Raw genomic sequence first — 57,671 nt, forward strand, 5'->3', positions numbered from 1 at the left:
AAGCGAAGGTAAAGAATTTATCAGGTGGAAATCAACAGAAGATCGCGATTGGTAAATGGCTGGTAGGAGATTCCGAGGTTTATATGTTTGATGAACCTACCAAAGGCGTTGATGTTGGAGCGAAGAGAGATATTTTTGATCTTATTTCGGGCCTAGCTGCTAGAGGTAAATGCGTCATTTATGCATCATGTGAATTGTCTGAGCTGATAGGAGTCACCGATCGGATGTATGTGTTATATGACGGCGAGATCGTGAAAGAGCTAGAAACAAGTACAACCAACGAAGAAGAGATATTGTACTATTCGACAGGAGGCAAGTAGAATGGGGACTACAAACACGAAGACCAACCCAATTCAAGGCACTCGTAAATTTGATTTCTTTGATTTTCTATATAAATATGGGACGATTGTAACGATTATAATCTTAATTGCTTTCTTCGGCATTATGTCTGATAGTTTCTTACAAGTATCGAACATTATTAATATTCTAAGATCTATATCAATCGTAACGATTATCGCGATTGGGGTCACGATTTCGCTATCCGTTGGGGGATTTGACCTTTCTGTAGGTTCCACTGCTTCATTGGCGAATGCATTAGTCATTTCTATGTTCGTATGGTATGGACAGAACATTGTACTAGGTATTTTCGTAGCAATTGCAATTAGTGTTCTTGTTGGTGTTATGAACTCCTTTGCAATCGTTAAACTCAAAATTCCAGATATGCTTATGACGCTCGCGATGATGTTTATCGTACAAGGTATAGCTCTTACCTATACCAAAGGTGCAACCATTTCACAGAACATGGTTATGCCAGATGGTAGTTTCTCAACAGGGACCATTAGCCCTCTGTTTAGTAAAATCGGACAAGTGCCATGGATCATTATTATTATGTTGGTTGTCGTTGTCGTTGTTCATATCTTCCTGACGTATACAAAGCATGGTCGTTATATGTATGTAATCGGAGGAAACCCGGAAGCTGCTAAGCTATCAGGTATTCCAGTTAATAAATATCGCGTAGCTGCTTATATGCTGTCCGCAATGTTTGCTGCAATCGGTGGTGTTATGCTAGCTGCTCGGATTATGACTGCGGAAGTAAATGCAGGTGCTCCTTATCTAATGGACGCTGTTGCTGCTGCTTATATCGGTTTCTCTGTACTTGGTTCTGGTAAACCAAATGCAATTGGAACATTCGTAGGTGCGGTATTAATTGGTATTCTATCCAATGGACTTGTCATGCTATCGGTTCCTTATTATGCGATGGATATTGTTAAAGGAACAGTACTAGCTTTTGCCTTAGCCTTAACCTATTATAAAAATAAATCCTAATTAAGCTTGTTTATTCAAAAATTAAAGAACCTTGTAGGAGGAATAGGATATGAGTGACTTTACTGTTTATTTTACAATGAAAGAATCAGATGCACTTCATTATGCAACTTCTCAACTAGATTTTTTCACACCAGGTGCAGCTTTAACTTGTACAGAAATCGGAGATGGTAACTTAAACTTCGTGTTCCGTATTAAGGATGAACAGTCAGGCAAATCTATTATTGTTAAACAGGCTGGACCTGTTGCGAGAATCTCAGATGAGTTCAAGGTATCTCCTGATCGCAATCGAATTGAGAGTGAAATCCTTGCTATTCAACACGAGCTCGCACCTGGCTTTGTACCGCAAGTGTATAAGTTTGATTCTGTGATGAATTGCTGCGTAATGGAGGATCTATCAGATCATGCTATTATGAGAAAAGCATTGCTTGAACATAAGCAGTTCCCGTTATTTGCAGATCATATCACAACCTTCCTAGTTAATACTCTATTACTTACATCTGATGTAGTTATGAATCATAAAGATAAGAAAGATCAAGTGAAGCGATTTATAAACCAAGATCTATGTGAAATCTCGGAGGACTTGGTTTTCACGGAGCCATTCTATGACTGTCCGCGTAATGAGGTTTTTGAGCCAACTCGTGCTTTTGCTAAACAGCATTTATGGGATGATGAGGCTTTACTGCTAGAGACAGCCAAGTTAAAATTCGAATTTTTGACGAATGCACAGTCACTGATTCACGGTGATCTTCACACAGGCTCTATTTTTGTGAAAGAAGACTCTACGAGAATATTTGATCCAGAATTTGCGTTCTATGGTCCTGCTGGATACGATGTAGGTAACGTTATTGCTAATCTTATCTTTGCAAATGTGAATGCAGAAATGACGATGGAGGCTGGACCGGCTAAGGAAGCTCATACTTCATGGCTGCTTCAAACAATCGAATCAATCGTTGATTTATTCCAAGTGAAATTTAATAAGCTTTGGGACGAGAGTGTAACGGAGCGAGTAGCTGGATATAAAGGCTTCAAAGCTCACTACTTAGGCAGAATCATGCAGGACACTGCTGCTGTTGCTGGATTAGAGATGATTCGTAGAACTCTTGGTCTAGCACATGTAAAAGATATTACTTCGATTGCTGATGATGCTAAGAGAGCACAGGCTGAGAAGTTCTGCCTAACGGTAGGTAAGAGATTTATTATGGAAAGAGATCAGCTCATTACAGGCGCTGACTATTTACAAATAATGAAAGCGGGGTTTCACAATGAGTAACCAACAAGAAATACTATCAACTGTGATTCAATCTGTTACTTTGGACGATGCGAATGATACCTTGATCATTCTGGATCAAACTTTACTTCCGAATGAGAAAGTTTTCTTAGAGCTTAAAGAAATGAAAGATGTTTGGGAGGCAATCTACTATTTGCGCGTGCGCGGAGCTCCTGCAATTGGAATAGCGGCAGGTTATGGTGTCTATTTAGGCACCAAGCAATCCCAAGCTGCTACTTATGAAGAGTTATACGCGGATTTCCTTAGAGTGAAAGAGTATTTAGCGTCCTCCAGACCAACTGCTGTGAACTTGTTCTGGGCACTAGATCGTATGGATAACCGCTTTAAACAAGAAGCTGGCAAGTCTGTAGCTGAGGTTAAAGAAGCGCTTCGTGTAGAATCGGAATTGATCCGCTCGGAAGATGAGAAGATTTGTGAAAGCATCGGGGAGTATGCATTATCTTTACTTAAACCTGGCATGGGCTTACTTACTCATTGTAATGCGGGCGCAATTGCAACTGCTAAATACGGAACAGCTCTTGCACCTATGTATTTAGGTCTAGAACGCGGTTATGACTTCAAAGTATATGCGGATGAAACTCGTCCACTCTTGCAAGGTGCTAGATTAACAGCATGGGAGCTTCAGGAAGCTGGGGTTGACGTAACACTTATCTGTGATAACATGGCTTCGATCGTAATGAAAGAAGGCAAGATTCAAGCGGTTCTAGTTGGCTGTGATCGTGTAGCTGAGAATGGTGATACAGCTAACAAAATTGGTACTTCAGGCGTTGCGATTCTAGCGAAACACTATGGAATTCCGTTCTATGTATGTGCACCGCTTTCTACTGTTGACTTGAACTGTAAGCATGGTGATGAAATTCATATCGAACTTAGACCATCTGAAGAAATCACAACTAAATTCTATGAAGCACCAAAAGCACCAGAAGGTGTGCAGACATACAATCCTTGCTTCGACGTAACGGATCACTCGCTCATCACTGCGATCATTACAGAGAATGGTATCGCGTATGCACCATTCGAAGAGAGTCTGCCGAAGATGTTTAAGGGTAAAGAATAGGTTAATAGAGTTTTTAGTAGACCTTGGCTATGTATTTAGCTGAGGTCTTTTTGTCATAGCAAAAAGCAAAAAGCAAAAAGCTGTCTTATATGTAGATGATTCTACAGATAAGACAGCTTTGTTCGTTATGATTTACTCACATTCAGTTAACAAAACTTGATGAGCTTCGAGATAATCATGCCACTCTTTGTTTAATGGCTTGTCCACGATGATGTGATGGATGTTCTCAATCCCACAAATACTTGCAAAGGATGTGCGGTTAAATTTTGTGTGATCGGCAACTAAATATGCTTTATTCGCGCGCTCAACAGCAATTCTTCTTACCTCTGCTTGTTGTTCATTGGAATCCGTTATGCCATGCTGCATGCTAATTGTGCGACAGGAGATGAAAGCGATGTCAAAATAATAGTTGTTCATATTAAGCTCTGCATTACGTCCCAAAGCGGACATGGAGCTGTTCGACATAACACCGCCGATAATGACTAAGTGGACGTTGCTGTTATCGATAAGTGCATTAACAATTTTAATGGAGTTAGTTACGACTGTAATTCGCTTATTCACGATTAAAGAGGCGATGTATAACGAAGTAGTCGATGCATCAAGGAAAATCGAATCGCCATTCTTAATAAACTCCAAACATTGTGTTGCAATCTGCTTTTTGCCCTCTACAAGGATGTGTTCTCTTAGATTGACATTCACATCATTCTGAACACCATCAGAAATATAGGCCCCACCATAGATGCGTGTTAACATCCCTTCATCCTCTAATTGCTTAAGATCCCGACGAATGGTTTCCTCGGTGACATCAAACAAAGCTGTTAATTCAGCTACTGTTACATTTTTCTTTTCTATTATAAGCTCTTTGATTTTGGCTTTACGAGCAATCGGTAGCACTGGCGATCACACACTTTCTTATATTAATAATCACTTGCTTTCTTCTTATATTATACCACAATCCAACGATTGATTATCATTATATTTTGTGGGTTTTATAAATAATTCAAACATATTATTAGATAATTATTGATTTTAAGAAGAATTATAGTGTTATTTTTCGGTATTCGCATGAACAAAACAACAAAATAACACACAAAACAGAAATAAACAATTGACAAATAGCGAATAAAGTAGGAAAATAAACATATAAAATGATGAGTTTATAGTAAGTAACACAGGAGGTGACTACATGCTGAATAATCAGAAGTATTTAAGTGATTTTGAAGCCAAAAAGATGATTTGTGAAATTGGTAGGAGAGTTTATGCCAAAGGCTTTGTAGCAGCGAATGATGGGAATATAACAATTAAAACTGGACCAAATGCAATATGGGCTACACCTACTGGTGTAAGTAAGGGATTTATGACACCAGACATGTTAGTTAAGGTCGATCTCACGGGGAAGGTGTTGGCTGGTAAGCTGAAGCCTTCATCAGAAATCAAGATGCATTTAAGGGTTTATAAAGAGAATCCAGATGTAAGTGCTGTCGTTCATGCGCATCCCCAAGCTGCAACAGCGTATGCGATTGCAGGGATTGGACTAGATCAAGCCTATTCACCAGAAGGCGTTATTCTACTCGGTAATGTTCCTGTAGCTTCATATGCGACACCAGGTACGCAAGAGGTTCCAGATTCTATTGCACCTTTCTGCAAGGATTATAATGCAGTTCTTCTTGCTAATCATGGTGCACTAACTTGGGGTAAAGATATTACAGAGGCATACTTCCGTATGGAATCCCTTGAACATTATGCATTGACGCTTATTTATACGAAGAAAATTACGGATCAAATACAGGAGCTTACCTGTGAGCAACTTTCTGAGCTAATTAATATCAGAGAGAAAATGGGGATTAAAACCGGCGGTACGTTAACCTGTCGTGTTGAGCCTAAGGATACGGCTGCCAATAAGCCAACTGAACAACCTGTACAAGAAGATAATAAACAAGATTTAATTCAGACGATTGTAGTTAAGGTGACGGAAGAAGTACTCAAGAGACTTCCATTGAATCGATAAAAGCAAGTTGGAAGTCATCATCAAAGGGGTGAAGCATCCATGAATTTAACTGAAGCAGATGTCCAGAAAATTGTTAACAGCGTTATTAATAATATAGAAAAAAAGCTAACTGATGTATCTCCGAGTGCAGTTGCACCGGCTCCACATGCTGAACCAGTGAAACAAGCTGTTTCCTCAGAAGTATTCTCAACAGCAGGAGATCACGGGGTGTTTGATCGAGTAGAGGATGCAGTAAACGCTGCTCATCATGCACAAGCTCATTATATACAGAATTGTAAGCTGGAAGATCGTGAAGTGATCATCTCAGCAATCCGTCAGGCAACCTTAGCGAATAAGGCAGAACTGGCACAGATGATTTGGGAAGAAACCAAGCTCGGTAAGCTGGAGCATAAGTTGGCTAAGCTTGAATTAACAGCAACCAAAACACCTGGTACCGAAGATTTGAAAACGCTAGCATTTTCTGGTGATGCCGGTTTGACGATTGTTGAGGCAGGTCCATTCGGGGTTATTGGAGCAGTTACACCAGTTACGAACCCAGTTGAAACGATTATCAATAATTCCATCGGTATGTTGGCATCAGGTAACTCAGTCGTGTTTAATGTTCATCCATCTTCCAAGCGTTGTAGTGCATATGCGGTGCAAATGATCAATAAAGCGATTGTAGCAGCTGGCGGCCCAACTAATCTAGTAACGATGGTGAAAGAGCCGACTAAGGATTCCATGGATCAAATCGTAGCTGCACCACAAACCAGATTACTTGTCGGAACTGGCGGTCCAGGACTAGTGAAAGCACTGCTCAGCTCAGGCAAGAAGGCAATCGGCGCAGGAGCAGGTAATCCGCCGGTCGTCGTGGATGAGACAGCGGATATCGAGAATGCAGCGAAGGAAATTATCAAGGGTGCTTCCTTTGATAACAACATTCTCTGTATTGCAGAGAAAGAAGTGTTCGTCGTTGACTCGGTAGCAGATGATCTTATTTATCACATGATGAATAATGGTGCTTATCGTTTAGATCAGCAGGAGCTTGATCAGGTGATGAGCTTTGCACTAGAAGCGAATGAGAAGCAAGTTGCAAGAGGCTGCTCACTTGATACGAAGCGTGTATATCATACGGTGAAGGACTGGATCGGTAAGGATGCATCTGCATTCTTGAATAAGCTTGGCGTAAATCCAGGCAGAGAAATTAATCTTCTTATTTGTGAAGTTGATTTCGACCATCCGTTCGTTCAACTAGAACAAATGATGCCAGTTCTGCCGATTGTACGGGTGAAAAATCTGGACGAGGCAATTGATATGGCAGTAAAAGCTGAGCATGGTAATCGACATACAGCGATGATGCATTCACATAACGTAAATAATTTGACGCGTTTTGCACGGGCGATAGGCACTACGATTTTTGTGAAGAATGCTTCGTCGCTAGCAGGCGTTGGTTTTGGTGGAGAAGGTCATACCACAATGACTATCGCAGGTCCGACTGGTGAGGGCTTAACCTCTGCAAGAACTTTCACAAGACAAAGACGTTGTGTGCTTGCAGAAGGGGCATTTCGAATCGTTTAGTTATCGCATAACAGGAGGTGATGAAAGATGGATCGATATGCACTTGGTTTGTTAGAAGTTCAAGGCTATAGTGTTGCGCTTGCCGCAATGGATGCAGCATGTAAGGCAGCGAACATTACGATTCATGGTATGGATTGTAATAATCCACCTGATGAGAAGAATACTGTCATTCCAGTCATGATGCAAGTGAAATTTACAGGTCCAATCAGTGATGTGCAGATTGCGCTTGAAGTAGCTCAAGAAACCGCATGTAGCTATCTTAGCAGCAACGAAGTGATGATCCACTGCATCCCTTCAAGCTCCAAAGAAATTGAAGCCTTGCTTTCAATCGGGAAGGTCAAGCTCAAATGATTAGGTTGCCAGCAGGGGGTGCCAGATGAAACAAGCCCTAGGTATGATTGAAACCATTGGGATGACTTCTGCTATACGTGCAGCTGATATGATGATCAAATGCACCTATATCGAAGTGATTGGATTTGAAAAATCAGGTGCTGGTTATGTGATGGTTCTGATCAAAGGATCTGTTGGCTCTGTACAGGCAGCCCTCGAGATTGGGGCGGAAGAGGCGGGTCGTACGGGTCAGTTGATCGCGGTTCATGCAATTAACAATCCTGATGAAGGAATCCATCCCTTAATTCCAGTTGACAGAACGGAGGATGACCATGGAGAACTATGAGGCGATTGGTGTTATAGAAGCACAGCATTTTACAACCGCACTCGAAATTGTTGATGAAATGTGTAAGACATCTCATGTTCAGCTTCTAGGTACTGAGAGGTATCTGGGAGGACGATTGGTTACTGTCATCGTTGGAGGCAGCATTTCGAATGTGACAGCAGCGGTGGAAGCAGCTAGAGCGGTATGTGATAATAAACCGATAAATCCACTCAAAATGAGCTTAATAATCCCTAAACCGCATGCTGAAATTATGAAGTTTATTATCCCATCGCGTGCAGAAGACGAAGTGATGAAAGTAACCGTTCAAGAAGTAGTACAAGAGACAGTTCCGAGCCCAAGCAAGAATGGGAAGAAACGTAAAAATAAATAAACCGCAAAACTAAGCCTATGCTTACAACCATAACTTTTAGGAGGCAACTAAACATGAATGAATCAATCGCGATTATCGAAACAAGAGGCTTAACAGCAGCAATTGAGGCTGCAGATGCAATGCTTAAAGCAGCAAATGTTGAAATTGTAGGTACGGAGAAAATTGGATCAGGACTCGTAACGGTAATTGTACGTGGAGATGTTGGTGCTGTTAAAGCAGCAGCGGAAGTAGGCTCCGAGGCAGCACAAAGAATTGGTGAGCTTGTAGCGGTACATGTCATTCCAAGACCACACAGCGATGTAGCTAAGCTTCTTCCTATGTTGAAGTAATCTGTTCACGGCAATTCAAAACTATATATAACCCAATCCTTGAGGAGGAATTATCATGAACGAATCTATCGCAATCATCGAAACAAGAGGTTTAACAGCAGCAATTGAAGCAGCGGACGCTATGCTTAAGGCAGCAAATGTTGAAATCGTAGGTACGGAAAAAATCGGATCAGGTCTCGTTACCGTTATTGTACGCGGAGATGTAGGCGCAGTTAAAGCGGCGGCAGAGGTAGGCTCTGAAGCTGCACAAAGAATTGGCGAGCTTGTAGCGGTACATGTCATTCCAAGACCACACAGCGATGTAGCTAAGCTTCTTCCAATGCTTAAATAGGCCGAATTAGTTGAAATAGATTAACGGAATTAATAATCGATCTGATAAATATTTGAGGAGGTTAGATGAAATGAATGAATCTCTAGGTGTTATTGAGACTCGTGGCTTAACAGCAGCAATTGCAGCTGCAGACGCTATGCTTAAAGCGGCAAATGTGGAAATTGCAGGGACGGAGAAAATAGGCTCTGGACTGGTTAGTGTTATGATTAAGGGTGAGGTTGGCGCAGTTAAAGCAGCTGTAGAAGTTGGCTCTGAAGCTGCACAAAGAATTGGCGAGCTGATCGCCGTACATGTTATTCCAAGACCGCATGGGGATGTTGCAAAGCTTCTCCCTAGCCTAAACTAGAAGTGGTGATCTTATGACACAATCGATCTCGAGTGAATTGACAGAAACGATTACCAAGCTTGTGTTAGAAGAGCTCAGTAAAGTCGGATTGGCTCCCTCTGGGGAGCCTCTAATACATGTGCCTGCGGGTGTGTCTGCCAGACATGTACATGTCAATCGTGAGCATTTGGACATTTTGTTCGGATCAGGTTACGAGCTTACGAATTTTAAGGATATTTCTCAGCCTGGGCAGTTTGCATCGGGTGAACAAGTAACATTGATTGGCCCAAAAGGCACTATTGATAAGGTGCGCATACTTGGACCTCTTCGCAAGCAAACGCAAGCAGAAGTATCCCCTAGTGATGCGAGAAAGCTTGGTGTCAACCCACCAGTTAAACAATCGGGTGTGCATGATGGAACACCAGGCATTACGCTTGTTGGTCCTAAGGGCACGGTCGTCATTCAGCAAGGCTGCATCATCGCTGAGCGCCATATTCATATGACACCTGCTGATGCGAAAGCATTCGGTGTTCAGAATGGACAGATGGTTAAAGTAAAGGTAGATGGACCAAGAGGCGGCATTATGTCGGAAGTAGCGATACGTGTAAGAGATGACTTTGCACTTGATATGCATATTGATACCGATGATGGTAATGCATTTGGCATTAAGACAGGCGATAAGCTGGAGATTATAAAAGAGTAAAGCGAGGACAAAGCGATGATTATTGGTAAAGTAATAGGCAATGTTGTTTCTTCCCGCAAATACGATGGACTTCAAGGCTATAAGCTCCTTCTGATCCGTCTACAATATACAGATAAGAAAGAGGTTATTGTAGCTGCTGACGTAATGGGAGCTGGCATAGGAGAGCAGGTATTAGTTTCAATTGGGGAGAGCAATCAATATGCGTTAAGTAAGAATGCGCCGATAGATGCCCTTGTCGTTGGGATTGTCGATAACGAGCCAATCATCGATTTGTCTGAGTAAGCTAGCAGGAGAGGGAGGGAGCGTAAGTGACAAAGACGATTCGAGTTCTGGCAGTAGGCGATCCAGCTGTTAATGCCTATGTAGATGAAGCATTCGGACTGATTTCGACTTATGAGGAGAGAAATCAGGTAAAGGTTGATTTTCATATCGTATCATTTGATCAATATTACGCCACTATGATGGCTGCTTTCCAAGGTGAGCAGGATTACGATATTGTCATGGTAGCAGGACATCTATGGTTAAAGGATTTTGTCAGTAAAGGCTATCTAGCACCAATTGACTATCCGAAGGATGCCAAATGGAACTTGCAAGATATTGTTCCTGTTGTTCGGCAAGAGCTGAAGGTTGCTGGTATTCCTTATTTGTATCCTTCATTTTGTGATGGACATATTGTGCTGTATCGCAAATCGATCGTAAGTCGCTTCCTGGACTCGCTTCCCTCGAATGTAATCACAACAGATGAATTGCTGAGCATGGTGGCAAAATGTCACGATGTGAACGCGATGAACGGGATTGCTCTTAAGGCGCATCCTAGTGAAATTTTTCTCGATTTCTTGCCTTACTTGAGAAACGAGGGAGTGGATGCATTTGACCCAGAAACGCATGTGCCAACCTTTAATAATGAACAAGGCAGACTGGCGCTTCATAAATATATTCAGCTTCGTCAATATGCACCGCTTGATACTCATCAGTATGGCAATGACGAAGTAAGACAAGCTTTTCAACAATTACGTTCTGTATTTGCTGTTACTTGGGGCGGACAGCTCGGCGTTGTATTAGATGAACACTGTATGCAGCGAGAAGATGTAGGCTTTGCCGCACTTCAAACAGCTTGGAACGTAACCTGGAGCTTCGGCTTGAATGCGAGGTCGAAGATGAAGCAAGAAGCGAATGCGTTGTTGCAGTATTTAGCTTCATCAGAGGTGGATCGCGCGATTGGGGGCTATGCAGGCTCACCTGTAAGGCGATCAACCTATGATATGGATTCAGATAAATATGATTGGTATTCTACCCATCTTAATATGATAGAGAATTGTGCCAAGCCTCTGCCGACAATGGATAACGCCGGGGAGATATTGGATGTGTTATACAGTAAGATTAGCCAAGCTTTTCAAGCGGAACTAACGGTCGAGGAGGCGCTTCAGCAAGCAGAAGCGAAGATCCTCTCCTTGCAGAAAGGGAGGAAGAACTAATGAAGGTTGTTGTAATTGGAGGGGTTGCGGCAGGGATGTCTGCAGCCTCTAAGCTCAAACGTGTTGATCAAACGGCAGAAGTTATCGTATATGAGAAGGGTAATTTTTTATCCTATGGTGCGTGTGGCTTGCCGTATTATGTGTCAGGTGTGAATGATGATTATACGAAAATGATTGCTCGTCCTCGTGAGAAGTTTGAAGAGGCGGGAATTCAGACGCGTCTGAGACATGAAGTGCTGAAGGTCATTCCTAGCAGCAAGCAGATCATGGTGAAAGATATCGAGCGAAATAAAGTTTTTATGGAAACCTACGATAAGCTGATGATCGCTACTGGCACAAGACCGATTGTACCCAACTTGCCTGGTAAGGACCTGCAGGGAGTACAGGTGCTAAAGACACTAGAAGATGGCATTGCGATGCAGCAACTCGTTGCTGATTCAGATATCCAGGACGTTGTCATTGTAGGTGCTGGCTATATCGGGATTGAAGTTGCAGAAGCAATGGTAGAGCTAGGCAAGCGAGTTCGTGTAATTGAATTAGGCGACCGTATTCTCAAGACATTCGATCAAGAAATTACCGATGTAGCTACGAAAGAGCTGCTTAATTACGGCGTAACGCTGAATCTTGGCGAGAAGGTCGAAGCGATTACCGGGAACGGCAAGGTACAGGGCGTTCAGACGGATAAAGGCTTATATCCAGCGGATCTTGTTATTCTCTCTATTGGTGTAAGACCAGCAACTGATTTCTTGCAGGGTTCAGGAGTTGCGCTTGCCAAGAATGGTGCTGTTATCATCGATCGAGAAATGAGAACGAACGTAGAGGGTATTTACTCTGCTGGGGACTGTGCTGAAGTGTACAGTAAAGTGATGGAGGAGAATACGTTCATCCCACTTGGGACAACAGCGAATAAATGCGGTCGTATTGCAGGCAGCAACATGCTTGGCAAGCATGAGAAATTCGTTGGAACGCTCGGTAGTGCAGCGATTAAGGTGCTTGGACTTGAACTTGGTAGAACAGGAATGTCTGAGTATGATGCACAGAGACTTGGAATTGAATACGACACCGTGTTCGTTACCTCTGGCGATCATCCAAGATATTACCCGGATCCAACGCCAATTCAGTTTAAGCTTATATACGATAAGAGGACGCAAGTCCTGCTTGGTGCGCAAGGGATCGGTAAGAAAGGCGTTGTGCTTCGAATCGATATTTTTGCAGTAGCAATTCACAGTAAAATGACAACACGAGAGCTTGGAATGGTCGACTTATGCTATGCTCCGCCTTTTGCAGGCGTATGGGATGCCGTTCATATTGCTTGTAATGCAGTTAAGTAGGGGGCGAATCGAATGAGTTCTAAAGTAATGAGTTTAGTGGAAGCTGCGGGCATGGTTAGAGACGGAGATCGTATTTCCTTCGGAGGAAATGTTCTTCACCGTGCGCCAATGGCGATGGTTAGGGAGTTAGCGCGTCAGAGGCGCAAGAATCTTCGAATTGTCAAAACAGCCGGAGCACATGACATCGATCTTCTTTGTGCGACTGGTTCCGTGCAATCGGTTGATGCAGGCTTTGTCAGCTATGAGACAGAGTTCGGTCTGGCGATGCATTACCGCAAAGCGGTTGAAAGTGGTGCGGTAATCGGCAATGAGCATGCTTGCTACACAGTTATCTGTGCACTTAGAGCTGCATCTTCAGGAGTTCCATTCATGCCAGTTGCAGGTCTTAAGACGGGTGATCTACTGCAAGTAGCGGATTATTTCAAAGTCATTCAGGATCCATTCAGCGGTGAGCCTGTAACAGTCGTTCAAGCGATTGTACCTGATGTGGCGGTTGTTCATGTACAGGAAGCAGATGAACTAGGCAACGCTGTGATCTATGGTCCGAAATTTGAGGATGCTCTGATGAGTCGTGCAGCCAAAAAGGTTATTGTAACAACAGAGAAAATTGTGCCGAAGAGCAAAATTAGAATGAACCCTGAACAAGTAGATATCCCAGGTTTCTTGGTAAGTGCGGTTGTTCATGCACCAAGAGGTGCTGCGCCTTGTTCTGTTGAGAAAGCTTATGATGCCGATATGAAAGCAATCGAACGCTTCAAAAAGTTAAAAGCCGAAGAAATGGACACTTATTTACAGGAATACGAAAATAAGGATCGAGGCGGCTTCAAGGTAGGTGGATTCAGATGAATATGATGAACTTGATGAATAAGAAAAGCGAGCCAAGAGTCAGCGATATTATGGTTTGTGCAATGGCAAGATTATTGAAAGATGAGGATCGCGTATTCCATGGTGTTTCTTCCCAAATGCCAATGGTCGCGATGATGCTGGCAAGACACATGCATGCGCCAAACCTTGTACACTTGAATATTCCTGGTGGTGTAAATCCAGCCTCGATCAAAAAGCCATCCTACTCATCAGCAGGTGCTGAGCTGCTAGCTACTGGGGAAGCGTATTTCCCATTAGAGCATGTATTTGATCTATCGATGCGAGGCGGACTTGATGTGGCATTCCTTGGCGGCGTACAATTCGATGTTACGGGTAATGTGAATGCATCGGTTATCGGGGATTATCATAAGCCGAAGGTTCGATTGCCAGGTGGAGCAGGCAGCGCAGTGCTTATTCCAACAGCGAAGCGAGCGATTATCTGGCGGACGAAGCACGACAAGCGCACCTTTGTAGAGAAAGTCAATTTCGTTACAACTAGAGGAAATCTCCACAAAATTGTAACGAACCTATGTGTATTTGAGTTCAAAAATGGCAGCTTGTATCTCGATTCCATTCATCCGACTTCATCATTAGAGGAAGTTGCTGCGAATACAGGCTTTGCTTTAAAGTACGATGAAATTCGCTATACACCGTTGCCAACGGATAAAGAACTTACAGTGCTGAAGCAAATAGATCCTTTTGATTATCGTTCGAAGGAATTATAGTAAATTGAAAGAATGAAATTTAACGGGCCTTCCACGGTGGAGAATAATCTCCTGTGGGAGGCCTGTATTATTGTCACACAAGAATCTGTTATTATATAAGTTATATACAGGATATTATGATTGGTTATAGGAGGGGTCATCATGGCTAATTTTTTGGATAAATTAAAGCAAGGTGCAACTAAAGTGTCGGATATGGCGCAGCAGACAGTTGAAATCACTCGACTTTCCACACAAATTTCCTCGAAGAAAAAAGAGATTGATCACAAGCTGATGACGCTTGGATTGGCGGTTTTTAACGGCTACTGCAACGATTCGATTGATCAGGAAGCCTCATTAATCAGCCGGAACTCTCAGGAGATCCTAGCTATTCAGCATGAAATTAGCACACTTGAGCAGAGGATTAAGCAGCTCAAGAATGAAAAGGATTGTGTTTGCGGGAGAGTCGTGTCATTCGACACAAAGTTCTGTCCTTCATGTGGCAATAAATTTGAAGCGCATATTACACCTGTTGATGTAATTCCAGTTGATGCGGAAGTAGTAGTATCAATGCCAGAGTGCTCTAATTGCCATGCAGCTTTGGAGCATGATGCGAAATACTGTGAAAGCTGTGGGTGCAAGGTAACACCTGTTTAAGAAAGAACGAGCAACATGGATAATTGATTACGTGAAACGGGTTGATCTGTATTTCTTCGTTACGAGCACAGCAGCGATATTTATCACTAGGATTCATCATCGGGTAAGCATCGGTATTAAAGTTAATCAGAAACAAAAAAATCGACCCCTCAAGGTCGATTTTTGCCTTTTCATAGAGCGAACAGCTTATACCGGGATCTAATCTGTTCCCCTCAACTCGAGCTCCTTACCACCAAATGCGTAGGTAAAATAACTTTCTTAGGCAGCAGATCATTTCCATTTAATCTGTCTATTAATAGATCGACAGCGACCATGCCGATTTCTTTGGTCGGTATATCAATCGTAGATAGTGGTGGATTGGAATACTTGGATACTTCAATGTTGGATAGACCGATAACAGCCACTTCATTAGGAACAGAGACGCCATTGTTATATAAACCGTTAAGAGCGGCCATCGCCATTAAATCACTGGCAACGAAGAAGGCGGTTGGATAATTCTTGGTTTGGCATAAACGATTAATATTTTCGATACAGATCGCTTCATCCCACATGCAATCAATCACCCAATCGGGATTAACAAGCAATCCGGCGGCATGCATCGTGGCAAAGTAGCCTCGATAGCGACGGCTCTCTTTCAGGTTACGTGTAAATCCGCTTCCCCCGATAAAACCAATTTGGGTATGGCCTTTTTCAATAAGATGGTTTACTGCTATAGAAGCAACATTGTAATGATCATAGCCTACATTATCGATATCCCCGCGTTCTGTATCGACCCCCACAATATATGGGACCTTCTTGCGTATATACTCATAGGTTTCACTGTTCAATGATTCCATAAGGATAAGACCTGTAATCGATTCACTGAAGGTATTGAATAAAATCTGCTTATCATCCAGTTCAAATCCAGTCCGAATAAAGGCAATGTTATACCCTGAACTGAGCAATCGCTCTTCCACACCGGACAAGATCGACATGAAATAAGGATCATTATATTTATCTTTTGTAACACTTAACACACACCCGATCTTGATGTGTGACTTATTTGTGGGATGATCCTCAGTTAATGCTTTACGCTTTGGGCTTGAATTGATTTTATAGTTAAGCTGAGTAACAGCCTGCCAAACTCTCTCGCGTGTTTCATCAGTCATTTTATATTTCGTATCATTGTTCAAAACTCTAGATACGGTAGCTGTGGATACATTTGCCAATTTAGCAATATCCCGAATCGTGCTCATAAATATGCCCAGTCTCCTTTAAAATGTAAAATTTATCGCAAGTTAAGTAGTAAACAATCATTAGCCTTTTGATTATCTTGTTACGTAATAGTTTACGTTCTTATTTTACATGAATTTATTATTAAAATCTATAATAACACATTTACGCTATGTCATGTACACCTTTATTCTAATGATTAGATAAATTTTATCTTGCAAGATTAGGTGTAGATGATATAACATAAGATTACTAAACAAAGACAATATATAACGTAATAATTAACGTAACAAGAATGTAAACACTGTTTATTACATAATGGGGAGCTGATGAAACATGAACAAAGCAGTAACGGTGTACCCAGTAATATTAGATGACATCATAAGCAATCCAGGCATTGGTTTTACAGCAGCGCCAGGATTAATGGGTGACCCTGACCCTATTTACGACAACAGAGGGGAAGTGCATGAGAAATATAAGTTTACTGAAGACAGCAGAACTTACAATCACCCTGACAGCAAAGCGTATTTCTGCAGTGCACGCTGGAGGGATCTGGAAGCCCAGAAAGGGATATATAAGTGGGAAGTGCTGGAGGAAAAGCTGGACTATGCCAAGTCAATGGGTTTTACTGCAGTGGTCCGTTGTTCGCCATACGCGTTAAGCGAAGAAGATGATATACCGGAATGGTTTCGGGCGGAAAGTCCGGAGGAGCCAGAGTTTCCTTTTTGGAAAGTAGATCCTCAGACAACAGGATATGTTAAGTATTGGTCTGATTTTATTAAGGCTTTTGCAGCACGGTTTGACGGACATCCCGTTATAAGCTCTGTAGATTTGACCATTGTAGGAGCATGGGGTGAAGGTGGGGGAACCGAGTTTTTAGAGCCGGAGGCCATTCAGCGTATTACCGATGCCTATTTCGATGGATTTAAAATAACTCCTCTCCAGGCCCTTTTGCATGATCCGATGTCTATCAAAATTATAACCGACCGCAAAGCTAAAGTGGGCTTTCGTGTCGATTGCTTGGGAGATATGGGCGGTTTTCATGGGGATAGGTGGTCTCATATGACGGATTTCTACCCTCAGAACATACAGAACTTCAATATGGGGGATGCCTGGAAGAAAGCTCCGGTTTTATTTGAAGCATGCTGGCATATGAATGACTGGTATCTTCAGGACTGGGATATAGATTACATTATTCAGGAAACGCTCAAATGGCATATTTCTTCTTTTAACAACAAAGGAACTGTAGTGCCGGAACATTGGAAAGAGAATGTTAAGGCATGGCTGAAGAAGATGGGATACCGCTTTGAATTAAGAAAGCTCACGTATGACACTGAAGTAAAGGCGGGCGGAGAACTGGATATTACTGCTCTGTGGGCTAATGTTGGAGTCGCTCCGATCTATAATCACTACCCACTGGTGGTGAGGCTTATTGGCAATGATCAAATGTATACGCTTTATAGCAAAGAAGATATAAGGACATGGCTGCCGGACGAAGATATTGCTTGGGAGGAAAGCTTCTCTATACCATGCGATATGCTGGAAGGAGAGTATATGCTCCAAATTGGTATAGAAACTGGTGTGGAAGAAATCGGGAATATCAAGCTTGCGATCGAGGGATATGCGGACGGCTATTACACAATGGGTAAGCTGTTAGTTGAACGGGGGTGAGAAATGAATGGAGAGTCGGCTCAATTATAACGAGTGTATAGCATACTGTGATTTTGATTATCTGCCGGAAGGATTAGAAGAGAAATATAAACGCTATGAACCGAATAACAAGACCCATCTCATTCCACGCGATTTTCTATCTGAACTGTTTGAGCAGTATCAAATTCCCGAGAATACACAGCAATGGCTCGTTCAAGGGATTGAAGCGATAGAAAAAGATGCCGTACTATTTCTTTTTACCAAATTTTTAGTAGAAGATATGTGTTCTGCTCGTAATCGCTGTGATGAAGCCTTTTATACGAATATGACTCCAGGATGTATGAAGCAATATGGAGATTTATATTCATTTCTTTTGCTGCTTGCCTGTGTTGTCCCTTCTATAAAGATGTTGCAGGAGCGTTCGGTCCCTAAAGTGTACTATGAGAAAATTCCTCATCAGCCCCTGAAGGATCAATTTAAAAAAATGGTTTTACACGGTGATTCCATGGTTCATGACTTCCCGTGGGTGATGAATTTTTATACTTGCTCCATCTTTCTGTTGGATCGGTTTTACTTTATTCCATACCGATTTGAAGATAATTTCACCATGTTTCGTCATGTTGACACGCACAAAGTCATTGCCTTTCGACATGCGGGAGAAGAGTTCCGCAGCGATGGACAAAGGAATGGAATCAATGATGTTTATGATCCTCAAGGCCATTTCACGTCGGAATGGGAGGAGAATGTGGATGACATCCAAGCAAACAGGATTAATCCTATGGGATTCGTTGAAGGAGAACCGACTTCTATATTAAAGAAGGAATGGGAACCGGTTCTTCAACAAGGGGATTTGCTCTTAGCGCTTCACATCCCATCCGGCCCTGGTTACAACCCTGAGAGGCTGAAAAATTCAATGACCATGGCAATCGAATTCTATGGCAAATATTTTCCTGAGTTATCCATACAAGGCTTCTGGAGTGCTAGCTGGCTCTATGACACCCGATTATCGCTTATTCTTGACAATGAACAAAGCAATATCGTGCAGGTCCAAAGACAATTTTATAATTATCCAACATTGGAAGGGGATGACATGCTTCGTAATGAAGCCTTTGGGGACATAAAGGCAGATCCTGTCGGCAACCCAGGCCAATTCACAACTTCATTGCAAAGAGCAGCTGCAGATTATATGAGGACGGGAGCTCGATTTAATACCTTAAGCATGATCGTATTGAAGGAAGAAATCGACAAGATCGGAAGCATGCCCTATGTAACAGCCACAGATATGGAACAATTCCTTAAGACCGTTGACAGCCATTTACAGGGGAGGGAATCGGATGGGTAAATATTCGCTTGAAAACTATGAGAAGTATAAAACCATAAAAATCCGACCTCATCCATTACCGAGGAATGATTCTGTTTCAAGCAGCGGACAATTTGAATACGTTTCCTTTTCATGGGAAGAGCTGGAGTCGGTCAGAGGAGAATATAGGCTCGAAAAGATAAAGGAAGCCCTTAACACTTCCCGAAATCCCATACTGGTACTGACGCCAGAATTACCTTCATGGGTAAAAGAGTACGCTGATCAATGCTTTGCGGCTTTGATCAGAAAAGTCGGGAGCTATATCGACTCGGACAGGCGCCTTGCAGGTGTTGTGATATCGACTTTGGCTAACAGCAAGGAAGAATGGAACGCCTATATGGATTCGTTTGAAACACAGACGCTTCTTGTCGATCTGTGCAATGATAGATTGATTCATTATTTAAGAGAACATGGCCGTGGATTTGGCTTGCTGGTGAAGTGCAGTGAAGAGAATTGGATTGAATGCTGCGAGGCTTTTGCCAAACAAAAGCTGCAGCATGTATGGAAGAGTTACCCGGTTGTCCTACATGTAAAGGGTAACGTTTGTGGTCCTCATATTAAACGTGAAGCTTATCGCTGGCATGCAAGCGTTTCCAATATAGATTTAGGACTTGGATATGACCTTACGCTGCGAAGACTGACTTATCCGGAAACCGTTTCAAGCCAGGGAAGCTTGCCGCTTCGATTCTGGTTTGTGAACACAGGGAGCTCGAGAATTTATCAGGAGTTTCAGTTATGGGCGCAATTAAAGCAAGGGGACACATCTTATGAACTTCCTCTGCATGCTGCAACACATTCATGGTTAACCGGGGACCTTGTCCATAACGAGATTATACAATTGCCGGATCTGTCACCGGGACACTATACATTAAGTCTGGCACTCTTGTTCAAAGACCGCTCTTATATCAAGCTGAATATACAAAATGAAGAGCAGGATGGATATTATGAGGCAGGTACGATACAAGTCGAAATAACCAATGAAGATCCACTTTTGAATATATGGGATACGTATTATCCTGAAGGATATTATCCACTCGAAGACCCTAAAGTTCCAGAACAGGAATAGATAGTCTAGGACAAATAATAGTTAGCTGGAGGTCATTAATTTGAAATTAGCATTAATTGGTGCAGGACAAAGAGGCATGATCTACTCAAGAGAAGCTTACCAAAGTGCGGAAATTGTTGCGGTAGTTGAACCGAATGACAGCAGAAGAAAGGCTGCAGCAGATGAGTTTCAGATTCCTCTGGAGAAACAATTTGAATCCGTAGATAAATTTTATGAATTAGGAAAAATTTGCGATGCCATTATCATTTCTTCTATGGACAGAGATCATTATGTACAAACGATGAAGGCGCTTGACCTTGGTTATGACATTCTTTTGGAAAAACCCATTTCGCCAAGTCCAGATGAATGTTTAAGAATACAACACAAAGCCAATGAAAAAGGCTGCAAAGTTATCGTATGTCATGTACTCAGATATACCAATTTCTTTACAGAGATCAAGAAAATCATTGATAGCAATGAGCTCGGAAAGATCATCACCATTCAGCATAATGAGAACGTCGGCAATTTCCATATGGCTCACTCATTTGTAAGGGGCAATTGGAGAAGAAGCGACCTGGCGAGCCCAATCATGATGCAGAAGTCCTGTCATGACATGGATATACTGGCATGGCTGGTAGACAGTCATGCCAAACGGATCTCTTCCTATGGTGACCTGACTTATTTTAAAGAAGAGAATGCACCAGCGGGTAGTGCTGATCGATGCTTGGACTGTAAAGTGGCCGCCGATTGCCGATTTGATGTAAGAAAAGCCTATCTACCCATAAGAGGACAATGGCCGGCTACAGCCATTTCAGTGGATCAGACGGAAGAGGGGTTGCTAAAGGAGTTAGAAACGAGTCCTTATGGACACTGTGTATATCGATCTGATAATGATGTATGTGATCATCAGGTAACGGTTATCGAGTTTAAAAACGGGGTTACGGCAACTTTTAACCTAAGCGGATTTACCAATAAAATGTATCGTACGATCAAAATTATGTGCGAGCATGGAGAAATTCGAGGTGATGACAGCTTAAATATCATTGAAGTCACCCGATTTAGCTCCAATATGGCTGAACAAAATACGCAAACCGTCATTCGACCAGCTGCCATGACCGGCGGACACAATGGCGGAGATACAGGGCTGATGATCGACTTCATGAATAATTTGAAGAGCGCCAGCTTCAGCAGCAGATCTTCTATTAACATGTCTGTAGAAAGTCACATTATGGCCTATGCAGCGGAAGAGGCAAGAGTTACCAGTACTGTGATTGATATTGATCATCTAAAAGAAGAGCTGCAACAAAGCATTACAGATAATCGCGTAATCACAATGCAAAGGTAGTGATGGAATGAAATCAGATGCTAAGGGGTTTCTATATGAAATAAAGAAAAATAGAATCCTGTATCTAATGTGCGTGCCTGCTCTTATCGTGCTGATCATGTTCGCTTATATCCCTTTTGCAGGAATTTGGATGGCATTTACCGATTTTAATGTGGTCGATGGAATCTTCGGCAGTAAATTTGTTGGCTTGGACAATTTTAAGTACTTTTTTTCGAACAGCATGGGATGGAAGGTTATCTATAACACACTATTCATCAACTTTTTTGGCCTTATATTAGGCATTATAGTTCCTGTCAGTATTGCTATTCTACTCAACGAAATCCGGAATAAGGCATACAAAAAGATAGCTCAAAGCATGATGTTCTTTCCCTATTTCTTATCTTGGATCGTAGTAGGGGCTATTCTGTACGGAATCTTTTCCACGGAAGTAGGTATTGCGAATAACATCTTGGAGTTCTTTGGAGCAGAACCGATCAGTTGGTATTCAGAGCCGAAGTATTGGAAATGGATCATTATTCTTTCGAGTGTTTGGAAATGGAGCGGGTATAGTTCCATTATTTATATGGCAGCCATGGCTAACTTTGATAACAGCATGTATGAAGCAGCTAAAGTCGATGGCGCTAATAAACTGCAGCAAATTCTTTTCTTAACGGTTCCGATGTTAAAACCGACGATCGTTGTCTTAACCTTACTCAGCGTTGGGCGGATCTTTTACGGTGACTTCGGTATGATTTATGGAATTGTCGGCAATAACCCGGTACTCATTGACGAGGTAACGGTTATCGATACTTATGTGTACATGTCTATGCGTACATTAGGTTTTTCTTATACGACTGCAATCGGATTATTTCAGTCAGTTATGGGATTGATTCTAATTACGGCTGCAAATAAAACAGCAAAGAAAATAAACGACGGAGAGGGTCTATTTTAATGATGGGAAAGAATAGATTACTTGGCGATAGAATGGTGACGGGTGTTGCATTCGGTTTCATTGGATTTTTTGCACTCGTGTGTCTATATCCTCTTATTTTAACTTTAAGTGTGTCCTTTTCGTCAGAACAGGCTATTGCTAGAAACGGATATTCGATAAACCCTCAAAATTTTAGCTTGGATACGTATAAATATATTTTCGTGAACAGTGGGATGAAAATACTCAAATCCTATGGCGTTACCATTTTTGTAACGGTCGTTGGTACGCTAGGTGCGTTGCTGATTACGAGTATGATTGCATTTTCATTATCTATCAAAAAGATGAAATATCGTAACATTCTTGCATTTATCTGTAATTTTACGATTATCTTCTCGGCTGGCTTGATTCCGTGGTACATCGTCAGTGTCAATGTTTATGGATTGAAAAACAGTATTTTGGCATTAATCCTTCCTTCTATATTTAGCGTGTGGAATATGTTCTTGCTGCGCACATATTTTGCATACATTTCACCCTCTTTATATGAGGCTGCGGAGATGGATGGAGCCAATTATTTTACGATTTATCTTAAAGTAGCTCTTCCTTTAAGCAAGACCGGACTCCTAACGGTGGGTTTAATGTATGCGCTGCAGTATTGGAATGATTGGTGGCATGCTCTGATCTTTATTAATGATAATAAATTATTTCCGTTACAATATTACCTTTACAACATTCTGTCTAATGTAAATGCGATCAGTTCTGGCCGTATTCCATCAGGGGCTTCAGGCAGCATAACGTTGCCCGCAGAAACTGTGAAGATGGCTATAACGGTTATTACGATTGGACCGATCATATTTCTTTATCCTTTCATTCAAAAGTACTTCGTGCACGGTATTATGGCAGGTGCAGTCAAGGAATAGGCGCAATCGGTTACTAGCCGAATAAGGCTTAACATATATTAACCATTATATTAGGAGGGTGTTCTAATGAAGGCGAGAAAAATGCTTATCTTTGTGGTTGTAATGATCTTGTCTATTTCTATTGTGGTTGGTTGCAGTAGCAATAAAGAGGGCGGGGGTAAGCTCGAAACCGTCACGATTTTGTACCCTGGAGAACGAAGTGATCGCATGAGTGAATTTCTTGGCAATGAATTTGCCGAGAAGATGGCAGCTGATCTTGGATTAAAGGTAGAAGTTACTTTTGTACCGTGGGCCCAGTATTGGGAACAAAAAGATATTATGCTGGCTGCAAATGAACCGATTGATCTGTATTGGGATGGACTACCGGACCTTTCTACGATCGTTAATAAGAAACAAAGTATGCCGCTTGATGATTTAATTGAGAAGTACGGTCAGGATATGCTTAAAGTGTTGCCAACGGAACATCTTAAAGGCGCAATCATTGATGGTAAAATTCATGGCATTCCATCGGCATATGCTCCATCCTCTGCCATGTATCAGCTGGTAGCCGTTCGTCAGGATATACTGGAAGCCGTGGGGATGACCGACTTGAAAACAGCCGATGATTTAAAAGAATTTGCAACAAAGGCAAAGCAAAAGTTTCCTGAAATGAAAGGACCTGCTGATATTATCTTTAAGCCTTTAACCCGAAATTTTGCCGATGAACAATATAACTGGATTGCCGTAGAAGATTTGATCGTATTCGGGGAAGACAGCAAAAAAGCGTATAGTTATTATGAAACAGAGGCTTTCCAGGAAGTAGTCAAGTTTAACCGTGGAATGTATGATGCGGGGTTATATACAGAGGATCTGACCATTAAATATAATGAAAGAGACTCTCGTATGCAGACAGGTTTATACTTATGGGTTGAAGGATCTTTAGGCAAGGAAATGGAAATTATCAATTCAATCAAAGCAAATGCACCGAAGGCAGAAATTAAAACGTACCTGCTAGCAGAAGATAAACCACGTTATATTACAGCCGCAGGTGGAGAAGTTCTAGGCATACCTGTCAAGGCTCCAAATCCGGAAGGGGCTATGAAGTTTATTAACTGGATTTATAAATCCAAAGAAAATTATCTATTTGCCCTTTATGGTGTTGAAGGCAAGGATTACGAGATTGTAGATGGAAGAATCAAAAAGCTGACCCCTAGCGAATTTTTCTATGAATGGATGTTTAGAAACCAAAACTACCAATTGTTTGGACCGGACGTTGCGCAAGAGTCCATCGACCTTTATAAAAGCTGGGATGACAAGGCTAAACTATCAGAATCATTGGGCTTCCGGTTTAATAATGAGAAGGTTAAATTAATCGAAACAGCACTGAAAGAAGTTGCAGGCAAGGACTTGGCTGCGATCCGCTCCGGTTTTGTAGATTTTGAAACCGAATATCCTAAGGCCATTAAGAAGCTAAAGGATGCAGGCATTGATGAATATGTGGCTGAGATCCAGCGTCAGTTAGATGAGTTTTTGGCTAGGAAATAAAAAGAGGTATACGTTGGAGTCATAGAATTCGAAGCTTTTCAAAAGGAGTCAGCTATTATTGCTGACTCCTTTATTAAGTTAAATTGAGGAATATAAATTTTGCAGAGTGTTTATATTTGTATAGATTTGTTACTATGATACTAGATACAAATGAAGGTAGACTAGAAATGTATCGAACAAACAATCTGGAGGGAATAAATTGAGCACACAGAAATTCGGAGTTCCATTAAAAGGTTTTGCTGAATTTAGTAGAAAAGTAGCCGCAGAAGGTGCTGTGCTTTTAAAAAATGAAGGACATGTTCTTCCCATTCGAAATAAAGAAAACGTTTCGATCTTCGGCAGAACTCAGGTTAATTATTATCGCAGTGGTACAGGTTCGGGCGGCAGCGTCCATGTTTCTTATACAACTAATCTGTTAGACGGTCTTCGGAGTAAAAAGAATATCACCGTCAATGAAGAGTTAGCGGCCGTATATGAACAATGGATTGAGCAAAATCCATTTGATAATGGCGGAGGCGGCTGGGCAGCTGAACCGTGGCATCAGAAGGAAATGGCTTTAACCGATGAGCTGGTGTTAGAAGCAAGGAACAAATCCGATAAGGCGATCATTGTAATCGGACGTACGGCAGGAGAAGATCAGGATAACGCCGATAGGCCAGGAAGCTACCAGTTAACAGCAGAAGAACAAGCAATGCTGAAGCGGGTGACGACCTATTTTGAACAAACTGTCGTTGTACTGAATGTATCGAATATCATTGATATGAGCTGGCTGAACAATGAAAGCTACGTGCACCCGATTCCATGTGTGATCTACGCTTGGCATGGTGGCATGGAAGGTGGCAATGCCATTGCAGATGTGCTGGCTGGGGATGTGACACCGAGTGGTAAATTAACGGATACAATTGCATATTCGATCAACGATTATCCTTCGACTCGCAATTATGGAAATGAGAAAAAGAGCGTTTATGAAGAAGATATTTACGTAGGCTACCGTTTTTTCGAAACGTTTCGACCAGAAAAAGTCCAGTTTGAATTCGGTTACGGTTTATCCTATACCCAATTTAACATTGAACCTGGGGAAGCCAAACTGACTGTCAAAGAAGGAGAACAATACGTTGAAATCGGCGTAGCTGTCAAAAATATCGGAACAGACTTTGCAGGCAAAGAGGTCGTTCAGGTTTATTATGAAGCACCGCAAGGAAAGCTGGGCCAACCAGCTAAAGCTTTGGCAGCATTCGTGAAGTCAAAAGAACTTCAGGCAGGTGAATCGCAGCGTCTTACCGTGAGCTTCCCTGTTCATGCTATGGCTTCCTATGATGACGCCGGTGTGACAGGGCATCCTTCCGCTTATGTTATGGAAGCCGGGACGTATCGTCTATATGTGGGGAACAGTGTCAAAAATGTAGTGGAAATAGACGTTGAAGGACAGAAAGGTTATACAGTAGAAACTCTTCAAGTCGTAGAGCAGCTGCAAGAGGCGATGGCGCCAACGGAAAGCTTTACACGAATGAAACCAGGCTCTCGGAAGGAAGATGGTACGTATGAAGCTACGTTTGCAGATGTGCCGACACGTAAGATTTCGCTTGCGGAGCGGATCGAGAAGAATCTTCCTAATACCCTGGAGCAAACCGGTGATAAGGGGTATAAATTAAGAGATGTTCATGACCGGAAAGTGAGCATGGAAGCCTTTATAGCTCAGCTTAGCGATCAAGATTTGGCAGCAATTGTTAGAGGAGAAGGCATGAGCAGTCCGCTGGTTACACCGGGTACGGCTTCGGCCTTCGGGGGTGTAAGTGATCAGTTATTCAGTTACGGAATTCCGGTTGCCTGTACGTCGGACGGACCGTCCGGAATTCGGATGGATAGCGGGCAGAAGGCAACTCAGGTTGCTATTGGAACCTTGCTTGCCGCAACATGGAACACTGAATTGGTCGAAGAACTTTATTTCATGGAAGGCCAGGAATTATTAAGCAACAATATTGACGCCTTGCTTGGACCCGGCTTGAATATTCGGCGCAGTCCGCTTAATGGACGTAATTTTGAATATTTTTCGGAAGATCCGCTGATTTCCGGGATGTTTGCTGCAGCATGCACTCAAGGCATCATGAAAGGCGGCTCGAATGGCACGTTGAAGCATTTTGCCTGTAATAACCAGGAAAAATATCGCAGCAAGGTAAATGCTGTCGTGTCTGAGCGTGCCCTTCGGGAGATTTATCTGAAAGGCTTTGAAATCGCGGTAAAACAGGGCGGTGCGAATTCGATTATGACCTCCTACAATCCCATCAACGGGCATTGGGCGGCTTCTAATTATGATATGAATACCACAATTCTTCGTGGGGAATGGGGCTTCAAAGGCATCGTGATGACGGATTGGTGGGCCATCATGAATGATGTTGTCCATGGAGGTTCTCCGGATCGAAAATATACAAATTGGATGGTTCGTGCACAAAACGATCTTTATATGGTTGTGAGTAACTATGGCGCGGAAACCAATGTTTGGGGAGACAATACCATTGAATCTCTGGCAAACGGTACCTTAACCCGCGGAGAGCTGCAGCGCTGTGCTATTAATATTTGTGAATTCCTGATGCAAGCACCGGTGTTCTCCAGAAAACAAGTGACTGAAGAAATGGACAATACATTCAAGGCAAGTCCATCTCTTCCAACGGAGCAAGTGCATGCAGTATCCCACAATGCGCAAGTTAAAGTCTCCGCAACCGGATCGACCTTTATGAAAGTAGAACAGGCTGGGGTATACCGGATCTTTGTCAATGTTATGTCTCCAGATAACGAGTTGGCTCAGAGCGCATGTAATGTGACCTTAAACGATCAACCGATGACGACCATTCAAACCAATGGAACGGACGGCAGATGGATCAATCTGAAGCTTGTGAAAATTGAACTGGAAGCAGGCCTTTATGAATTAAAGTTTGACCATGTCAAACCGGGTATACAGATTGAGTGGATCGAGTTTAAACAAGTGTAAATGTAAAAACGTAAGTAGAAAAGACACCTGAAAGGGTGTCTTTTTTCATTCCAGGGATATGAGGATAGAGAAGTTATCCACATAATATTTGATGAACTACCTCAACCTAAAGGAATACCAATAAACCTGTCGAACACATTAATATTAAAGGGTGGGGTTAGAATGAGCGACGAAACAAAGTATCAAAAACATTTTTCAGAGGATCGATTTTGGGACAAGCTTAAGAAGAATGCAATTGCCGCTGGGCAAAAGGTCATATATAGTGGGCTAACATTATTTTATGCGCTCGAGAGTCCGAACACTTCACTGAAAGACAAGGCTATTATCTATGGAGGGCTTGGCTATTTGATCTTTCCACTTGATGGAATTCCAGACCTTGTTCCACTTGCAGGTTATGCAGATGATTTAGGAGTATTGTTGTTTGCTGCCACTCGTGTAGCAATGAGTATTGATAGCGCCGTAAAGCAAAAAGCGAAAGACAAGCTGGTTGATTTCTTCGGCGCGGGTGCAGTAAATAAGGAGGAAATTCAAGAGGTCGATCGGCAAATTGAAGGGAGAGATGAATAAGAGTGTGGTGAAAAATGAGGGGAATCGCTATCATTACATTCTTCAAAGAAAAGATTAATCCTATGGGAATTCATTATTAGTAAAATAGCTGTTTAGAAAACTATGAAATGAACCCGAGAGTATAAAAAGTATATGAAGCTGAAAAAAGACACTATGATTGGTGTCTTTTTTTTATTCAGAATTTATTCAACGTGACCATATATAGTTAGATTGGTGTGCTTATACAATAATAAAAATAAACTAAAGGAGAGGATCCCATGTATATAAAGTCAAAAAAGCTATATTCAGTTTTTTTAGTGCTCATGACTTTTATATTTACTGTAGGTCAAAGTTTTGCACCTGCAATCGCAAATGCACAAGAGTTAAATACAACCGGATTTGTTGACAGCTTTTCGATTGAAAAAACGAAACTAAATTACGGAGAACAGACTCAAATCAAAGTGAATTTTACTGATAAAACCGGGAATCAAATGAAAGCCGAGGACACACTAACCTTATCATTACCTTCAGAATTAATAGGTTATACTGGAACGATTCCATTAAAAAATGATGGAGGAACAGTGTTTGGCACTTGTCAAGTAAATACAACTGATGTGGTATGTACATTTACTGATACAGTTGAAAAACTTCAAAATATTAGAGGGCATATTTATTTTACAGTTCAAGCTTCTAATGTAGCAACGGATCAAAAGAAAGAGGTTGAAACAAATTTAGGTACAAATTTAAAAAAGCAAACTGTAACGATTTTCGGTCCAACTAGTGGCGGTTCAGGCTCTAAGCCATTTTTCTACAAAGCTGGTGATATTCAGCCGGGCAGCGCCGATCAAGTGCGTTGGTTCTTAAATATAAACTTAAACAAAGAATATTTAAGTACAGATATTGTTGTGTCTGATAGTTTGCAGGAAGGTCAAACCTTTAATAAAGATAGTTTTAAGATAATAGTTAGTGACAGAGAGTCTTTATCAATTGAACAATTTCAAGATCAACACTATGGAACGGTTACGTTTAATAATGATAATTCATTTAAAGTAGTGATTAATAAGGATATGGCAAGTGGTAGGTCTTTTACCATTTCTTATACAACTACTATAACGGAAAGCGGAAAGAGCCAAGAACATTTAAAGAATGATTATAAGATTGATTACCAAGTTCTGTACAAAGAATTAGTTACTGAGTCGGGTAGTGCCGTAGTCAAAAATACTACATCTGGCGGCGGTGCTGACGGAGATTTACCACCTAAAGGAACATTACGAATTTTTAAGCACATTATAGATGCTGAAGAAAAAGTCATCCCAAATGTCTCGTTTAAGTTGTATACAGAGTCAGGTCAACAAATTGGAGATACCTATACAACAAACAGCCAAGGTATAGTTGAAGTTCCTAACTTAGATGCAGGAAACTACTATGTGCAAGAAATTGCAGCTCCAGATTATTTGAATTTTGATCCTGAAGCAAAAGTAAGCTTTACAATTGATGCAGATGCTGCAAAGGGTGTAAAGCTGATGATTCCGAATAAAGTAAAAACGACATTCGTTACAGGAACAAAAACATGGAGTGATAACAATTCATCAGATCGTCCAAGTAGTATCAATGTCGACCTACTTCTAGATGGAAAAGTCATTCAAACACAAGAAGTAACAGCAGCTAACGATTGGGAGTATACATTTAACAATCTGGCAGCATTTGATGCTGATGGAAATGAATATAAGTATGAAGTGAAAGAACAACCGGTAGCAGGATACAAATCCGCAGTAAACGGCTTTGATATCACCAATACCAAAGTTGGTCAAACCACAGTAGAAGGAACGAAGACGTGGAAAAACGATAACGCATCAGATCGTCCAAGCAGCATCAAAGTCGACCTACTGCAAAATGGTCAAGTCATTCAAACCCAAGACGTGACAGCAACAAATGATTGGAAGTATACATTTGCAAATTTGACAGCATTTGATGCAAATGGTAATGCATATACGTATGAGGTAAAAGAACAACCGGTAGCCGGATACAAATCCGCAGTAAACGGCTTTGATATCATCAATACAAAACTTGGTCAAACCACAGTAGAAGGAACGAAGACGTGGAAAAACGATAACGCATCAGATCGTCCAAGCAGCATCAAAGTCGACCTACTTCAAGATGGACAAGTTATTCAAACACAAGAAGTAACATCGGCGAACGATTGGAAGTATACATTCGACAATCTGGCAGCATATGATGCTGACGGTAAGGCCTATATGTATACAGTGAAAGAACAACCAGTAGCGGGATATAAGTCCGATGTAGATGGTTATAACATTACAAACACTAAGAATGAGGATCCAGTAAATCCACCAACTACACCACCGACTACACCACCGCCTACACCGCCTACTAAACCAATTCCACCGATTCCACCTACTTCGAGTGGTCAAACCTCAGTAGAAGGAACGAAGACGTGGAAAGGTGATAATGAAGCAGATCGTCCAAGCAGTATCAAAGTAGACTTATTTCAAAATGGCATGATCATTAAAACACAAGAAGTAACGGCAGCAAATGGCTGGAAATATATATTTGCAGATTTGGCAGTAAATGATCCTAATGGTAAAGCATATACGTATGAAGTGAGGGAACAACCAGTAGCTGGATACCAATCCGAAGTAAACGGTTATGACATTACAAATACAAAGATTACGGATCCAGATGTTACAGAATATCTCGAGCCTTTACCTCCACCACCGACTAAAGACCAAGAGAACAAGCCTTCCAATCCAAATGGGCAAAACTCTGGCAATGTCCTGCCACAGACAGGGGAAGAAAGCCATATTCTTTACCAACTAATCGGCTATAGCGCGATCCTGTTGGGAGCTGTACTATTGCTGATCGGAAGAAAGCGTAAATTCAATTCTTAGAGCGAACTGATAGAATTTAAACAGAGGGGCTGTCTCAGTAGACAGCCCCTTTGCATTAATCAGTCAATAGCTTCCGTTTATTTTGCGCGTATATATTCGAGCAGAATCTTCTTCAGAATCAAGAGCTGCTTATCGGTTGGCAGTTCAGATACGAAAGTAAGGATGTTATTTTGCAATGACAGTTTCCTTGAGAAAACACCAAAGACGTTAATCACTGTTGTTAAGGTATCGGAAATCGGAATATCGGAACGAATAGATCCATCCGTCATTCCGTCCTGAATGATGGTCTCAAATTCGTTGAAAATAGACCGATACAGCTCATTGAATTGCTCGATATCTTCCAAAGGTTCTGTGAAGTGGGCAGCACGGCTTTCGAAATCCTCCATGAATATAATGCTCGAGTTGTCGGGGTCTTGAATATTGGAGAAAAAGAAGTCCATCAGACGTTCGATCTTATCTATGCTGGATATGGGCATTCCGGCGATCAATCGAAAAGTTTCGTAAATCCCTTCCGTCAATTTGGTAGCAATCGCAACGATCAGTTTTTCCTTCTTGGGATAATACCGAAATAAAGTCGCGATGCCGATATTCGCTTCTTTGGCGATATCTTGCATCGTCGCTTTCTCTATGCCCTTTTGCACGAATACGTATTCAGCGGCTTCCAGAATATGTATGGTACGTTGTTGTTTATTATTTTGGCGTTCCTGCAAATATCTCGTTTTCGGATCCATTTTACGTTCGAACCTTTCCTGTCCAAAATGATCTTGGCTTATGAGTATTATAAGCTTTCGTAGGCTGTATTCACAAGAAGGTCTTGAAGATCTGACTAGTAATGATATAATTAATATCATAATGATAGTTTAACTATCATCATGATAATTGTTAAAAAAGGAGAGTTGAAATATGGCTGTTCTAAAAGATAAAGTTGCGATTATTACGGGTGCGGGTAGCGGTATGGGGCGCGAAGAGGCAATCTTGTTCGGCAAAGAGGGAGCGAAAGTCATCGCTACCGATGTGAATGAAGCTGCTGTACAGAATGTCGTAAAGGAAATTGAGGCGATTGGAGGAGAAGCGATAGCTTACGCGCATAATGTTGCCTCGGAGGAAGAATGGATCAAGGTAGTGGACGGTGTGATCGCGAAATACGGCAAGGTGGACGTGCTCGTCAATAATGCCGGTGTTTCCCATCCTGTAGGTTTGCTGGAGACGACGATCGAGCAATGGAATAAAGTCATCAACATCAACTTGACCAGCGTCTTCCTGGGAATGAAATACGTCATTCCACACATGCGTGACAACAAGGGCGGTTCGATCGTTAACATTTCGTCCATCGCGGGTTTAACCGGCGGCAGCGGCGCTGGCGCGTATACCGCTTCCAAAGGTGGGGTTCGCATGTTGTCCAAAGCGGCAGCGGTCGATTTCGGTAAAGATAATATCCGCGTGAACTCTGTTCACCCCGGCTTTATTGAAACGCCGATGAGCGCAGAATTAATCAACAACGACCAGATGCTGCAATGGTTTCTTTCCCAGACTGCTTTGCCAAGAGTTGGGCGCGCGTCCGAGGTGGCAGAAGCGGTCCTGTTCCTGGCTTCCGATGCGGCGTCTTATTTGACGGGTATTGAATTGCCTGTAGATGGCGGCGTTACCGCGAAATGATTATTAAAGCACTTTAATATCAAAACAGTTTATGTAAAGAATAACCCAGTACCTTGCCGATACTGGGTTTGTTGTATTAAGGGAGTGGCTAATTGCTTTGCCCCAGCCAAGTACCTGCAGAAAAAATTAGAGGATTAATTCGCGATCATATGCAGTGAAAAATAAAAGTAAGAGGAGAGGTAGCTAAGGAAGGCTATAAAGAAGTAAAGTAGCTATGAGGCTAGAGCTTCATTCGTAATCGTTGCAATATMAATAGAAGATTTTGATCCTTCGTTGACCATATCGGGCAAAATATTTGTAAGAAAATAGTCAACGCAATGAAGCTTAATTCCTTTAATTTTTATAAGCGCATTACGATACATCGCGATAAAATCTTTTTCAGTATTGCCTCGTTGCAGCTCTGTAAAGGCTTCGTATACCTGATCCAGTTTATCAGCAACCTCTAATATAAGTCCTTCCACTGAATCGTCTTTGCCTTCGCGCAGTTGTCTGCGAAATATAGGCTTGAATTCTTCTGGAATATGCTCGTCAATGAAATGAGCGACCATACCTTCCTCTACTTGTTGCAGCATAGCTCGAAGTTCTAGTGAATAGTGCTTTACGGGAGTTTTTATATCGCCAATAAATATTTCTCCATAATCATGACTACTTGTTATTTCGTATAACTTTTTCCAATCCACAGTGACTCCGCTATTTTCTTCGATATCCGCCAATGTTTTGGCATATTGAACAACCTTCCAAGAATGAGCCGATACACTATGCTCCTGAAACTTGAATCTACCTGGGCAACGAATAATGCGTTCCAGATCGTTAAGCGATAGAAAATACGTATGAATCCCCATATGATGAATTCCTTTCTTTGATGAATGTAATGATGAAGCTCTATGTATAGTATAAATTACTTTTGTTAAAGGAGGATTAACTCAAACTAAAAGTTTTGTAACTTGCAGCCCCTTACTTGACGATCAAAGCCGTTCATTGCTTTTCTGTAAACGCATTCTTATTCATGATATAATGACATTTAATAGACTATTATTTAGAGTATTATCTTCATTTGAAGAACTGGACAGGAGTGTTACGGGGATGAGAGGATATAACGTATGGCGTCCGGTGATGATTATTGCCACTGCGTGGCTTACGAACAGCGTGGTTATAAACCTTTCTGTTCTGTTAGGCATGTCGCCTGAATTAGCAAGCAACGTTGGTTTTATTGCCATGATGATTGCCGCGTTGTTAATGTTTACCCGAATGATGAAGCGCCGTCATAAATAAATATCATGGTAAATTACCATGCGTGGTACACAAAGAACACAAAACACCGACCAGGGGTCGGTGTTTTGTATGTTCAGTCTTCTGAATTTCGGTGCAGTGCCCTTTATTATAATCTAACTGAAATGTGATGTTCTCCGCCATCGTCTGACAGTTCAATATATGTGTCAGGTCCAGCCTTCAGATCTTCTTCTGTAACGGGATCCTTGTTGAAAACAAGGAAATACTTTGTGTTACCATACCGATAGGTAGCTTTGAAGCCAGGCCACTCGCAAGGAATGCACGGATTCAAGTAGAGTTGGTTTCCTTGTCTTCGGAGCCCCAAGATCGACTCGATCCCGCTCTGATACATCCAACCTGCAGCGCCGGTATACCATGTCCAGCCTGCATGTCCAAGATGAGGCTCAGAGGTATAGATATCAGCGGCCATTACGTATGGCTCCCCGACGTATCTTCGTACTTCATGTTCAGTACGTGTATGATTAATCGGGTTAAGCATATGGAATAGCTCGAACGCTTTATCACCTTGCCCCAGCTTGCTCCAAGCGTTTATACTCCAGATGACTCCGTGGGTGTATTGCGCCCCATTCTCGCGAATGCCCGGCGGATACCCCTGAATATATCCCGGACTTGGTTCGGTGTGATCAAATGGAGGTGTTAAGAGCTTCACTACGGATAGCCCGCGGTCTACCAGCTCACGATCGAACGATTGCATAGCTTGATGAGCGCGATCCTGCGGTGCTGCTCCCGAGATAACGGACCAGGATTGCGCTATGGAATCGATTCGGCATTCTTTGTTATAGATAGAACCGAGCCAAGCACCGGAATCCGTGAATGCTCTCCGATACCACTGCCCGTCCCAACCATGGTCATGGATCGCTTGCGCCAGCTGATCGCGGATTTGATTGTAGTGTGTCTCTCGTTCAGTCTCGCCGCGTTCCCCGCTTAGTTGCTTAAACCGCTGCAGTATCTCGCATAGAAACCAACCGAGCCAAACACTCTCGCCACGTCCTTCATGACCAACCAAATTCAAGCCGTCATTCCAATCCCCAACCCCAATGAGGGGTAGTCCATGTTCGCCGATTCTTTGCAGCGCTTTGTCGATTGCCTGTATGCAATGCTCATACACCGTACCGCTTTTGCCAGACTGTACCGTTTCCTCATATCGCTCATGCTCGTCTTCCTTCAACGGTTCACTCGTAATATAGGGTACAATCTCGTCGAGAAGAGTATCATCCCCCGTATGCTCCACATATCGGGCTACCGAATAAGGAAGCCAAAGCAGATCATCGGAGAATAGCGTTCGGATGCCGCGGGCTGTTTCCTCATGCCACCAGTGCTGCACATCTCCTTGCTCATATTGATGGGCTGCATGGATGAGAATCTGCTTCCTCGTAAGACTGGGTGCTGTATGGAGGAATGCGAGTGAATCCTGCAGCTGATCGCGGAATCCGAATGCACCTCCTGCTTGATAGAAGGCAGTACGGGCCCACATGCGGCAAGCGAGCGATTGGTAGAGCAGCCAACCGTTAAGGAGAATATTGGTCTCGGTAGAGGGAGTCTCTACAACGATCTGGCCTAGCGTTCGATCCCAGTAGTCTGCATTCTCTTTCCAAGCTTCAGCACAGTGCGATGTGTCGCTGTATCGCTGAGCTAGGCTTGCTGCTTCGGTCTTGGAAGATGCGCATCCGAGCAAGATTATGATCTCTTTCTCCTCGCCAGACTCCAGATTCAGCTTCCGCTGGATTGCACCGCAGTTTGCATAATGTACCCCAGTTCGCCCAGACAGACTGGTGCGGTTTAGCGCCGCGGGATGGTCCAGGCTTCCGTTCCTTCCGATAAACTCCAGCTGATCTGTGGTCCAAGATATGTTGTTGGAGACTGAGTTGTTCTGGGCGAAGATCCCCAGGAATGCAGTCGCATCCCGGAAATTTTCTTGATATCGGTTCTGTGCAGTCAGAATAGCAGCTTCTTCATTCCACTCACTTACGATGTAGGGAGCGTTCGATTGGCGCTGCACACCGAGTACCCATTCGGCATAATAGGAAACAGATAGTCGTCTATGTACGGATGAGGTGTTCTTGATCCTCAACCGTATAATTTTGACGGGATCCTCTCTAGGGACGAATACGGTCATCCTGTGCCGGATCCCCAGACGCTCATGATCAAAAGTCGTAAAGCCCAAGCCGTGGGTGATTATATAAGGAATCTCATCCTTACCAGCCGATGGAGTGATCGTCCATAGGTCACCTGAATCCTCATCCCGTACATATCCGAGTTCCCCATGCGGGTCTAATACCGGATCATTTGACCATGGTGTCAACTTGCATTCCCGGCTGTTTCTCCAGAAGGTATATCCAGTACCGAGCTCGGAGACAAAGGCACCGAAGCTAGGGTTGGCAAGGACGTTGATCCATGGCGCTGGCAGATGCTTTCCATCCTTGATCAAGAGTTTATATTGCTTGCCATCTGCAGTAAATCCACCCCAGCCGTTATAGAAGAGAAGCTCTCTTGCCTCGAGAGATGGCGCTTGGGGCAGGTCAGCTTGAAGTCGATCCGGTTCAGCTGCCCGCTTAAGCGGTTCCGGCCACTTGGCCCCACCAGCACGCTGCCGCAAACGAAGTTGGCCAGATATGCTTGGGCCACTGGCTCGCAGCACTACCCGGGCAACTGCCAAAAGAAGCGTTCGTTCTTCGTCACTTAGTCGGTTGTCTGGAATGACATGAATTCCGACACCCCCTGCTCCGAAGCGATCAACACCATGCTCTACAGCGCGGTCAAGAGCTTCCTGCAGATTTTGCTGATAGCCTTCTTCAGATTGGTTCAGAATGACAAGGTCAACGCGCAGCCCCAGTCTTCTCAAATATTCGAGCCCTGTCAACAACTTAATGATAAACGGCATATGGCTCTGGTTGTCGATTCGTACCGCGATGATCGGTCGATCACCAGAAATACCGAAGGACCATAGTCCAGACTGTCCCTTCGAATTTGCGGCGATACGCAGACTGCGTTCGTTTCGGAGAGGTGGCGTGTGTAGAACTTGAGCAGCAAGTGACTGAAAAGAAAAGGATTCAAACAGATCCATGCCAAGATTGCGAAGCTCGATTCGGCTGCGAGTCCAGGCAAGCTGGAAGCTTCGTTCAACTGCTTGTGCCTTTGTCAGCTTGGAGGCAATTTCCACTGCTTCTTCTTTCGACTCGGCTACTGCTGTCACTGCATACAGGTGAACCTGCTCACCAGGTTCCACTCGCACGCGGTGCCGCATGACGAAGGCGGGATCGGCTACAGACCCGGTTTTCCCTTTCAGGGAGGAGCGGAGAGATTGCGGCTCCGCTATCCGATATCCTCTTCCGATGAAAGCGGCCCGATCTGTCTCAAACTCCGCCGTTCCCAGCGTGTGGCATTCAGTTGTGAGCAGATGGGCGGCCCAGAGCGACCTATCCTTTGCCTCCCGTTTGCGTCTGCTGGCAACAAGGCATCCACTTTCATGATCATACGCAGTGCGGATAAACAGCTTGCTGAAAGCAGGATGGGCATCATCCGCAATAGGGTTCGAGAGCGCAAGCTCCATAAAGGACGTGATTTCAAGGACTTTTGCTTGATCTCCCCGATTCGTTAATGTGATGCGGCGCACTTCAGCATCAGTCTCAGGAGAGACACATATTTCCATGCATGTTTCTACAGAGTTATCTTTGCGTACGAAAGTCGCTTTGTCCGGTTCGAAGCAGACACGTTGTTCTGGCGATTCTATTCTGCAAGGCTGGTACGAAGGAGACCAGATCTGATCAGACATGACATCTCGTATGTAAATATAGCTCCCCCAGGAATCCATAACAGGCTCTTCTCTCCATCTGGAGATAGAAAGTCCTTCCCAGCTGCTATAACCGCTACCGCTAACGGTTACCATCGTAGTGAAGCGTCCATTCGACAGCAGGCATGTTTCCGGCGTAGCGGTGTGAGGAGACGTAAACTCCCGGACAGGGCTAACCTCTTTCACAGCTTTCTCTTCGCGAACCGATGAACGATACAGCGCAGGATGCTTGATCCACTTCATAGGCCGCACTATGCGTTCCTGAAGCAACAATTCGGCAGCACGCACCTCCTTGTTCCGATGAAACCGTTCGAACATGGTGGTCGGCAATAGCAGATTGGACAAAGTAAGCATGCTCATTCCCTGATGATGTGCCATAAAGCTGCGGATCACTTTATGACTGTGGCCTGCCGGCATCCGTTTCGGCGTGAAATCCAACGCTTCGTAATAGCCATATTTACCGCGTCCGCCTAACTGATCCATCTGTTTCAACGCTTTGAGCCCTTCCTTCGTTGCATACGGCAATGCCATTGTCGTTGCATACGGCGCAAGGACAAGATCCTGCTCAAGTCCACGCTTAAATCCGAGGCCGGGTACTCCGAACGCTCTATATTGGTAGTTCATTTGGAAATCAAAGGCGAAATAACCGGATTCGGAGATCCCGAACGGAACGCCTCGTTCCTGCGCGTAAACGATTTGGCGTTCTACCACACCTTGGCAGGTACTGTCCCATATCGTATTGCGATACGTCTTCATCAATAGACATGGCATCAAATACTCGAACATCGTTGCAGACCAGGAGAGCAACACCGGCCGGCTACCAACCTTTGTCAGTGTTCTTCCAAGCACATTCCAATGCGAGACAGAAATTTGTCCTAAAGCAATGGCAACGAAGCTGGCTTGTCGCGCCTCAGATGCCAACAGATCGTAAAGTACGGTATCCCGAATGCCTTGGTTTACGTGATACCCAAGAGAGAAGAGGTTTGTATTCGTGTCGTAAAGTGGACGAAAGTCGGTTTTATGAACTAATGTATCGATCCTAGCTGCCAATCGTTCCCCACGAGTCAACAAGTCTGCTTCAGTAACTAAGCCGGGCTCCTCCGCGAAGGCGACTCCAAATTGCTCGTTTGACCATTGTTTAGGGTATTTACGGTTAACCTGCTTTAAAATCTGATCTTTGTCGTTCTGCAGCCATTCAAGCAAGCCTTCCTTAGCCGTTATCAAGGAAGCGACAAAATTCCCAGAATCGACGGTAGACACGTACACGGGCAATAGCGGAGCCAGTGTTTCTGTATCGTACCAATTGTAGAGGTGACCCTCCCATTTTTCCATTCGCTCGATTGTATCCACCGTTCGTTCTAGACGCTCGACAAGTCCCGGTGTATCAATAAACCCGAAATCTCTGGCAGCTAGTGTACATGTTACGTACATCCCGATATTTGTAGGGGAGGTCCGATGTGCAATCCCCTTGTCTGATTCAATCTGGACGTTATCGGGCGGCAGCCAGTTGTCTTGTACCGTCACAAAATCCTCGTAGAAGGACCAAATGTCATGGGATAGCTTACGCAACTCCTCGGTCTCTTGTGGAGTTAATATTTCCGTAATGCGAACCGGTGACTGATCAAACCATCGGATTACCAGCGGTGCAACACTCCATACTACAACGATGGTCAGACTGATCGCTTGTACTGCAGCTGATCCGCTCCATAATGCTCCTGATGCCATGAGTGCAATCAAGATATATCCGCCGTAAAGTCCGGACATTGGAGGAGCGCCTGTTTTCCCGCTTAACCTTTCTACCTCTGCTTGATTCACCCATTCGAGAAGTCTGCGCTTCGAAATGGTTAAACGGTACAGCGTTCTAATGATGGCATCAAGCAGCATAATACTCTGGAATGGGAGAGTCATGAACGCTATTAGTATGTGACCCACTGTGTGAAGCAAGCTCCTTGGCCGATTCAGGATTACCTTTAAGGTGACCAGCTGTCGGAGCAGCGGAAGGAACATTATAAGCAGCACGATTCCGTACCAGCGCATCGGTGAGCCTGGAAGTATAGGGCTTGCCAGCAGCATGATCGCCATTAGCACAGGTTGAAGCAAGCTGCGCCTGAGATTGTCTATAATCTGCCATCTAGTTACCACGGATAAATGCGTCGGCATAAGCTCGCCCTTGCCATTTCGGATTTTACGCTTCAGCCAAGGTAGCAACTGCCAATCTCCGCGGGTCCAGCGGTGAAGCCGTTTTTGATGTGACATGAAGGTAGGAGGGTGATCATCAATGAGTTCAATATCCGTAAGGAGTCCAGCCCTCAAGAAACCACCCTCAAGCAGATCATGGCTGAGAACCGTATTTTCCGGAAATCGGCTGCTGAGCACATCATTGAAAGTGTCTACATCGAAAATCCCTTTGCCCGTAAATATGCCTTGTCCAAATGCATCCTGATAAGGATCCGAAACCGCGAATGCGTATGGATCAAGGCCAGCCTCATAGGCCCATAAATTGGACAGCCTCGATTTCTGCGCACTTTCATAAGTCAACGCGATCCGAGGTTGAAGTACTCCGTAGCCATCTATCACTCGGGTCCTGCTATCATTCAACCGGGGCCGGTTAAAAGGGAGATGCATGGCGCCGATCAACCGATGTGCACTTTCGAGAGGCAACCGTGTGTCTGCATCCAGTGTAATCACGTAACGAATTTTGTTTAAAACGGCTGAATCGCCAAGGATGGTGCTGTAGCTAGTTCCTTTGATTCCCCGGAGCAGCTTAACAAACTCCTCCAACTTTCCGCGTTTACGTTCCCATCCCATCCAAGTTTGTTCAGAGGGATTCCATTTTCTACGACGATGAAATAGGTGGAAGGTGCTATTCGGGTAGGTATGATTCAGTCGTTCGATCTCGTCCTTCGCCAAACTTAACATACCTTCATCCTCAGGAGAATGCTCAATATCTGCATCCTTGAAATCACTAAGAATGGCGTAGTGAATGTGGGGGGCTCGATTCGCTAAATAATTCAGCTCCAAGCGTTCGGTTGTACCTTTCACATCTTCGAGCCTGGACCAGATGACAGGCATGACAACCATCGTCGCAGCATCCTCAGGCACGCCCTTAGAAAAATCATATCTCAGCAATCGTGTGGGCGGTATCGTACGTTCTATAAGCCAATGAACAGCTGAGACCCCAAATTCGCTTGCCGGCAAGGCGAGCAGAAGCAATACGGACGCCAAGCCTATCAGGGATATGGCGGTTGCCGAGCCGATGACCCATGCGGATAATAGGATTAGGGCAGCAACCATGCTGAACGCCATCAGGTTTAGATACAAGCCGGTCGCGCGCATTTTAATCCCGGTCTCTGGAAGGGATCCTGCTTTTCCGCATAGCTTTAACGCCTGCTGCAGCTCCTTCATTCCTTGTGCTTCAAGCAAATAATAAGCAGCATTTACATTTCTGGGCGGCAATGAAGCGGGGCTTCCTTTCATTGCAGCTTCATATTTAACGTTTGCCAATTGAACAGCTTGAGTTGCGACTAATTTTTCGGGCACCTTCATACGCCGGGATAACTGTTCCACCCGGTAACGTAATGTATGGCGGCTCGCACCATCCAACCTTGGGTAGTCGCCTATCTGTTCTTCTCGAAGCGATTGCTCTACTACGCTGATCTGTTCGAACATCTCACTCCACATCAAGCGGGAGAGCTTACGCAAGCTGGCGATTACATTGCCTGTACTTACCTGATACTCAGCCTGAAGCTGGTATTCGTAAGTGAGAATGGAATCCAGACTTTCAGGCGGGTTTTCCAGCTTGCAAATCAGCCACTCTCCGATGTGCGCTGAATCCTCCGCATACTCCCTTAGATGCTTAACAAGATGGACAATCAGTGCCCCTGATAACGGCAATTCCACGTTCGCATCATCCAAAGCCTGCTTTAAGCGCTCTGGCGTCAGTTCTGCAGGATCAATTCCCGACAGCATTCGCTCCACGAGTGTACAGATGGTGCGCCGTTCCTTAACAGGCAGAATGAGGGATGCGAGACGGCGAATCATCTCCATTTTCATAAATAATGGAATGGACCAAGCCTCCGCGATTGAGAGCACGGATACTTCTTGATACGAGTTGAAATAAGCTGTAAAGCTCTCTTCATTCAGAAGGCCGTCCGTTTGTTCCAGATAAGCTTCGCAGATTGAAGAGACTCTAAGCTGAGAGCTTTTGTCCAATGTGGGAAGAGGCTCTACGCGGAGTAGAGCTATTTCTTCTTGAATCCCTGATACCTCAGCCTCTAGAAATTCGGAATGATCCAGCAGCCACTCCTCAGCAGCCTGCACGCAAGCGCTGCGATGATCATGGAGCTCTTTAATGAAGGTTCGCAGCTCCTCGATATCGGATTCCAACCGATTCCATAACGCTTTTGCTGAGGTGTGCTTTCCGTGGGGATCGTGTTCAAGTGCAAGCTTATGCGCGTGTTCCTGTAACGTATCCTTATACAAACCCATTTATTAATCCCCTAACTATGAATAATGGTAAAAAAACACTTCATTACCATTCCACATTTGGAGGGATATTATTAATAGCCACGAAGATGATATTCTTGCTCTGATGTAAAGTGGCTAGTGGTAATCTAGCATTCTTGAAAGCCTCCTATTTTATTGAAGTAATAGGAGTTTAATGTTACGATATTGTTGGAAAATTCTATTAATTAATAAGAGGTGAGTTAGGTGCTAAAGAAAGTGCTAATTATCGCAGCTTTATTTTTTAGCGGCTTTAATGCAGTACAAACAGCAGCGGCTGAAGTAAATGTCGAATCTGAAATTCAAGATGCAATCGTTTTAAGCGTCAATAGTTCCAAAGTTTATGTGAATGGCAAACAAGGCAGAATTGATGAAAATGATAAACAGATCGTTCCTTTTGTTGAGAATGGTAATACGATGGTACCTTTAAGGTTTCTAACGGACAAACTTGGTGGAGATATATCATGGGACCCGGAGGCACAAGAAATCACTATAAAGATTAATAGTGACATAGCCCGAATTCGGTTAGGTGACACAACAATTAATATCAATGATCGAAAAATTAATATGAATGTTGCCAGTAAAACTATGAATGGCATAACCTATTTACCTTTAAGGCAAGTTGTGGAAGATTTGTTTCACAAGAAGCTTTATTATAAAAATGGGATCATCCTAATAAGCAATGAGGTTAAGACGATTTCAGAAAGTACGTTGGTTGAACTTGAGAGAACATTGAAGCCTCGCGTTGTATATACGAGTGGGCGAGCAATTCTTTACGTTTATTCTGACGGCACGAGTTTTAAAAAAGATTTAGAGTATAGTGATGGGGAACAAGGAGAATTAAGTGTATGGGGAGCAGCTGAGGGATATTTTTACATAAGAAACGAAGGGATTCAATCAGATTCAGATTATGTTCATAAAATCAATCTTGATGGAACCATTATAAAGACAATTGAATTTGATGATAAAGAAAGAATGCATTTTGTTATGGCGCAGGATGGCAATCAGTATTATTATTCCGAAGGAAATGTTGTGAAGGTAAGTGAAGATCATTCTACTACTCGAGAAATAGTAGGAAAAGGTATCCTCATGCAAGATACAGCTTATATCAAAAATGATGAAATATGGTTTACGGATTCAGATGTAGATTATGCAATCTATAAGTTACATAACGGGGAGAAAACAAAGCTTTCAAAAAATGATTCTTTCATTCATCATGTATTAGATAATTGGATCTACTATGGATATTTTGAGAACAATCGTTGGACGCTATATAGAATGGCCCTTGATGGCAGCATTAAAACTAAACTGTCTTCTAATGCCGATGTGAAGCATTCATACATTTCAAATGGCAAGATATATTATATTGACGAAAATTCTAAAACATTAAGTGAAATGAACTTGGACGGTTCTAACAAAAGGGTTATTTGCAAGTTAGGAATGCCAGGTCAAGAAATCATGGAAATTGACGGAGGGTATATCTATTACACCGAAGAGGATCAGCATATGGGTGATTCCTACCAATTCCTGTTTAGAGTTAGAATTTCTGATGGTACGAAAGTACAATTAGTGAAAGCACCTTTGGAAGTTGGGCGTTCTGGCGCTTGGAAACGTATCGATAATATGAATGTTCTGGGTGAATTCGTTTCCTATACCATTTCTAATGGTGTATTTATGGTTAAAGACGACGGTTCTAACCTTAAGGAAGTTTCCAGGCTGAAGGGATCGATTAATCTTAAGAGCTTAAAAGATAATTAAAAATATAAAAGGCACCCATGGGGTGTCTTTTTTTGCGCTTACTTTCGTTTCAAAATTGATGAGGCCTAATAAAGTCGAACTCGGATTGTCATATGACAATTCGAGTTCGTAATTAAGATATTATTTATTAGAACAATCCTGATAGACCTTTCACTTTGGCAAGTGCCTCTACAAAATAGTAATCTCCATAGATAATCGGCACATTCACATGCTTATTTACAGGATAAGAAACGGTTCCCTTAGTAAGAATAGCATCCTGCTGGTCGCTGAAATCAGCGTAGTTCTCATAAAGCCCTTTGAGTATGGCCAAAGCACTTTCATAGTAGAAGGTTCTTTCTGTATGATCTGTGAGTAGCATACTTAGCTCAAGCAGACCACTTGCAGTACAGGCAGCAGCTGTAGAGTCACGAACGAATTTATCCTTGTCTGCTGTTCTGAAATCCCAATAAGGAACTTGATCCTCAGGAAGATGGGACAAGAAGTAGTTTGCGATATTTTTGGAGGCTGTCAGGTATTCGGTCTTACCTGTCTCACGCGCTGCAATCGCAAAGCCATAGATCGCCCAGGACTGTCCTCTCGACCACGCAGAATCTGGACCAAGACCTTGCCCTCCAAGGTTCTCAATCTTCTCTCCACTCTCCGGATCGAAGCTTACAACATGAGGGACTGTCCAGTCATCTCTTACAAAATGTTTAAGTACGGTATCTGCATGTGCAATCGCGATATGTTTAAAGCGAGGATCATGCTCTTCCTTCGAAGCCCAGAACAGCAATGGTAGATTCATTAGGCAATCAATAATAGCCCAGCCTGTACTATTCGGATTGACTTTATCTGTCCATGCCCTGATAAATTGCCCTTTAAGGTTGAATCTTCCTGCCAGATGGCTGGCTGCAATCAGACCTGATCTCCGGGATTCTTCATTTCCTGTCCATTGATAGTTAACAACAGCTGTTGGCAAGTACATAAATCCAACATCATGATGAATATCATAAAAGTCAAGCAATGGAACGTTTAGTTCTTGCTCAATGTTTATTGCTATTTTTTTTAAGGATTCATCTTTCGTTTCACGATAGGCCAGCCAGAGCAAGCCTCCCCAAAATCCAGAGGTCCAGAAGGAAGCGCCTTCACAATTGTAGCTGCCATTCAAGCACACATGTGGAAAGCTTACTCCAACTTTTTTACTTATTTTGTTGATCTTCTTTATTGATTCCATATAAGCATGATCTAGCCATTCCGGGTGATGGTTCATTTAATGTATCTCCTCTCAATTCTAAGGTCTTTTGATGCCAAGATACGTTTATTGTAATGTTAATAGAATGAGAGGTATATCCTTACTATTTGTTGTTGTAATGAAATTCAATATAACAGCAAGAAATCGTGATTCCAATAAGCTCGGAAGTTAATTCAGGTTCTTGACATATTCCCCGGGAGATACGCCAATATATTGCTTGAAAATTCGAATGAAAGTATTGGTATTATTGCATCCGACAATTGCTGCAACTTCATGAACCTTATAATTCCCCTCATTTAGAAGTTCCTTGGCTCTTTTCACCTTCAATGTATTGACATATTGTTTAAAGTTAATGTCCAGTGAATTCTTTAATAGCTTGCTGACATAGCTTTCAGACAGGTTAAATTCGTCCGCAATGTCTGTTAACGATATATCTTTATCAAAGTTCTTATGGATATAAATAAATATTTGGGAAGCGGTAGAACTCTCTAGGCTGAACTTATCCTTGTTGCAATAATTAAAGATCAATTCAAACAACGCAAAGGTTTTTTCTGTAAACTTCGAAACAGGAACCTCCATAAACTCATTCAATAGGTCAGGATATTCCTTTACAAATTGATTCAATGTTGTTCCGCTTGTATTTAAGCATCGTTTAAAGGTGGTTAGGATTGAATGCTTCAAATTCGACAGATTCACAGGACTAAGTGTTGAATGATTTATACTATGATCCAGAAGATTTTTGAGCAGATCGTATGCTTTGCCCAATTCATTCGAATTGACATATTTAATTAAGCAAGTTTCAGTCTCAATAGGATAATAATAAACCTCTTCTTCGAGATCTTTAATACACTGAGAGGTTAACACCTTGTTTGTAGTCGCATAATGATAATTGCTCATCCGAAGCAGCTCTTGCAGTGCGGAAGTCAACTCACCCAGTTGATATGTACTAGATATGCATGCTGTAATATCAAGTGATAGATCTTTTTCGATTGTATTGACAACAGTTTCAGCAATTTGCTTCAAGGACTCGGATGAAATGCGATTAAAAATAATACAGTATTTATTCTTATCTAATGGCAAAGTAAAGAAATCTTCGTATTCACACTGAATCTCCCTGATTAGCGTATTGAAAATCAAGGATAGATTTGGAACAGGTATCGTCTTTCCCAAGGCTTCAATTCCTTCACATTCCAATAGGATGATATTCAAATTTTCTTGAAATCTCTCTAATTGAAGTAGAGAGAGATTTTCTTGAATAAACTCCTCACTTGCAATTCCGTATATGACCTTCCGGAAGAAATCCTCCCGTAAATGTATAAAGGAATAATCCAGCTTATCTTGTAAAGCATGATTGATAGAATACACCTGCTCAATGCTAGACTGAATGTAAGCGAGTTCATTAATTTCGTCTGCTTGTTCATTTGAAGAAGCAGTTGTATTTCCTTTGTGCTCATCCAGAAACTGAAGCAGTTGACGAATCGGCTTATAACTTGACCTCGTAGCCATGTAAGCCAGTATGATACCTAGCAGCAGCAAAAGTACACTAGGGAATAACGCTGTCTTCCATATTTGGGAAAAGATCGTGCTAAATGAAGTCGCTTCACTTGAGTAAACATATTTAAGATTTGGTATCACCTTTGAAGGATGAATATAATTGTTGGTTGATCCCATTTTTAAGTGGTTAATATTTTCTTGATCGTTCAGTGCATCGATTCGAGCAAAGATCTCTGTATCCAGATCGTTATTATTTATATAGGAACTGATCATTTCATCTGTATATAGATAGAAATTTCCATTAGAATCACCGACAATTCCAGGTAACAAAGAGATGCTGTCGACAACAATAAAGAAATAAAGAGGATCCTCTTTAGAATTTACAATTTGATGAATCATCACGATTTTGTCAGGTTTCTTCGACATTGATTGTGGGACGACATAGGTATTGAGCGCAAGAAATGGATTTTCCATATTACGAAAGCCATCCAATGCTTCTGCATCTATACCGAGTTCATTCAAATAATTTTTAATACTATAGGTTCCTGCAGCTGATATTACCAGGTCATCTGTCAGCTTGGTAATACCAAAGCTGAAGCCTAACTGGCCAAAACCTTGCAACTGAGCGTTCAGATCATTATATAATTTCGCAACATGTAAATAATTCGTATCGGAACTATAGCGATAATCGATTAAACTTTGCAGGGTAGATATCTTATATACAAGTTCCATTGCAGTGCGGAGCTTGAAGTCAGCATAATTGCTGTTCTGGTCAATATATAATTGGTTGCTGTGATTGTATTGAGTATCTGACATTTGGTAACTTTTATAAAAAATGATCGATGAGGTGATAAATGAATATAGCAGGACAATAACGATAAATAAGGTCAGCATCTTGTACAAAAACTTCTTCTTAACCATCATTCAATACTCCTCTTCAAATCATCATTATGAATCGAATCGTCTCAAGTCTACATCATTTTTGAGTTTGCGTCCTAAGGAAAATTTAATGAATGGATGCAATACTCATTTCTTGACTACACGTAAACCCTTACAAGAAAGCGCTTTATCTATGGTTTATATCGATAAATATCGATTTCTTGTTCTCTTTCAATCTTAACACGTTTCGTCATTTTTCGACATAAAACAATAAAACAAACACAACAACAAATATTCAAGATATCTCTTTCTCGAAATCTCTTATACGATACAAATTATGGAAGAGAACAATAGCAGGAGGTGATAATTGAAAAAGATGTAATTTTGCAAACGTTTTCATGTCAGTAAAAGGCTAGATTCTAAATCTTAAATCGGGGTGAAATTTTATGAAAATGAAAAAAACGGTTTGTCTTCTAGCAGCAACAACATTATTGGCAGGGTCTATGGTTGGATGCTCATCATCATCTAAAGAAACTGCTCCAACAGCAACACCGGCAGCAACAGCGACACAAGGTAATCAGAATGAAAATTCGTATTTGGCTTCAGAGAAGCCGCTTAAATTAAAGGTTCATATGGGAACTATAGAATCAGGCGTGTTCAAAAATGATTGGCCGATCTTCGTGAAAGCGGCAGAAATGACCAATGTCACGCTGGATGGAACATTGCCGAGTACAGTGAAAGATTTCAATGAAACTTTTAGCGTCGTAATAGCATCGGGTAACCTGCCAGATATTATGGAAGCGACGACCAAGAATTTCTTGCAGTTTGGTTCGGAAGGGGCTTTTCTGCCACTCAATGATTTGATTGATCAGAATGCTCCTCATCTAAAGAAATTTTTTGCTGAAAATCCGGATGTAAAAAGTATAGCCTCTGATACCAACGGAAAAATATGGTACATTCCATTTATTGCAGATGGACAAGCTGAAAGAGGTTGGTTTATCCGCAAAGACTGGTTGAAGAAATTAGGACTTCAAGAGCCGAAGACAGTTGACGAATTGCATGATGTGTTAACAGCATTCATGAATAATGACGCTAATGGAAACGGCAAAAAAGATGAAGTTGGATTTTTCCATAGAAATACAACCGACGGTTTTGACGGTCCAATAGCGCTTTGGAATGCATATCGAAGCTTTCAAGCATTTGATGGCAAAGTGATATTCGGACCTTTAGAGAAGGAATATGGCGTTGCTATGGAAAATCTGGCGAAGTGGTATAAAGAAGGGCTCATTGATAGAGAGATCTTTACTCGCGGAAAAAAGGCAAGAGATATTCTGCTTGCAGATAACGTAGGCGGTTTGACTCATGATTACTTTGGTTCAACGGGTAATTACAACGATAAATTGGCAAACAAGATTCCAGACTTCCGATTTGACCCTATGCTTCCGCCAGCTGACATAAATGGTGTAGTGAAAGAGCCTACCAAGCGGGGGCACGCTAAAGATCATGGTTGGGGAATCTCTCATAGCAATCCCGATCCGGTTGCAACGATTAAATACTTTGACTTCTGGTTCTCAGAAGAAGGCAGACGTATGGCGAACTTCGGCATCGAAGGCGATACGTATACAATGGTAGACGGCAAGCCGATTTTCACAGATAAAGTCTTGAAGTCTGATAAAGTAGCGATAGATGTTATCCGCGGGACAGGAGCCCAATCCGAATTTGGTTTCCAACAAGATTTCTTCTATGAAGAGCAATGGACAACACCTATAGCATTAGAAGGCGTTAACATGTATAAAGAAAAAGATGTATTCATGGATAGATACCCTATTCTGAAGTTTACAACGGAAGAGCAAAAAGAGGTTCAGAAGATTTTACCTAAGGTTGAGACTTTTGTTACTGAAAATACACAGCAATGGATCTTAGGCGCTAAGCCAGTGAATCATGAAGCATTCGTTAAAGAACTCGAAAAGCTCGGTGCACGTCGTTTGGTCGAAATTAATCAAACTGCTTATGAGCGATATGTTGCTGAGATAAAAAAATAATACTCATTTCTTGACTACACGTAAACCCTTACAAGAAAGCGCTTTATCTATGGTTTATATCGATGAATATCGTTTTTTTGTTCTCTTTTGATTTTAATTGGATTCGTCAATTTTAGTCATAAAACAATAAAACAAACACGACTACAAATATTCAAGATATCTCTTTCTCGTAATCTCCTATAGGATTCAGATATGGCAGAGCATTGAATGTTCAAAGCACAATAAACAGGAGGTGATACTTGAAAATGAGAAATTCTGCTGCTCCAATAAAATCACCTACCAAATTTAATAAAAGGGTGAGGCCTAAAGGAGATTTGAAAGCGTACTTTAAGGAATTACAAAAAGATGTATTTAGGGATCGAATGCTGTACTACTTGCTTATTCCATTTTTGCTATGGTTCCTAGTCTTTAAGTATCTTCCCATGTGGGGAATTCAAATCGCTTTCAAAGATTTCAGCTTATTTAAAGGAATAAGTGGAAGCGAATGGCTTGGGCTCGCTCACATTAAAGAATTTATTGGAAGCGAATACTTTTTGAGAGTATTTAAAAACACGGTCATTCTTAGCTTGTATGGACTCTTAATTTGCTTTCCAGCGCAGATTATATTGGCCATCATGATTAGTGAAGTTACTCGGGATCGCTTTAGGAAAGTGGTGCAAACGCTCACATATTTGCCTCACTTTATATCTGCAGTCGTCATAGCAGGGATCGTAACAACATTCCTGGCACCGCAAAACGGCTTGATTAACATCGTTCTAGAAATGTTTGGGATGGAGAAGATTTATTTCTTGACCAATCCTGATTATTTCAGAGGAATCTATACCACCATGAACCTTTGGAAAGAAACGGGATTTGCTTCAATCATCTTTATTGCAGCTATTGCTGGTATAGACACGCAGCAGTACGAAGCTGCCAAAATGGATGGAGCCAATAAATTTAAACAGATTCTGCATGTAACACTGCCGGGAATACTGCCCACCATTGTAGTGATGTTCATTATGAAGATCGGCAACTTGCTGAGTGTCGGATATGAGACCATCATTCTGCTTTATCAGCCGGCAACTTATGAAACAGCGGATGTCATCAGTACATATGTCTATCGTTCAGGGCTTATTGATGGCAGATATGACTTCGCGACAGCCGTAGGATTGTTCAACTCCGTCGTAGCCTTAGTTCTTGTCGTTACAGCGAATAAGATTAGTAAAAAAGTAACTGATTCAAGTTTATGGTAGGTGATATGTGTGATTGAGTCAAGAACAGAGAAGATATTCAAGATAATCAATAATATCCTGCTAGCTCTAATGGCGACGGCTGCGTTATATCCATTTTTATACGTATTATCCGCTTCCGTAAGTATGCCATTTAACGTAGTTACAGGTAAGGTGCTTCTATTTCCCAAAGGATTTACATTTGATGCATATAAAGAAGTTTTAGGCAATCCGGAAATATGGTCAGCTTATGGAAACACCATATTCTATACAGTGGTAGGAACAGCAGTATCTATGTTTTTTACGATCTGTGGTGCCTATGCTTTGTCGAAGAAGCGCTTGAGAGGAAGAAAGTTTTTTACGATATTAGTCACGTTGACGCTCTGGTTTGATGCGGGAATGATCCCTTTTTATCTTACTCTAAGAGATTTGGGACTATTAAATACCCGAACAGGTATTATTATAGCTTTTGCATGTAATGCCTTTAAGGTTATTTTGCTCCGCACCAACTTTGAAGGAGTACCAACGGAGTTAGAAGAATCGGTGAAAGTAGATGGTGGTAACGATCTGCAGGTATTACTTAAAGTGTACTTGCCGTTAGTGAAGCCTGGACTCGCGACAGTTGGATTATTTTATGCCATTGAGAAATGGAATGGATATTTCTGGTCGATGATCATGCTGACTGATATAGACAAAATTCCACTTCAAGTATTGTTGAAAAAAATGATTACGGCAAATGGCGTGCAATCGGAATTTGCAGCTGCACTGGACTTTTCTTCAACTATATCTGCGGAAACCGTGACCTATGCTACAATTATAGTCTCGATTATTCCTATTGTACTTGTGTATCCTTATATCCAAAAATATTTTATTAAAGGTATGTTAGTAGGAGCAGTAAAAGGATAAACTCAAATTTTAAATCGGGGTGAAATTTTATGAAAATGAAAAAAACGGTTTGTCTTCTAGCAGCAACAACATTATTGGCAGGGTCTATGGTTGGGTGCTCATCATCATCTAAAGAAACTGCTCCAACAGCAACACCGGCAGCAACAGCGACACAAGGTAATCAAAATAAAGATTCGTATTTGGCTTCTGAGAAGCCGCTTAAATTAAAGGTTCATATGGGAACTAAAGATTCAGGCATATTCAAAAATGATTGGCCGATCTTCGTGAAAGCGGCAGAAATGACCAATGTTACGCTGGAAGGAACATTGCCGAGTACAGTGAAAGATTTCGCTGAAACTTTCAGCATCGTAATAGCATCCGGTAACCTGCCAGATATCATGCAAGCGAATAAAAAAGATTTTATGCAGTTTGGTCAGGAAGGGGCTTTTCTGGCACTCAATGATTTGATTGATCAGCATGCTCCTCATCTGAAGAAATTCTTAGCAGACAATCCGGATGTAAAAAGTATAGCCTCTGATACCAATGGAAAAATATGGTATATCCCATTTATCGCAGATGGAGAAGCTGAAAAAGGTTGGTTTATCCGCAAAGACTGGTTGGAGAAATTAGGATTGCAAGAACCGAAGACCGTTGACGAACTGCATAATGTGTTAATTGCATTCGCTACTAAAGATCCAAATGGAAACAGCAAAAAAGACGAAGTTGGATATTTCAGCAGAGATATAAACGCTACCGGTACCAGTATGGAAGGCCTCATGGCGCTTTGGGGTGCAGATCTAAGCTTTCGAGCAGTTGATGGCAAAGTTAAATATGGACCTTTAGAGAAGGAATTTGGCGTTGCAATGGAAAATCTGGCACAGTGGTATAAAGAAGGGCTGATTGATAAAGAAATCTTTACTCGCGGAAGCAAGGCAAGAGATACTCTGCTTGCAGATAACGTGGGCGGTTTGACTCATGATTTCTTTGCTTCGACGGGTAATTACAACGATCAGTTGGCAAGCAAAATTCCAGGCTTCCAATTTAGTCCTGTGCTTCCACCAGCTGACGTAAATGGTAAGGTGAAAGAGCCTACCGTGCGGGATCGTGGTAAAAAGTATGGATGGGGAATCTCCCACAGCAATCCGGATCCGGTTGCAACAATTAAATACTTTGACTTCTGGTTCACAGAAGAAGGCAGACGTATGGCGAACTTCGGTATCGAAGGCGATACGTATAAGATGGTCGACGGCAAGCCGATCTTCACAGATAAGGTCTTGAAGTCTGATAAAGCGCCTGTAGATGTTATCCGTAAGACAGGAGCCCAGTCCAATTTTGGCTTCCAGCAAGATTTCTTCTATGAAGAACAATGGACAACGCCTGTAGCAATGGAAGGTATTAAAATGTACCATGATAAGGATGTATACATGGATAAATACCCTATTCTGCAATTTACACCGGAAGAGTCAAAAGAAATTCAGAAGATTAACCCTAAGATAGATACTTTTATTGCTGAAGCGAGACAGCAATGGATCTTGGGCGCTAAGCCAGTAGATCATGGAGCATTCGTGAAAGAACTCGAAAAGCTTGGAGTACATCGTTTGGTTGAAATCAATCAAGTTGCTCATGATCGCTATGTTGCTGAAATGAAAAAATAGATAATTGAGATAGGCTGTAGACATCTATGAGTCTACAGCCTATTTAAGGAGAAACAAAGATGAATATACAAGCTTTGTTGAAGGAGCCGATCTCAACTAGTGAATTATTAGCTAACCTACGAGCGAGATTAGAGCCTATGGCAGTCAAAAGCAAGTACATTTCAGACAACATGCCTGAACTCGTGCAAGATACTATAGCAAATGCAGAGGAAGCTTATCGGGGAATGGTCAAACTTCCAGGTACGGGCGGTGTGCGTGAATTTGTAGGAAATCCGCCTTGCTGGTTGGAGCGCAGACATAATGATAATGAATTTCTCTGGCAGCTCAATCGAATGAATTACTGGCAAGATTTGCTCGAAGCGTATTCCTTAACGCAGGATGAAAAATACGGGCGTAAAGTTATTGATGAGATGATGAATTGGATCGAGACGGTAGAGATCCATGATGACATGATTGACTATCCGATCAGCTATTTTAAACAGTGCAATCCATTGCGAGCATTGGAGCTTGGAATCCGACATTACAAGACCTGGCCATTAGTATTAGAGCATCTGGGACATACAGAGATGTTTACAGAGGAAGTATTGGAACAATATTTAGGCACTGTTTACAAGCAAATTAAGATCTTGCGCAAGGTATCGCCGATATTTTGGCCTAAGGCGGATCATAACCATTTTCTCATGGAATGTCTTGGTATTCTGACAACGGCGCTATACTTTCCAGAGCTGCAAGAAGCTGAGGAATGGAGAGCCTTTGCGATAGATGGGATCGAAAGATGCTGTTTTGCCCAATTGACCGAAGACGGCGGACAGATCGAAGGCTGTCCTTCCTATCATAATGGCTGTATGTTCTGGTTTGGGCTTGCTGTCGTACTGGCCAAGCGTTTTAATTTCCAGTTCTCAGATAAGTATATGGAGCTATACCGCAAGAACCTTGACTACTCCATTTATTCCCTGCGACCAACTGGAAAATGTGTGCCTGTAGGAGATTCACATGCCAACAATCTGGCTGTTATGGGTGCGGTATATGGCTACATGGCATTAGATGATACAACCTGGCTAGGGCTCGCAACAAATCTGATCGACATTCAGGACACCATGCGTGAGGCTAGCAAGCATGTTTGGCGCGCTTTAGATGTGCAGCGGTTCTATGAGGATTTAAAAGCTCTTCAAGGAAAGCATTATGAGTGTGATAAATTGACAACGTTCTGGAACCGAACTCTGCATCAAGCAATTATTCGCAGTGGATGGGACTCCGAGGCACTGAGCTTTTTGCTTACCTGCAGAAGTCCGGTACAGAACTCTCATGCCCATATCGATCTCATGAGCTTTGATTTTACAGCACTCGGCAAAAATATGATTTGTGATCCGGGTATTTTCTGTTATAGAGATGATGAGGATCGCAAGCAATTTAAAAGCGCTAACTATCATTCCACTCTGCTGATTGATGAGAGGGATCACTTCGAATATTTGGGTTCATTTAAATTTGGTCCACAGAAGATCGGGAAAATTTACAATGTGGAAGATAGAGGTTTCTACCAAGTAGCAAGCGCTTATCATACGAATTATGAGCCCATTGTACATCATCGTCATATGGCATTAGTGGATAACAAACTAGTTGTTATTGCAGATCGAGTTGAAGGGTTAGAGCATAATGGGGTTCAGCGGTACTTCCATTTGGATTATACAGAGGTAAAGGCAGCACCCGATGCTGTCATCGCTACCCATGACATTGCCAATCTAGCCATATATTCGTATCCACAGGAAGAAACAGAGCTACTGCCAGGAAGGCTGTCCGATGTGAATGATACTGCGAGAGCCGCTACAAGAGTTCGATTCCAGGGGACTTACAGTGGAATGGCTACGTTCGTAACTGTACTTATTCCTTACAAAGGGGATCAAACACCTACTGTAAATATTGAACTCGTGGATGACTGCTGCTATGAGTTCAACTATGGCGAACGCTATCAAGTTATGATCAAAGACAACGATATCGAAATCTGTAAACCAGTATAAGGAGGCTAGACAAGGATGAATTTGCGGAGAAAGCTATTTCAACGTATCAGTTTAATGTTAAGTATCGTCCTAGGGTTCGGCGGAATCTTGGGTGCATTGCCAGCTTATGCAGCATCTACTCTCAATGTACATTTAGTTCAAGATTTTGAAGACTATACTCAAACAGGTGCTCCGCCAAGCGGGTTTGAGCTGACAGGCATACCAGATGTGAAGAAATCAAGCGGTGCACTGAACGACGAATATACGGCTCCTAATGGATCAAGCGCAGCGCTGAGGATCAATGAGTCTGTAGCAGATCAACCCGATGTAGGCCTTGCCAAACGTTTCGGGACGGAAGACTTAACTGGCGAACTCATCCTTGATTTTGATATCAAGTTACTGGATTTTAATGGAAATCGATTTTTCGAAGTCAAAGACAGCAGTAATAAAGGCATTACACTAGGAAGCATAGGGCCTGATGGCATTTTAAAAGTTGAAGGCAAAAAAATACCATTAGATATGAACCAGTGGTACCGACTTTCATTTGCGATCAATTTTAAACCTGATGTACAGACGGTATCTGTCTATGTAGACGGAGTCCAAAAACTAGATTCGATTGTCCTGAAGAATAGCAGCAATGCAGCAGGTATCAATTACATTCGAGTTCGGGCTAAACGAAACGCGCAGGCGGATCTGACAACAGATGTCTACGGCAACAAAAACTATACAACCTTGCTGGATAATATGAGGGTGTATGAAGGCCATGAGTTGAAGACGATGGAAGAGTTACAGGAGATCAATGTACCAGATTCATTAATGGATTTTGACAATGACCTTGGCATTTCCGTTCAGAATCGTCTAGAGGGTGCTTTGGCCATGGTTGTGAATAGCCCCAATGTGCTGAAGGATAATGTTAAAACGGTTAATGCTATTAGTGAGCAGAATAAACCGCGAAAAGTTGAGGGAGAGATCGTCGTCCCCCTTCGTTTTGTAGGCCAATTCTTTGGTGTTGATGTGAAAGTCCATGGAAAAAGCGCCAATGTAAAAGTGGATGGTCGGAACATTGTGGTTAATAAAAATCATGCATTGATTGCCGGCAACAAAGTGCAACCTACTCCATATATTCAGTTTACTTCCGACGATGTGATGGTTCCTTTAGACCTAGCGGGAACCATACTTCATAAACAGGTGTACACGGACTATAAAGGCAGAGGGCTTATTGTCATAGGCGATAATGCGAAACCGTTTGACGATACGCTTGATAAGGCAGATGAAAGTGTAAAGCCTCAGGATAATGAAAAGTTCTTTATCGAGGAAGCGATCAAAGAGATTGTTTATGATAGACCGACCGGAGATGAAGCCATTGCTCAATTGATGAGCAACAATGCGCCTCACCCGAGAGTTCTCGCAACTTCGTCTGATTTTGCTCGTGTTAAGTCGATGATCGAGTCTGGAGAACCTACGATCAACAAGTGGTATCAAGATATTCAGAAGCTAGGCGAGAAGCATTTGGTTATGGCGCTTCCTACAGATGATCTTCCAGATGGCAGAAGAATGAAAGGTTCCAGACAAGTGGGACCGCTCGTGATCAACCTGGGAATGCTCTATCATCTAAGCGATGATGCTGCCAAGAAGGAACAATATAAGCAGCGGATCTGGGATGAAGTTTATACGTCATCACAATTCCCTAATTGGAACGAAGCGAATGAATTTCTGAATACGGCAGAATTCATGGAAGGTCTTGCTATTGCGTATGACTGGCTGTATGACGAATGGACGCCGGAGCAAAGACGTATCCTTGAGGATGCTATGATCCAGAAGGGTCTTGTTAAAACACTGGAAGCCTATAACAAAAATGTATGGTGGATTCACACGTACCCAAGA

The 57,671-nt window shown here is 42.4% G+C and carries 45 protein-coding genes (2 of these 45 cut by a window edge); 38 read left to right on the forward strand and 7 right to left on the reverse strand.

The features are described 5' to 3' along the window. The 4 genes in view from AC1DOK_RS04540 to mtnA are tightly spaced (at most 49 nt apart) and all read left to right on the forward strand, a layout consistent with a single transcriptional unit that may run on beyond the window. Nucleotides 1-320, forward strand: partial view of a sugar ABC transporter ATP-binding protein gene (locus AC1DOK_RS04540; RefSeq protein WP_477553038.1) — the 3' end only. The gene continues 1,195 nt to the left of window position 1, outside the view; the window shows 320 of its 1,515 coding nt (coding positions 1,196-1,515); its start codon lies beyond the left edge, outside the window; the stop codon is at nt 318-320. A 1-nt stretch (nt 321) separates the two neighbouring features. Beyond that, nucleotides 322-1,326: an ABC transporter permease gene (locus AC1DOK_RS04545; protein WP_477553039.1), complete on the forward strand. Its 1,005-nt coding sequence runs from the start codon at nt 322-324 to the stop codon at nt 1,324-1,326. A gap of 49 nt (nt 1,327-1,375) precedes the next feature. Then, nucleotides 1,376-2,596, forward strand: coding sequence for an S-methyl-5-thioribose kinase (mtnK, locus tag AC1DOK_RS04550; RefSeq protein WP_477553040.1), 1,221 nt, complete (start codon nt 1,376-1,378; stop codon nt 2,594-2,596). Next, on the forward strand, nt 2,589-3,671 hold the full coding sequence (mtnA, locus tag AC1DOK_RS04555) for an S-methyl-5-thioribose-1-phosphate isomerase (protein ID WP_477553041.1): 1,083 nt from the start codon (nt 2,589-2,591) through the stop codon (nt 3,669-3,671). The genes mtnK and mtnA overlap by 8 nt, the downstream gene beginning before the upstream one ends. A gap of 132 nt (nt 3,672-3,803) precedes the next feature. Here the strand turns inward: mtnA and AC1DOK_RS04560 are convergent, their stop codons facing one another. Then, entirely contained in the window at nt 3,804-4,565 is a 762-nt protein-coding gene (locus AC1DOK_RS04560) for a DeoR/GlpR family DNA-binding transcription regulator (RefSeq protein WP_477553042.1), read from the reverse strand. 292 nt (nt 4,566-4,857) lie between these two features. Here AC1DOK_RS04560 and AC1DOK_RS04565 point away from each other — a divergent pair, with 292 nt between their 5' ends. From AC1DOK_RS04565 to AC1DOK_RS04635, 15 genes are all read left to right on the forward strand, one after another. After that, nucleotides 4,858-5,679: a class II aldolase/adducin family protein gene (locus AC1DOK_RS04565; RefSeq protein ID WP_477553043.1), complete on the forward strand. Its 822-nt coding sequence runs from the start codon at nt 4,858-4,860 to the stop codon at nt 5,677-5,679. Between the two features lie 39 nt (nt 5,680-5,718). After that, nucleotides 5,719-7,236 (forward strand): aldehyde dehydrogenase family protein, encoded by a 1,518-nt coding sequence (locus tag AC1DOK_RS04570; protein ID WP_477553044.1) that lies wholly within the window; start codon nt 5,719-5,721, stop codon nt 7,234-7,236. 27 nt (nt 7,237-7,263) lie between these two features. After that, nucleotides 7,264-7,587 (forward strand): BMC domain-containing protein, encoded by a 324-nt coding sequence (locus tag AC1DOK_RS04575; RefSeq protein WP_477553045.1) that lies wholly within the window; start codon nt 7,264-7,266, stop codon nt 7,585-7,587. Between the two features lie 25 nt (nt 7,588-7,612). Beyond that, the gene (locus tag AC1DOK_RS04580; RefSeq protein ID WP_477553046.1) at nt 7,613-7,912 is read left to right on the forward strand and encodes a BMC domain-containing protein; all 300 of its coding nucleotides are present in this window, start codon (nt 7,613-7,615) and stop codon (nt 7,910-7,912) included. Next, a complete protein-coding gene (locus AC1DOK_RS04585; RefSeq protein ID WP_477553047.1) occupies nt 7,899-8,282 on the forward strand; it encodes a BMC domain-containing protein in 384 nt (127 codons plus the stop codon). The genes AC1DOK_RS04580 and AC1DOK_RS04585 overlap by 14 nt, the downstream gene beginning before the upstream one ends. Nucleotides 8,283-8,335: 53 nt before the next feature. Beyond that, nucleotides 8,336-8,611 carry a BMC domain-containing protein gene (locus AC1DOK_RS04590; RefSeq protein WP_477553048.1) on the forward strand — a complete coding sequence of 92 codons (276 nt, stop codon included), beginning with the start codon at nt 8,336-8,338 and terminating at the stop codon, nt 8,609-8,611. Between the two features lie 55 nt (nt 8,612-8,666). Beyond that, nucleotides 8,667-8,942, forward strand: a complete 276-nt coding sequence (locus AC1DOK_RS04595; protein WP_477553048.1) for a BMC domain-containing protein — start codon at nt 8,667-8,669, stop codon at nt 8,940-8,942. A 70-nt stretch (nt 8,943-9,012) separates the two neighbouring features. Further along, entirely contained in the window at nt 9,013-9,288 is a 276-nt protein-coding gene (locus tag AC1DOK_RS04600) for a BMC domain-containing protein (RefSeq protein WP_477553049.1), read from the forward strand. 13 nt (nt 9,289-9,301) lie between these two features. After that, nucleotides 9,302-9,970: a phosphate propanoyltransferase gene (locus AC1DOK_RS04605; protein WP_477553050.1), complete on the forward strand. Its 669-nt coding sequence runs from the start codon at nt 9,302-9,304 to the stop codon at nt 9,968-9,970. 15 nt (nt 9,971-9,985) lie between these two features. Continuing rightward, nucleotides 9,986-10,252 carry a EutN/CcmL family microcompartment protein gene (locus tag AC1DOK_RS04610; RefSeq protein ID WP_477553051.1) on the forward strand — a complete coding sequence of 89 codons (267 nt, stop codon included), beginning with the start codon at nt 9,986-9,988 and terminating at the stop codon, nt 10,250-10,252. Between the two features lie 26 nt (nt 10,253-10,278). Beyond that, on the forward strand, nt 10,279-11,445 hold the full coding sequence (locus AC1DOK_RS04615) for an extracellular solute-binding protein (protein WP_477553052.1): 1,167 nt from the start codon (nt 10,279-10,281) through the stop codon (nt 11,443-11,445). Then, nucleotides 11,445-12,776, forward strand: coding sequence for a CoA-disulfide reductase (locus AC1DOK_RS04620; protein WP_477553053.1), 1,332 nt, complete (start codon nt 11,445-11,447; stop codon nt 12,774-12,776). Before AC1DOK_RS04615 ends, AC1DOK_RS04620 begins: the two co-directional genes overlap by 1 nt. A gap of 12 nt (nt 12,777-12,788) precedes the next feature. Next, nucleotides 12,789-13,622 carry a CoA transferase subunit A gene (locus AC1DOK_RS04625; RefSeq protein WP_477553054.1) on the forward strand — a complete coding sequence of 278 codons (834 nt, stop codon included), beginning with the start codon at nt 12,789-12,791 and terminating at the stop codon, nt 13,620-13,622. Next, on the forward strand, nt 13,619-14,365 hold the full coding sequence (locus AC1DOK_RS04630) for a CoA-transferase subunit beta (RefSeq protein WP_477553055.1): 747 nt from the start codon (nt 13,619-13,621) through the stop codon (nt 14,363-14,365). Before AC1DOK_RS04625 ends, AC1DOK_RS04630 begins: the two co-directional genes overlap by 4 nt. A gap of 141 nt (nt 14,366-14,506) precedes the next feature. Beyond that, nucleotides 14,507-14,998 (forward strand): double zinc ribbon domain-containing protein, encoded by a 492-nt coding sequence (locus AC1DOK_RS04635; protein WP_477553056.1) that lies wholly within the window; start codon nt 14,507-14,509, stop codon nt 14,996-14,998. 212 nt (nt 14,999-15,210) lie between these two features. On the opposite strand, the gene AC1DOK_RS04640 is transcribed toward AC1DOK_RS04635, so the two are convergent. Next, the gene (locus AC1DOK_RS04640; RefSeq protein WP_477553057.1) at nt 15,211-16,233 is read right to left on the reverse strand and encodes a LacI family DNA-binding transcriptional regulator; all 1,023 of its coding nucleotides are present in this window, start codon (nt 16,231-16,233) and stop codon (nt 15,211-15,213) included. Nucleotides 16,234-16,546: 313 nt separating this feature from the next. Between AC1DOK_RS04640 and AC1DOK_RS04645 the strand changes: the two genes are divergently transcribed. The 10 genes from AC1DOK_RS04645 (at nt 16,547) to AC1DOK_RS04690 (ending at nt 31,402) form a co-directional block, all read left to right on the forward strand. After that, nucleotides 16,547-17,881 carry a DUF4832 domain-containing protein gene (locus AC1DOK_RS04645; protein ID WP_477553058.1) on the forward strand — a complete coding sequence of 445 codons (1,335 nt, stop codon included), beginning with the start codon at nt 16,547-16,549 and terminating at the stop codon, nt 17,879-17,881. Between the two features lie 7 nt (nt 17,882-17,888). After that, a complete protein-coding gene (locus tag AC1DOK_RS04650) occupies nt 17,889-19,202 on the forward strand; it encodes an acyltransferase domain-containing protein (protein ID WP_477553059.1) in 1,314 nt (437 codons plus the stop codon). Next, nucleotides 19,195-20,286, forward strand: coding sequence for a DUF4832 domain-containing protein (locus AC1DOK_RS04655; protein WP_477553060.1), 1,092 nt, complete (start codon nt 19,195-19,197; stop codon nt 20,284-20,286). The genes AC1DOK_RS04650 and AC1DOK_RS04655 overlap by 8 nt, the downstream gene beginning before the upstream one ends. Nucleotides 20,287-20,326: 40 nt before the next feature. Then, nucleotides 20,327-21,610: a Gfo/Idh/MocA family protein gene (locus AC1DOK_RS04660; RefSeq protein ID WP_477553061.1), complete on the forward strand. Its 1,284-nt coding sequence runs from the start codon at nt 20,327-20,329 to the stop codon at nt 21,608-21,610. Nucleotides 21,611-21,617: 7 nt separating this feature from the next. Beyond that, entirely contained in the window at nt 21,618-22,541 is a 924-nt protein-coding gene (locus AC1DOK_RS04665) for an ABC transporter permease (protein ID WP_477553062.1), read from the forward strand. A 2-nt stretch (nt 22,542-22,543) separates the two neighbouring features. Next, on the forward strand, nt 22,544-23,437 hold the full coding sequence (locus tag AC1DOK_RS04670) for a carbohydrate ABC transporter permease (RefSeq protein WP_477553063.1): 894 nt from the start codon (nt 22,544-22,546) through the stop codon (nt 23,435-23,437). A gap of 66 nt (nt 23,438-23,503) precedes the next feature. After that, on the forward strand, nt 23,504-24,961 hold the full coding sequence (locus tag AC1DOK_RS04675; protein WP_477553064.1) for an ABC transporter substrate-binding protein: 1,458 nt from the start codon (nt 23,504-23,506) through the stop codon (nt 24,959-24,961). A gap of 199 nt (nt 24,962-25,160) precedes the next feature. Further along, nucleotides 25,161-27,947 carry a glycoside hydrolase family 3 C-terminal domain-containing protein gene (locus AC1DOK_RS04680; protein ID WP_477553065.1) on the forward strand — a complete coding sequence of 929 codons (2,787 nt, stop codon included), beginning with the start codon at nt 25,161-25,163 and terminating at the stop codon, nt 27,945-27,947. Between the two features lie 162 nt (nt 27,948-28,109). Continuing rightward, a complete protein-coding gene (locus AC1DOK_RS04685; RefSeq protein WP_477553066.1) occupies nt 28,110-28,514 on the forward strand; it encodes a YkvA family protein in 405 nt (134 codons plus the stop codon). A 257-nt stretch (nt 28,515-28,771) separates the two neighbouring features. After that, complete coding sequence (locus tag AC1DOK_RS04690; RefSeq protein WP_477553067.1) at nt 28,772-31,402, forward strand: Cna B-type domain-containing protein; 2,631 nt, start codon at nt 28,772-28,774, stop codon at nt 31,400-31,402. 77 nt (nt 31,403-31,479) lie between these two features. Here the strand turns inward: AC1DOK_RS04690 and AC1DOK_RS04695 are convergent, their stop codons facing one another. Continuing rightward, a complete protein-coding gene (locus tag AC1DOK_RS04695; RefSeq protein ID WP_477553068.1) occupies nt 31,480-32,133 on the reverse strand; it encodes a TetR/AcrR family transcriptional regulator in 654 nt (217 codons plus the stop codon). 172 nt (nt 32,134-32,305) lie between these two features. Between AC1DOK_RS04695 and AC1DOK_RS04700 the strand changes: the two genes are divergently transcribed. Continuing rightward, a complete protein-coding gene (locus tag AC1DOK_RS04700; RefSeq protein ID WP_477553069.1) occupies nt 32,306-33,058 on the forward strand; it encodes an SDR family NAD(P)-dependent oxidoreductase in 753 nt (250 codons plus the stop codon). A 212-nt stretch (nt 33,059-33,270) separates the two neighbouring features. Here AC1DOK_RS04700 and AC1DOK_RS04705 read toward each other — a convergent pair whose 3' ends face one another. After that, nucleotides 33,271-33,900: a YfbR-like 5'-deoxynucleotidase gene (locus AC1DOK_RS04705; RefSeq protein ID WP_477553070.1), complete on the reverse strand. Its 630-nt coding sequence runs from the start codon at nt 33,898-33,900 to the stop codon at nt 33,271-33,273. A gap of 172 nt (nt 33,901-34,072) precedes the next feature. Between AC1DOK_RS04705 and AC1DOK_RS04710 the strand changes: the two genes are divergently transcribed. Continuing rightward, the gene (locus AC1DOK_RS04710; RefSeq protein WP_477553071.1) at nt 34,073-34,330 is read left to right on the forward strand and encodes a hypothetical protein; all 258 of its coding nucleotides are present in this window, start codon (nt 34,073-34,075) and stop codon (nt 34,328-34,330) included. A 106-nt stretch (nt 34,331-34,436) separates the two neighbouring features. On the opposite strand, the gene AC1DOK_RS04715 is transcribed toward AC1DOK_RS04710, so the two are convergent. Then, the gene (locus AC1DOK_RS04715) at nt 34,437-42,626 is read right to left on the reverse strand and encodes a GH36-type glycosyl hydrolase domain-containing protein (protein ID WP_477553072.1); all 8,190 of its coding nucleotides are present in this window, start codon (nt 42,624-42,626) and stop codon (nt 34,437-34,439) included. 222 nt (nt 42,627-42,848) lie between these two features. Between AC1DOK_RS04715 and AC1DOK_RS04720 the strand changes: the two genes are divergently transcribed. Beyond that, a complete protein-coding gene (locus tag AC1DOK_RS04720) occupies nt 42,849-44,399 on the forward strand; it encodes a DUF5050 domain-containing protein (protein WP_477553073.1) in 1,551 nt (516 codons plus the stop codon). A 127-nt stretch (nt 44,400-44,526) separates the two neighbouring features. Here AC1DOK_RS04720 and AC1DOK_RS04725 read toward each other — a convergent pair whose 3' ends face one another. Together AC1DOK_RS04725 and AC1DOK_RS04730 are read right to left on the reverse strand one after the other, a co-directional pair. After that, nucleotides 44,527-45,648 (reverse strand): glycoside hydrolase family 88 protein, encoded by a 1,122-nt coding sequence (locus AC1DOK_RS04725; protein ID WP_477553074.1) that lies wholly within the window; start codon nt 45,646-45,648, stop codon nt 44,527-44,529. Between the two features lie 150 nt (nt 45,649-45,798). Continuing rightward, nucleotides 45,799-48,045: a helix-turn-helix domain-containing protein gene (locus tag AC1DOK_RS04730; RefSeq protein WP_477553075.1), complete on the reverse strand. Its 2,247-nt coding sequence runs from the start codon at nt 48,043-48,045 to the stop codon at nt 45,799-45,801. A gap of 404 nt (nt 48,046-48,449) precedes the next feature. On the opposite strand from AC1DOK_RS04730, the gene AC1DOK_RS04735 reads away from it, so the two are divergent. The 6 genes from AC1DOK_RS04735 to AC1DOK_RS04760 all read left to right on the forward strand — a co-directional run. Then, complete coding sequence (locus tag AC1DOK_RS04735) at nt 48,450-50,045, forward strand: type 2 periplasmic-binding domain-containing protein (protein ID WP_477553076.1); 1,596 nt, start codon at nt 48,450-48,452, stop codon at nt 50,043-50,045. A gap of 245 nt (nt 50,046-50,290) precedes the next feature. Further along, nucleotides 50,291-51,277 (forward strand): ABC transporter permease, encoded by a 987-nt coding sequence (locus tag AC1DOK_RS04740; protein ID WP_477553103.1) that lies wholly within the window; start codon nt 50,291-50,293, stop codon nt 51,275-51,277. A gap of 9 nt (nt 51,278-51,286) precedes the next feature. Then, nucleotides 51,287-52,159, forward strand: coding sequence for a carbohydrate ABC transporter permease (locus tag AC1DOK_RS04745; RefSeq protein WP_477553077.1), 873 nt, complete (start codon nt 51,287-51,289; stop codon nt 52,157-52,159). A gap of 29 nt (nt 52,160-52,188) precedes the next feature. Next, the gene (locus AC1DOK_RS04750; protein WP_477553078.1) at nt 52,189-53,793 is read left to right on the forward strand and encodes a type 2 periplasmic-binding domain-containing protein; all 1,605 of its coding nucleotides are present in this window, start codon (nt 52,189-52,191) and stop codon (nt 53,791-53,793) included. A gap of 59 nt (nt 53,794-53,852) precedes the next feature. Continuing rightward, nucleotides 53,853-55,808 carry an alginate lyase family protein gene (locus tag AC1DOK_RS04755; RefSeq protein ID WP_477553079.1) on the forward strand — a complete coding sequence of 652 codons (1,956 nt, stop codon included), beginning with the start codon at nt 53,853-53,855 and terminating at the stop codon, nt 55,806-55,808. Between the two features lie 15 nt (nt 55,809-55,823). Continuing rightward, on the forward strand, nt 55,824-57,671 hold the 5' portion of the coding sequence (locus tag AC1DOK_RS04760; protein ID WP_477553080.1) for a discoidin domain-containing protein. The gene runs 2,064 nt beyond the window's last position; the window shows 1,848 of its 3,912 coding nt (coding positions 1-1,848); its start codon is at nt 55,824-55,826; its stop codon lies beyond the right edge, outside the window.

The organism is Paenibacillus sp. P5_B5 (genome assembly GCF_056400365.1).

Coding starts and splice junctions, on each gene's coding strand:
- AC1DOK_RS04545 (WP_477553039.1), top strand. CDS start 322: ATGGGGACTACAAACACGAAGACCAACCCAATTCAAGGCACTCGTAAA.
- mtnK (WP_477553040.1), top strand. CDS start 1,376: ATGAGTGACTTTACTGTTTATTTTACAATGAAAGAATCAGATGCACTT.
- mtnA (WP_477553041.1), top strand. CDS start 2,589: ATGAGTAACCAACAAGAAATACTATCAACTGTGATTCAATCTGTTACT.
- AC1DOK_RS04565 (WP_477553043.1), top strand. CDS start 4,858: ATGCTGAATAATCAGAAGTATTTAAGTGATTTTGAAGCCAAAAAGATG.
- AC1DOK_RS04570 (WP_477553044.1), top strand. CDS start 5,719: ATGAATTTAACTGAAGCAGATGTCCAGAAAATTGTTAACAGCGTTATT.
- AC1DOK_RS04575 (WP_477553045.1), top strand. CDS start 7,264: ATGGATCGATATGCACTTGGTTTGTTAGAAGTTCAAGGCTATAGTGTT.
- AC1DOK_RS04580 (WP_477553046.1), top strand. CDS start 7,613: ATGAAACAAGCCCTAGGTATGATTGAAACCATTGGGATGACTTCTGCT.
- AC1DOK_RS04585 (WP_477553047.1), top strand. CDS start 7,899: ATGGAGAACTATGAGGCGATTGGTGTTATAGAAGCACAGCATTTTACA.
- AC1DOK_RS04590 (WP_477553048.1), top strand. CDS start 8,336: ATGAATGAATCAATCGCGATTATCGAAACAAGAGGCTTAACAGCAGCA.
- AC1DOK_RS04595 (WP_477553048.1), top strand. CDS start 8,667: ATGAACGAATCTATCGCAATCATCGAAACAAGAGGTTTAACAGCAGCA.
- AC1DOK_RS04600 (WP_477553049.1), top strand. CDS start 9,013: ATGAATGAATCTCTAGGTGTTATTGAGACTCGTGGCTTAACAGCAGCA.
- AC1DOK_RS04605 (WP_477553050.1), top strand. CDS start 9,302: ATGACACAATCGATCTCGAGTGAATTGACAGAAACGATTACCAAGCTT.
- AC1DOK_RS04610 (WP_477553051.1), top strand. CDS start 9,986: ATGATTATTGGTAAAGTAATAGGCAATGTTGTTTCTTCCCGCAAATAC.
- AC1DOK_RS04620 (WP_477553053.1), top strand. CDS start 11,445: ATGAAGGTTGTTGTAATTGGAGGGGTTGCGGCAGGGATGTCTGCAGCC.
- AC1DOK_RS04625 (WP_477553054.1), top strand. CDS start 12,789: ATGAGTTCTAAAGTAATGAGTTTAGTGGAAGCTGCGGGCATGGTTAGA.
- AC1DOK_RS04630 (WP_477553055.1), top strand. CDS start 13,619: ATGAATATGATGAACTTGATGAATAAGAAAAGCGAGCCAAGAGTCAGC.
- AC1DOK_RS04635 (WP_477553056.1), top strand. CDS start 14,507: ATGGCTAATTTTTTGGATAAATTAAAGCAAGGTGCAACTAAAGTGTCG.
- AC1DOK_RS04640 (WP_477553057.1), bottom strand. CDS start 16,233: ATGAGCACGATTCGGGATATTGCTAAATTGGCAAATGTATCCACAGCT.
- AC1DOK_RS04645 (WP_477553058.1), top strand. CDS start 16,547: ATGAACAAAGCAGTAACGGTGTACCCAGTAATATTAGATGACATCATA.
- AC1DOK_RS04650 (WP_477553059.1), top strand. CDS start 17,889: ATGGAGAGTCGGCTCAATTATAACGAGTGTATAGCATACTGTGATTTT.
- AC1DOK_RS04655 (WP_477553060.1), top strand. CDS start 19,195: ATGGGTAAATATTCGCTTGAAAACTATGAGAAGTATAAAACCATAAAA.
- AC1DOK_RS04665 (WP_477553062.1), top strand. CDS start 21,618: ATGAAATCAGATGCTAAGGGGTTTCTATATGAAATAAAGAAAAATAGA.
- AC1DOK_RS04670 (WP_477553063.1), top strand. CDS start 22,544: ATGGGAAAGAATAGATTACTTGGCGATAGAATGGTGACGGGTGTTGCA.
- AC1DOK_RS04675 (WP_477553064.1), top strand. CDS start 23,504: ATGAAGGCGAGAAAAATGCTTATCTTTGTGGTTGTAATGATCTTGTCT.
- AC1DOK_RS04685 (WP_477553066.1), top strand. CDS start 28,110: ATGAGCGACGAAACAAAGTATCAAAAACATTTTTCAGAGGATCGATTT.
- AC1DOK_RS04690 (WP_477553067.1), top strand. CDS start 28,772: ATGTATATAAAGTCAAAAAAGCTATATTCAGTTTTTTTAGTGCTCATG.
- AC1DOK_RS04695 (WP_477553068.1), bottom strand. CDS start 32,133: ATGGATCCGAAAACGAGATATTTGCAGGAACGCCAAAATAATAAACAA.
- AC1DOK_RS04700 (WP_477553069.1), top strand. CDS start 32,306: ATGGCTGTTCTAAAAGATAAAGTTGCGATTATTACGGGTGCGGGTAGC.
- AC1DOK_RS04710 (WP_477553071.1), top strand. CDS start 34,073: ATGACATTTAATAGACTATTATTTAGAGTATTATCTTCATTTGAAGAA.
- AC1DOK_RS04715 (WP_477553072.1), bottom strand. CDS start 42,626: ATGGGTTTGTATAAGGATACGTTACAGGAACACGCGCATAAGCTTGCA.
- AC1DOK_RS04725 (WP_477553074.1), bottom strand. CDS start 45,648: ATGAACCATCACCCGGAATGGCTAGATCATGCTTATATGGAATCAATA.
- AC1DOK_RS04730 (WP_477553075.1), bottom strand. CDS start 48,045: ATGGTTAAGAAGAAGTTTTTGTACAAGATGCTGACCTTATTTATCGTT.
- AC1DOK_RS04735 (WP_477553076.1), top strand. CDS start 48,450: ATGAAAATGAAAAAAACGGTTTGTCTTCTAGCAGCAACAACATTATTG.
- AC1DOK_RS04740 (WP_477553103.1), top strand. CDS start 50,291: ATGAGAAATTCTGCTGCTCCAATAAAATCACCTACCAAATTTAATAAA.
- AC1DOK_RS04750 (WP_477553078.1), top strand. CDS start 52,189: ATGAAAATGAAAAAAACGGTTTGTCTTCTAGCAGCAACAACATTATTG.
- AC1DOK_RS04755 (WP_477553079.1), top strand. CDS start 53,853: ATGAATATACAAGCTTTGTTGAAGGAGCCGATCTCAACTAGTGAATTA.